We start from the raw sequence: 56,046 nt of genomic DNA, 5'->3' as shown, positions 1-56,046 counted from the left end.
TCTGCACATACTTGGTCTATCCACCAAAAGCCAGCATTGTGGCGGGTGTCTTCATATCGGTCACCAGGGTTACCCAGGCCTACAAAAAGCTTGATACCGGTCATAAATATGCTGTTCTTTAAATGAATACGCGCGTCCCGGTTGCCCGAGACGCGCGTTTAAGCATCAAGCAGCGAGATTACTCTGCTGCTTCGCCACCTTCAGCAGCTTCATCATCAGCTGCTGCACCACCACGAGGCTTGGCGATCGAAGCAACAGCAGCATCATTTTCATGCGCCAGTTGTACGAACTCAACGCCCTTAGGCAGCTTGATTTCAGACAGGTGGACTGAGTGACCAGCTTCCAGGTTTGCCAGGTCAACTTCGATGAATTCTGGCAGATCCTTAGGCAGGCAGCTTACATCAGCTTCTGTCAGGATGTGAGCCACAATGCCGCCACCCAGCTTCACGCCTGGAGCGATGTCATTGTTGATGAAGTGCAAAGGCACCTTCACGTGAATCTTCTCGGATGCGCTAACGCGTTGGAAGTCAATGTGCTGAATTGTGTTGCGAACTGGGTGCAGTTGATAGTCACGCAGCAGTACTTGTTCTTTCTTGCCACCGATATCCAGTGTCAGGATAGAAGCGTGGAAAGCTTCGTGACGGAACTCAAGGAACAGCTCCTTGTGGTTGAACTCGATGCTTACTGCTTCTTTTTCACCACCGTATACTACGCCTGGAACATTACCAGCGCGACGGAGACGGCGGCTCGCACCCGTACCTTTGCCTTCGCGCGTGGTTGCTTTGATTACAATAGCCATTTTACTACTCCTAAAAAGAGCCCTAAAGCTCTGGGTTGCCTGTTATCCGCGACCAGATAACAGAATAAGGTCGATGCATCCGCATCGACCGAAACTTATTCTGCAAACATTGAGCTTACAGAGTCTTCATTACTGATGCGGCGTATGGTTTCCGCAAACAGCTCCGCAGTGCTCAGCAAGCGAATCTTTGAAGACGATAATGCATTTGAGCGCAGAGGAATGGTGTTAGTCACCACCAATTCATCCAGCTCGGAATTGGTAATTCTTGATACTGCCTCGCCGGATAGCACGGGGTGAGTACAGTATGCGATGACTTTGCGTGCCCCTTGCTGTTTAAGGGCAACGGCAGCCTCACACAGCGTGTTGGCGGTATCCACCATGTCATCCATCAATACGCAGGTGCGGTCGTTTACATCACCGATGATATTCATCACCTTGGCCACATTGGGCTTGGGACGGCGCTTGTCGATAATCGCCAGGTCGACGTTGAGTTGCTTGGCGGCCGCACGGGCACGCACCACACCGCCAACGTCAGGTGATACCACCACCAGGTTTTCATGCTGTTGTTTCAATAAATCATCCAGCAGGATAGGGGTGGCGTAGATATTGTCGACAGGAATGTCGAAAAATCCCTGAATCTGGTCTGAGTGCAAGTCCATGGTCAGCAGGCGGTTAACACCGACGCTGGTGAGCATGTTGGCAATGACCTTGGCTGTAATCGCTACGCGGGCAGAACGTGGACGCCTGTCCTGGCGAGCATAGCCAAAATAAGGAATTGCCGCTGTAATCCGGCCAGCAGAGGATCGACGCAAAGCGTCCACCATGACCATGACTTCCATCAGGTTGTCATTGGTAGGCATACAGGTCGATTGCAGGATGAATACATCCTTGCCGCGGACATTGTCCAGCAGCTCAACCATGACCTCTCCATCACTGAAGCGATCAACGGTCGCGCGCCCCAGTTCTATGCCCAGGTGGTTCACTACTTCTTCGGCAAGCGTACGGTTTGCGTTGCCGGTAAATACCATCATGTCGCCGCGGGCCACAGTGGAATCCTTTTGTTTAATAAATCGCGTACAAAAAATAAAAGCGTGTAATTTTTTAAGTTACACGCTTTTATTCTGGCTGGGGAAGAAGGATTCGAACCTTCGCATGCCGGAATCAAAATCCGGTGCCTTAACCAGCTTGGCGACTCCCCAATTGATCGGTTTCCTCAGATGGCAAAGCTGTGTAACGGGTGTTGATCCAAACCTTTTGCATAGAATCCTGAAATTTCGCACCCTGCAATCGCTTGCAATTCACGCTTTTCAATGACTCTTGCTAACACAGCTTCTGCGTTTTCCTGGCTCTCCATTTCCACGAACACTGAGGCGCCAGAACCACTCATGCGAGCCTGCGAGAATTGCGTTAGCCATTCCAGGCAGCTTGCAACAGCGGGATATTGCTGACAAACCACAGTTTCGAGATCGTTGTGAACCAAGTCCCTCAGAAAGGCCGCTATTGTCGTGGGATTCGTATTCCTTGTCAATTCCCCTGATGCAAAAATTTCTGCTGTCGAGATATGCACTTGCGGAGTGAGTACCAGGTAGTGCGCAGGAGGTAATTGAATTGACTGTAATTTTTCGCCTATTCCCTCTACCCAGGCATTTTTACCAAAAATAAAAAAAGGCACATCCGCCCCCAATTGGAGGCCGAGTGAGATGAGCTCCTGGCGGCTAAGATTGAGATGCCATACGCGATTGAGTGCTAATAATACAGTCGCGGCATCCGAACTGCCGCCACCCAGGCCACCACCCATAGGGGTGCGTTTGGTGACAAAAATATCCGCCCCCAGCTTGCTGTTGGTATGTTGCTGTAACAGTGTTGCCGCACGGATACAGAGGTCTTGCGCTTCCGGCACGCCAGGGATGTCCTGTGTGCGTTGGATTAGTCCGTCATTGCGTGGCCTGATATGAACGGTGTCACCAAAGTCGAGCAGGCGAAATACGCTTTGCAGTAAATGGTATCCGTCATTGCGTCTGCCGGTAATATGCAGGAATAGATTGATTTTTGCGGGTGCCGGGAATGGCGTGAAATCTTGCATAAAGGAGTAAATCTTTTTGTGCTATTAATTCTGCTATTGATTCAATGAATGCCACTGCTGGACAATGAGCTTGAGTGTAAGCTGGGTATTGCGCAATGTAATTCTGCTAGGCAACTGGTAACCTTCTGCCAGTACATATTGCCCATATTCTATCTCCCAGCCATCTTGCTTCAGTTTAACCAGGCGCCCTTGTTCGTCCCAGGTGGATGATGCAATCGCTGTATGACTTGGGCGTCCCAATGTCCAGTCAGCAAGTCCGGTCATGGGCAGGCGCCAGCCCAGATTCTGCTCGGTCAGAGTTTCTGCATCTGAGGCCTGATAAGTCTTGTTGCCACTCGTTTTGAGGGTCACACCGTCAGGAGTACGGGTGATGGCAGCAACCTGGCTGCCCAGAGGTGAGAACAGGGTGATAGTGTCGTTATTCACCGCATGTCGCCATTGTGTCGATCCGGAGAATCCTTTTGCCGCCGTTTGTACCCCAATACGTCCCTGAAGATTGAATTCCTGGATACGGGCAACGCTGTCCAGGTGTTGCTGGTGAACCTCGGGCGTACTAGGCGGCAATGACGGAGTGCTGGAGAGGCTGGCGCAGCCAGCCAACGACAAAACAGCAAGGCTGGCCAGCCAGCGGCGTATAAACGACATACTAGCGATTGAATTTTCTATTGGTGCTTAGCAATATTTCGTTCTCAGGAAACTGTGCCAGAGCTGCTTCCCAGGTTTTCACTGCTTCGTCACGCTTGCCCTGGGCCCACAATACTTCACCCAGGTGAGCCGCTATTTCTGGGTCGCTTTGCTGCGAATAGGCCCGGCGTAGATATTCCAATGCTGTATCCAGCTTGCCCAGGCGATAGTAGACCCAGCCCACGCTGTCAAGGATGTAGTGGTCGTCCGGACTTAATGCATGGGCTTTTTCTACCAGTGCCTTGGCTTCTTCCAGCTTGATATTGCGGTCTGCTAGCGAGTAGCCGAGCGCATTGTAGGCTTGAGAGAATTCCGGTTGCAGCTTGATCAGTTTGCGTAATTCCCGCTCCATCACATCGAGCTTCTGCACGCGCTCAGCCGCCATCGCATAGTCATAGATCAACTCTGGGCTGTTCGGCAATGTGTTAATCGCATTTTCCAGCCGGCTAAATGCTTCCTGATAGCGTTTGGCCTGTGTCAGTACATTGGCCTGGGCGTGGACCACGGCGGCGCGTTGAGCATCTGACAGGCCTTTGAGGTTTTCGAGTGAGTTAATGGCGGCATCGATGCCTTGCTTGCGCGCAATCACATTGGCCACACCAAGTTGGGCATCCACATAGCGCACTTCACCGGGGGCTACTTTGCTATACCAACTGACGGCTTCATCGTCATTGCGTTTCTTTTCCGCAATCTGTCCCAGGTATAGATAGACCTGATCTTTATCCTTGAAATCTTTTTCCAGTGCCTGTGTCAGGTATTGCTCAGCTTCAGCCAGCTCTCCTGCCTGTAGTGACAGCAGGCCAACGACGACCAGAATTTCCGGATTGCCGTTGGAGGCCTGGATCAGCTTGATGAATTCGGACTTTGCTTCGTCAAACTTCTTTTGACCTGCCAGGATGCGGGCCATGGCCAGGCGTATTTCATTGGCGTCGCCGTGTTTTTGCAGGAAGTCGCGATAAAAGGTGACAGCCTGGTCTGGGGATTGACCAAGCAATACTTGCCCTTGCATCAGGGCAGCCATTTCCCAGCCTGGACGTAATTTGCTGGCGGTATTGAGTTCGCTCAATGCCAGTTGAACATTGCCTGCGTTCCATGCCGCGTGTGCAATAGAAAAGTGGGCTTCGGGCAGTTCCGGGTAGTTTTTGGCCAAATCCTGAACCAGCGTCAGTACTGCTGCCTTGTCAGGTTGGCGTGAAAGCAGGCTGTTGAGGAACATAAAGCCGCTGGGCCTTGCTTCTTCATTAGCCAACAGCTTCTGCAAGTGCGGCTTGGCTTCAGAAAGTTTGCCCGTGTTAATCAGCATCTGGGTCAGGGCCTGGTGAGCCTCGGTTGATTCAGGATCTAGCTGAGACCACAGATTGGCGGCTTCAATCGCAGTCCTGCCATCATTGCCGATGACGGCAGTCTTGGCCGCGCGTTCTGCCAGGCGAGAGTCTTTGCTGCCTTTTGCCAGATCAAGAAAGACGGCGCTCGCCAGGTCATACTGGCCCCGTTGCCCGGCAATCTCACCGATCAGATATTTATAGACGAACTCTCCGGTCAGCGCTGGCTGGTCGGAGGGGCTGATGGTGCTCTGGGTAGCGGCAAATGCTGCATGGTTCATGCCTAGTGTCATTACCGCAGAAGCGACGGCTATTTTAATAATTTTGCTGATAGGCATTTTATAAGAGGTCTCATTGCTAGATTGATGATGTCAAATATGAGGTTTGGCTGCCCCGGTTTCAACAGCATTCATGAAACCTTTGCAGGATTTTGCATCTCTATGCTTAGTCCGTGACACTAGATGCAAGTTCATCCATAATGAAGTTCGACTATAGCCGTTTTAAATATGATCTTTCAATAGCGTTATCATCAATATATTCCCGGCGACCACCTTGGATTAAAATACATCGCGCTTGACAGTTGTCAGGCGTTTTTTTAACTTAGCACCCCTGTAAACCGGATATCCCATAGAATTTATGACGACTATTACCGTAGAGGCATCAGATTTAACCCGCAAATATGGCGGTCGTGCAGCAGTCAGCGATGTAAGTTTTTCGCTGAATAAGGGTGAGGTGCTGGGCTTTCTGGGGCCAAATGGTGCCGGTAAGTCGACCACAATGAAAATGTTGACCGGTAATTTGGCACCCAGCAATGGCTCTGTGAAAATTTGCGGCATCGACATGATAGAGAAACCCAAGGATGCCAAGGCATTGATTGGGTATCTGCCCGAACAGCCACCGCTTTACCGTGAATTGACTGTTGATGAATTTCTCACGATTGCCGCACGTCTGCATCGCGTCAGCCGTGGTCACATCAAAAAGGCGGTGGATGTTGCCAAGCAGCGGTGTGGTCTCACTGAAATGGGCAAGCGCCTGATTGAGAACCTGTCCAAGGGTTATCAGCAGCGTGTGGGGATTGCCCAAGCCATTATCCACAACCCCATGGTCGTGATCCTGGATGAACCCACAGTCGGGCTGGATCCCATCCAGATTCGTGATATCCGCGCCCTGATCAAAGAGCTGGGCGGGGAACATAGCGTTATTCTTTCTACCCACATCCTGCCAGAAGTTGAAATGGTCTGTGATCGTGTGCAAATCATCCACAAGGGTTCCCTGGTATTTAACGGTTCGATTGATGTGCTCAAGGAGCAACGTCACGGCAACCGCTTGCTACTAGGCCTGCATCACCCACCTGCTACCGAGGCGTTACTTGCCATTCCCGGTGTGGAAAGTGTGGATACGGTGGAAGGTGGTTTCCTGCGTGTGCATCACACACCTGGCCATGTGCCTGCCGAGGCTTTGGTGCAAGCAGCGGTCAGCCAAAACTGGGGCCTGTTCCAGATCAACCCTGATCAAACCAGCCTTGAAGAAGTTTTCGTCCAATTAACATTCCAGGAACCATCTGCTGCCTGATAGGCGTAGTGTTCCCAAGAGGGTGATTCATTCATGATCATTAATATCGCCAGAAAAGAACTGAAGGGGCTGTTTTCCTCGCCCATGGGCTGGGTGATCCTGGCTCTGCTCCAGTTTGTCTTTGCTACATTTTTCCTGATGGGGATAGACCAATATTTCCTGACCATGTCCGGCGCGATGCGTCCTGACCAGCGTATAGGGGTGACCGAGTTTGTCGGCAGCAATGTATTCGGGATTGCCTCCTTTATCATGCTGTTTGCGGTGCCCTTGCTTTCCATGCGCCTGATCAGTGAAGAGCGTCGCCAGCAAACCCTGCCATTCCTGTTCAGTGCACCTTTATCGCTTACCGAGATTGTCCTGGGCAAGTTTTTTGGCCTGGTCATATTCCTGACGATCACCATCCTGCTGATAGGCTCCATGTTGTTCTCGCTGAATTTGTGGGCTGATATCGATGTAGGCTTTGTACTTTCCAATCTTGCAGGTCTCTGGTTGCTGGTAGCGAGTTTCTGTGCGCTCGGTATCTATGTGTCCAGCACCACGCAACAACCGGTGGTGGCCGCTATCATCACCTTTGTGGCATTGTTTGCCTTGCTGCTGCTGGATCATTTCCTGGCGGGTGACCCAAGCAACACAGCGGCTTATCTTTCCCTGATGAAGCACTTTGAGCCTTTCTCCCGCGGTCTTATTGATACACGGGATGTGGCTTACTTCGTGTTGTTTATCGTGACTTTCCTGACCTTGACCATCCGTAGACTGGATGCTGATCGCTTGCGTGGCTGATCGAGAGACTCTATGAAAACCAATCGCAAACTACGCTTTCAATTATTCGTCCAGAACAGCTTTTTTGTTGTGCTGTTTCTGGTCTTTATTTTCCTGATCGGCTTTTTGTCGCATGAGTACCATGCCAGTCGTGATGTCACTCAGGGCAGCCGCAATACGCTCACCGAAGGTAGCGTGAATGTATTGAAGCAAATGAATGGGCCGATCACCATCACGGCTTATGTGACCAAAGATGAGGCTTATCGCAAGTTCATCCATAAGTTTGTTGAGCGCTACCAGCGTGTGAAACCTGATATCAAACTGGAGTTTGTAAATCCAGCAGAAGAGCCCAAGGCAACGCAGGATGCGGGTGTGCGTTCGGAAATCGAGCTGGTGGTTGAGTTCAACAAGCGCACAGAGCATATCGTGCCGCCGCAAGCCTTTATTGAGCAGGAAGTGACCAACCTGCTGGTGAGACTTTCACGTACCAACCAGAACGCCATCATGTTTCTGGATGGGCATGGCGAACGTAGCCTGATTGGTGTGAAAAATCACGATATTGGTGATTTTGGTAAACACCTGGAAAAGAAAGGCTTCAAGCTTGCCAATCCAGACCTGTTGATTGCCCAAGCGGTACCGCATAACGGTGCCATGCTGGTGATTGCCAGCCCGCAGGTCAATGTCACTGATATTGAAGTAAAGAAGATCAAGGATTATCTCGACTCAGGTGGCAATGTGTTGTGGCTGATTGATGACGAGAAGAATCTGCACGGGCTTCAGCCGATTGCTGAATATCTGGGGCTGGAGCTGACCCCTGGCATGGTGGTGGATTTATCTGCCAAACAGTATGGCGCAGATGCCAAGATTGCGTTTGCCAACCAGTACGGTGTGCACGCGATTACCAAAAACTTCATGTTGCGCACCTTGTTCCCCGAGGCGCGTATGCTGACGGCAGCAGGTACTTATGAGAATGGCTGGAAGGTATCCAATATCGTTGAAGTGGCACCGAATGGCTGGCTGGAAACCGGCGAAATCGACGACAAGGTCAGTTTCGACAACAAGAAAGATATTCCTGGCCCCATCAATATTGCAGTGGCCATGGAACGTAAATACGGTGAAAAAGGCCAGCGCGTGGTCGTCGTAGGTAATGGCAACTTCCTGGCCAATACTTTCCTCGGCAATGGCGGCAATCTGGATCTTGGCCTCAATATGGTGAACTGGCTGGCCGGAGATGATCGCTTGATCACCATTCAGCCCAAGCCGCTGAAAGACGTGAACGTTATTATCCCTTCAGATGGCTGGTCCAACCTGATGGCCCAAGCCGTGTTTATCGGCTTCAGCCGGATACTGCCAGTGACCCTGGTAATTATTGGTGTAGTGATCTGGTGGAGGCGTCGCAAGGCATGAGGACGCGTTGGTTAGTTAACTTTGCGCTGTTATTGCTGGTGGCTGGCATTGTGGCTTTTCTTTACCTCAGACCTGCGGAAAAAGAAGAGTTGGCGCAGCAATATCCGGTGTCTTCGCTCAAACTCGCAGATTTCTCCAGGCTTAGCGTAGAGTTTCCTGCCAAAGCGCCGGTGGTGTTTGATAAGGTGGATGGGTTCTGGTATCTCGCACAGCCTTACAAGGCGCGTGCTGACCAGATGACGGTGCAGCGCATTCTGTCGATTGTGGCAGCCAAGAGTCCAGAGCAGTTTCCTGGCAATGACTTGGCGCGCTTCGGGCTGGATAATCCCAGGCTCAAGCTGAAGCTGGATCAGGAGGAGTTTATCTTTGGTATCTACAATCCTGTCAGTGCAGAGCAGTATGTGGCTTACAAGGATGCGGTTTACCTGGTTCCCCCCATCTATTCAGAGACAGCATCTACCCAGATTGTCGAGCTTCTGGACAAGAGTCCGCTGAAGCCCACTGAAAAGGTGTCCGGTTTCGATTTCTCCAGGCTGGAGCAATGGGAAGATGTGCGTTTGCAGGTGGATCTGACTGACGATGCGAAGTGGAAGGTGTCTCTGCAAAATGCCAAGCCGGATCAGCAGGCCATGAACGAATGGTATGACACCTATTGGGGCAAGATTCGCGCCAGTGCTGTTGAGCCGTACACACCTGATCGCAAGGCGAGCTATCCTTCATTCTCGGTCAAGCTCAAGGACGGAAAAAAAGTCCATTTTGACAAGCTACAGGAAGCACCAGAGCTGATCCTGGGACGTCCTGATGAGGGCATGCGCTACCACTTTCCGGCTGATGCAGGGTTTGCCTTGCTTAATCCTCCTATTGGTCTTGCCAAGTAAGGCACGGCTTTCAAGCCTGAATGCATGCCTGAGCTACCAGAAGTTGAAGTGACCCGTCGCGGCCTGATGCCGCTTCTGGGTCAGGCTGTAGCGCAGGTGATTGTGCGCCAACCTTCAATGCGCTGGCCCATTCCCGATCACCTTCATTCCACCCTGGTCGGTAACAAGCTACTAGAGCTCAATCGCCGCGGCAAATACATCATTGCCCGGTTTGAGAGCGGGTCGCTGATACTCCATCTCGGCATGTCGGGCAGGCTCTGCTTGTTGGAGCATGATATCCAGCCGGAAAAGCATGACCATTTCGATATCCATTTCACCGATGGTCGTGTAATGCGCCTGCGGGACCCTCGCCGTTTTGGTGCCGTGCTCTGGGCTGGGCTAGAACCTGCTGCGCATGCATTATTAAGCGTACTTGGGCCTGAGCCGCTGGATGATATATTCACTGGTGCCTGGCTGCATAGCCAGATTCGTAGCCGTACTTCCTGCATCAAGAACGTGATCATGGATAGCCATCTGGTGGTAGGGGTGGGCAATATCTACGCAAGCGAGTCATTGTTCCGGGCCCGTATTCATCCCGAAAAACCTGCAAACAAGCTGACTCTGGTTGAGTGTGATCGCCTGGTGGTGGAAGTCAAAGCGACCTTACGGGATGCGCTACAAGCCGGTGGAAGTAGCCTGCGTGATTTTTTTGGTGCGGATGGTAATCCTGGATATTTCCAGCAGGAATATTTTGTCTATGGTCGCACCGGGCAACCATGCAAAATCTGTGCTGCTCCAATACTGTCTGTCAGATTGGGGCAACGCTCTACTTTCTATTGCCAGCACTGCCAGAAAAAGTAAGCAAACTCACCCCCGTTGATGACCTGTGATGACAGGTCGTCGTCTCACATGCCAAGCGCCTATCTTGCGAGGTGCGATCTTCTTGTGTATGCCTATATTGACTGCATGGTATCCGTCCTCATGCGGCATTGGCTGATAAGCTATTACCCCTTTATTCCTTTCTATATCTCTGCATCTTGTCCTTCCTGATTTCTCTGTATTGAGCTTCTGCTATGGATGGGAGAATTTCCCGATCATGTCATTATGTCGGGAAATTATCTAAATTATATTGCGAAAAAATAATATCGCAGCCATACTTTGAATGTATACAGACCTGTATATTTTTATCCTGCCGTTTATTCAAGATTAGGAAGTGATATGGCATTAGGACGTGATATGGAAAGTGCAGCTATCGATACCCAGTTGGCAGATTGGAGAACCCGTGCCCTGAAACTGGAAAGTGAAGTGCAGGGCGTGATCGTAGGCCAGGATGCTGCCATACGCTTGATCAATATTGCCATCTTCGCCAGAGGCCATGTGATGCTTGAGGGTGGGGTCGGGGTTGGCAAGACGACACTGTTGCAATCTGTGGCCAGAGGTATAGGCGGAGCCTATGAGCGTATCGAGGGTACGGTCGACCTGATGCCCAATGATTTGGTCTATCACACGTTTCTTGGCCCTGAAGGACGCCCTCAAATTGATGAAGGCCCCTTGTTGCGGGCTGGCGAGAAACTTTCCGTATTCTTTTTCAATGAAATCAATCGTGCCCGTCCGCAAGTCCATGCGCTGATGCTGCGGGTGATGGCCGAGCGCCATCTGCATGCCTTTAAAAAGGAATACCGCCTGCCGCATATGGTGGTGTTCGCTGACCGCAACCAGGTGGAAAAGAATGAAACCTTCGAGATTCCCTCTGCGGCGCGCGACCGCTTCATGATGGAAATTGGGATTGATATCCCCGAGGATCGCGAGCTGCGGAAATCCCTGGTGTTCGATACCAAGTTCCAGCATGCAGAGAAGTTGACGCAAAAGGTGGAGTCGGGCCTGTTGGCATTTGACCAGTTGAATGACTTTTCCGATCTGCTACAAAACCATGTGCAGTCATCGCCTGCGCTGGAAGAATACGTGATGGATTTATGGACGGCGACTCAAAAGCCAGAAAGTGTGGGCATCACGCTTGATGGCGTGGATATGCACCGCCTTATTCAAGCGGGTGCCAGTCCGCGAGGCATGGGCATGCTGCTCAAGGCTGCCCGTGTCCATGCATGGCTCATGAATCGTGACTATTTGTATCCTGAGGATATTCATGCCGTGTTCCATGAGGTGATCGCGCATAGATTGGTGTTCAATTCCATGTATGAAAGCCGTCGTACATTGTTATCCCGGCAATTGACGGCAAAAATCCTGGAAACTGTGGCAGTACCGGCAAAGTCCTGAGCTCATGAACCCTGCTTACGTCAAGCCATTTGCCTACCAGATTCCCTGGAAGTCAGCCAGCGTGCACTCAGGTGATCATCTGGGTATACAGCGAGGTCTGGGCTTTGAATACAAGGGCAATACCTCCCTGGTGGATTACCCTGACCTCAGGCGTATGGATTTGCGACAGACCTTGCGTGACCCCTATGAGCAAGTCCAGGTGAGGCTGTTCAATCATGATTCGATTACACCAGTCTATGCCATTTGTGACTTGTCCAGCTCGATGCTGTTCAAGGGCGGGCGACGCAAGATAGAGCTGGTGATGGAAATTGCGGCATCCGTCGCTTGTTCTGTTTCTGATGAAAACGATATTTTCGGTTTGATTGGCTACGATCAGCATGTCCTGGATGACTATGTCTTGCCATTGAGTTACCAGGTACATGAGGCTCTGGAGCGTATTGGGTCGTTCTCTCAACTCAATAGTTGGGGCAAGGGATCTGCTGGCGTGCTTGAGGCAGCGCAGTACCTTAGCCAGAACAAAGGCCTGGTGTTCTGGATATCAGACTTCCATATGCCGCTTGCGATGATAGAACAGGCGATGAACATGTTTTCCCAGCATCAGGTGATACCGGTGGTGTTATGGCAGGAGCAAGAGTTTAACAAGCTGCCACGCTTTGGCTTGGGCACCATGATAGACCCTGAAACGGGCAGGGATCGCACCATTTTCTTTCGTGAGTCTATCCGTACCAAGTTTGTAGAGGCTTTTGCACAAAGGCGTTTGGCGCTGGAGGATTTGTTTCTGGCATTTGAAAGCCCCCCGCATTTTATCAGTGGCGAGTTCCATCCTGACGCCATGACCCAATACTTTGAAAAGTATATGACAGCATGAAAAAAGTAACGATTTTATGGTTAATGGTTGCCAGCCTGATCCTGTCAGCAGCAGGATATGCCGCTGAAGGCCCGGTCAATCTGGTGAGTGTGCTGAATCCTCGTATGACCACGGGCATCCATATCGGCGATGTCTTGCAGCGCGAGATACATCTGCAATCAAAAGCGCCTTATCAACTATCAACGACTGCGCTGCCGATCAAGGGGGAGCGAAATCAGGGTGTGGAGTTGGTGGATGTTGCCGTGCAAACAGACAAAGCAGGGGATGATAGCCGATATGTTGTCACATTGAGTTATCAAGTATTCAGTGCAGCAAAACAACCCAAAGTGCTGCGTTTGCCAGACACTGCCTTTGCATTCACAGGTGGCAAGGAGGCAGCAGCGGTCAATATTCCCGTATGGCAGTTCTGGTTCTCGCCCTTGGTGACTGGCAGCATTCATACTGCCAGAGACAATATCCAGCCACAAATGAAGCCATTTTTGATTGAAACTGACACTCACCAACTGCGATTCGGGCTAGCGCTAGCATTGATGCTGGCAGGATTGGTTGGCCTGGTTTATGTCAATGCAGACAAGCGCTGGTTGCCGTTCATGGGCGGCGAGTTTTCACGGGCGTATAGAAAATTGCGCAAGCTGCCGAGAACGCCCGGTCAGGAGCAACAGGCATTGCAACACGTGCACCAGGCATTCAATCAGGTGTATGGACGCTCACTATTCAGGCAAAACCTGGAGCAATTTTTTGCTGAGCATCCTGAGTATCGCCAGATGCAGGACGAAATTGATGCATTTTTTGCACGATCAGACACTGTACTCTTTACCACCCAGCCTGTTGATGCAGCCAAGTTTATCGAGGATACGCAGCAGTTCTCTCGCGCTTTGCGAGATTGTGAGCGGAGAGTGGCATGACCTTCCTCCATCCCTGGGCGTTATTGCTGTTGCCGCTTGCCATGGTGCCATTCTGGCTCAAGAGCCTGGAAGGGCAACGTTACTCCTGGCTGGAAATGGTGCCGGAGGACAGGTTTTCCGACCACATTAACCTGCTATTGAAAATCGTCACTGCCATCATTATTTTAAGTATCGTGCTGGCGATCGCTTCGCCGCAAGGCAGTGACAAGATCGTACGCAAGGTGGGCAAAGGTGCACAAACCGTGATGGTGATAGACCGTAGTGTGAGTATGGATCATCCTTTTGCCGGCGATGCTACCAGCGGGCGGGCAGGGGAGATCAAGTCTACGGCGGCTCGTCGCCTGATCACGCGCTTTATCGATTCCAGGCCGGATGACATGATGGGGGTGGTCGCATTCACCAATTCTGCCCTGTATGGCATGAAGATTACCTCCAATCGGGATGCGATACATGCCGCCATCAATGCGGCTACGAGTTCAGGTATCAACCAGACCAATATCGGGGCAGGCATTACGCAGGCAAGCACCTTGTTTGACAATATCCAGAGTTCTGGCTCACGTGCCATCATCCTGCTCTCAGACGGTGCCGGTAAGCTGAGTCCGCGAGTGAAGGAAAGGATCAAACAGGAAATCAAAACCAAAGGCATCAACCTGTATTGGATCGTGTTGCGCGAGCCGGATGATGTCAGCATTTTTGGCAAGCGAATCTATCCGCCAGACGATGGGCCAGCGGCCATACAGCTGGATCGGTTCTTTAAGTCGCTCAAGATTACTTACAAGGCTTACGAGGCGGATAACCCGGTGGCATTGCAAACGGCTATTCAGGATATTGATAGCCGAGAGAAAAATATTATCCAATATTCAGTGACGGTACCCGGCCATGATTATGCCCGCGACCTGATACTGCTGGCCATGATATTGAGCCTGGGCATGCTCGTCATCAAAAACTTCAGGGTGCATACATGGGAAACCGCATAAAAGGGATTAACCTCTTTCTCGGCTTGCTGCTATTGGCAGGGATGGCAGGGGCTATCTATGAAGGTAGTCAGTGGTGGCAGATTGAACAGGTGAATCAACAGATCAAGCAAGGTGGACTGATAGGCAGCGATGCCTATCCACTGCAAAAGAAATTGATGGCAGCTTACAAGTTGGGTCAGTCTGGTGACCACAAGCATGCGGTGCAGAGTTACAGCCAACTTCTGGAGACAGCTCCTGAGCAAACCGAGCAGGCATTGATTCAATACAACATTGGCAACAATCTATTATTGTCTGGCCTCAAGCGACGGCTGAATGACGATGGCAGTCTCAAGGACGAGGCCAAATATGATGTATCGCAAGCGCGGATTGCCTATGAGCAGGCATTGAGGCTGGATCCACCCTCACGTATCGCTAAATTCAATCTCAGCCTGCTGTTACTGGTATTGCCTGATGGAATACAAGGTCTGCAAAAGGAACAGGCAGGCATGGAGTTGAGTAATATTCCTGTAGGCCTGCCATGATCAAACTGTCTGTGAGTCATTGCTGGAGCTGGGTAAAAGACCATTACGAGTCAGCGCTGTACCTCGCTGTCGTTATCCTGCTCTTGCTGGCCATTTTCAAGCCGCAGATTCAGCTCAAGCAAGAGGTGCACAATTACTTACTGCTGGCGGATGTTTCACAAAGCATGAATGCGGAAGATGTCAAACTGGATGGCAAGAATGTGAGCCGTATTGCGTATACGCGCCATCTGATGCGTAAGCTGGTGGAGACTTCACCTTGCGGGACTTACTTTAGCTTGGGCGTGTTTGCCGCTGAGGATGTGGCCTTGCTGTTCATGCCGCTGGAAACCTGTGCCAATTATGACGTGATTGTGGATGCCATCGATCACCTCGAATGGCGCATGTCCTGGCGCGGCAATAGCCGCCTGAGCTTTGGCGTGAAAGGCGCTGCCAAGGTGTTTGATTCACTGAATGCGCCAGCTCGCTTGTTGTTTTTCACGGACGGGGATGAAGCCCCCAAGGTCAATGCAATCAATAAACTGGATCTTAGTGATTTGCAGATCGGTGAGAATGTAGTCTTTGTTGGAGTGGGGGGGAATCAGGATGTGCCTATTCCACGCTATAACTCCAATAATCAGTGGATAGGCTATTGGTCTTCTGATGCCAAGGAAAACTCAGCGGGAGCCGTGGGGATTACCTATAACGACACCAGCAAGGATGATCCGGATCCGCCAGTGGCTTCAGCCGACTACGACAGGTATTTATCCAAGCTGGACGCGGAATATTTACAGGTATTGGCAAAAGAGATTGATGGGCAGTATATCCATGGAGACGATGCTCCTGCGTTTTACAGTTTTGTGCAAAAGCAGAAACCGGCAGCCAGCTTTGTCACCGCCTATTCTGTACGCTGGATCTACATGTCGTTGGCATTGTTACTGATATTGGCGAGCTATCTACCCAACCTGATGGCAATCAGGAAATCCAGGGTAGCCTAAACCTCAAGATAGTGAGGTTGGCCTGATCGTGATTTACTTATGGTGCGGCACATGGGGATGTGCCGCATGGCTGTGCAGATAGCCTGCATGTTCCTGGCTTGTCCTGGCAATTTTCTGCGGGAGTAATGAGCCTGCAACCATCCCGACAATACTGACTGCCAGGCCTATGAGCTGTGCAGGTACCAGGCTTTGCTCGCCCACCAGCACTTCGATCAGGACCCAGGTAGTAATCCCGCCAATAATCGCAGCCAGTGCGCCCTGATTGGTGGCCCGTTTCCAGAATGCCCCGAAGAACAAAGGCACGAATGCGCCAGCCAGGGTAATTTTATAGGCGGATTCCACCATGCCAAAAATCGACATTTCCGAATTCAGCGCATACAACAGCACGCAAGCGGCGAAACCTACCAGGCAGATGCGCATGACCTTGAGAAACCCTTTGTCATCCAGGTGTGGCACATAGCCGCGTACGATATTCTCCGCAAAGGAGATGGATGGGGCAAGCAGGGTCGCTGATGAGCAACTCATGATGGCGGAGAGGACGGCACCAAAAAAGATCACCTGCGCAAACAGCGGCATATGTTGCAGAACCAAGGTAGGCAACACACGCTGTGAGTCCAGGTCTATCAGCTTGTTAAAGAATACCGGGTCGATGATGGTCGCTGAATAGGCGATGAACATGGGCACAAAGGTAAAGCAGAAATAGACAGAAGCCCCGAGCACGGATCCCCAAATGGCGACCTTGGCGCTTTTGGCCGAAGTGATGCGCTGAAACACGTCCTGTTGTGGAATCGACCCCAGCATCATCGTCATCCATGCGCCTATAAACGTGACCCAGAGCCATGGGTCTGCGGGAGGCAGGAATTCGAGCTTGCCGGCCAGTCGCGCATGCTCGATGACAGGCGCCACACCGCCGGTCATGCCCGAGACCATGTAGCCGATATAGAGCATGCCACCAATGATGACGGTCATCTGGACAAAATCGAGGATGGCTACAGACAGCATGCCGCCAAACGTTGTATAGGTCAGCACGATGGCGGTTCCCAGGATCATGCCGGCTTCCTGGCTGACAGCACCATCGGTGATGATATGGAAGATCAGGCCCAGCGCCTTGATCTGGGCTGCTACCCAGCCCAGATAAGAGACGACGATTGCGATGGTGGTGAGCACTTCTACGGTGCGGTTGTAGCGCATCCGGTAAAAGTCACCCAGGGTGATAATGTTGAGTTTGTATAGCTGGGTGCCAAAGAAGACACCTGCAATGACCAAACACATGCTGGATCCAAAGGGGTCTGCCACAATGCCATTCAGGCCGTCTTTGACGAAAGTGGCCGAGATGCCGAATACAGCTTCGGCGCCAAACCAGGTGGCAAACACGGTGGCCATGACGACAGGCAGGGGCAGGTGTCGTCCGGCAACGGCATAATCTTTGGTGGTTTTGACACGAGTGGCGGCAAACAGGCCGATGCTGATAGACACCAGGACGTAAAGAATGACAAACCAGATCAGCACTAAACCGGCCCTTTGCTAATAATGATCGATGAAATTGTGACGAGCTTATTTTTGGCTGGCAGATTCTAGCAAAAACTGGGCAAGACTGGCGACTTTCTCACGAAGAATCAACAGCCTTGTCGTCAGGGCTTATCCTGAATGTGTCGGCAGCCAGAATGTAGTGGCGAGCTGTAATATGACCAGCAATATCAATACCACGGCAATCAGGCGTAACCATCGGCTTTGGCGCTGATGTTCCTGCAGGATTAACTGCAATTCTATATTGCCAGGTGCATGCTCAAGGTTGCGCTCCAGTTGCTGGTGTAGCAAGCGTGGCATTTGCGGCAGTATCTTGCCCCAGTAAGGCAATTCAGCCTTGAGGTTATCCAATGCGCTGCGCCAGCCCATTTGCTCCGACATCCATCGCTCCAGATAGGGGCGCGCAGTTTTCCATAAATCCAGGTTGGGATCCAGGTCGCGTCCAAGGCCTTCCACATTCAGCAGGGTTTTCTGCAACATGGCCAGTTGCGGCTGGATTTCAACGCCAAACCGACGCGAAGTCTGAAACAGGCGCAGCAATACCTTGCCGAAAGAAATTTCCTTGAGCGGCTTGTCAAAAATGGGCTCACAGACGGCACGGATGGCAGTTTCAAATTCATCCAGCGGCGTATCCTTGGGGGCCCAGCCGGATTCGATATGGGCGCGGGCAACTTCTCTATAATCCCTGCGGAAAAAAGCCAGGAAGTTGCGAGCGAGGTATTGTTTATCCTGATCGCTCAATGTACCCATGATGCCAAAATCCAGTGCGACATAGCGACCATCTGCGGCAACCTGTACGTTACCGGGGTGCATATCTGCATGGAAGAAACCATCACGGAACACCTGGGTGAAGAAAATCTCTACCCCGTCGCGTGCCAGCTTGGGAATATCAACGCCAATCTCGCGCATGTAGGCGACCTGGCTGACTGGTGTGCCATTCATGCGCTCCATGACCATGACTTGCTCGTGGCACCAGTCCCAATAGACTTCAGGTACCAGCAGCAGGCGCTTGTCGGCAAAATTGCGGCCCAGCAGGCTGCAATTCGCTGCTTCCAGCATCAGGTCGAGTTCGCTGTGAATATGACGGGAAAATTCTGCGACCACTTCACGGGGCTTGAGGCGTTTGCCGTCTGAGGATAGGGTTTGCAATAGCCAGGCTGCTCCATCCAGCAGTCGCAAGTCTTTCTCAATGACGGTACTGATGCCAGGACGCAAAATCTTGACCGCGACCGGAGTACCTCCCGGCAGGATTGCAAAGTGCACCTGGGCCACTGATGCACTGGCAATCGGCTCAATATCAAACTGCTCAAAAACGTCCAGAATGGGTTTGCCAAAGGACGTTTCTATGATGGCCTGGACATCGCTGTAAGGGAAGGCGGGGACTCTATCCTGCAGCTTTGCCAGTTCGTCTGCTAGGTCAAGCGGGATCAGGTCGCGGCGGGTGGAAAGCATCTGGCCGAACTTGACGAAAATAGGGCCTAAAGATTCCAGGGCAAGCCTTAATCTTTCTCCTCTGGGGCTGGAGGTGTTGCGCCAGAATAACAGCAGGTTGACAGGGCGTTGCAAGGGGCGCAGGCGGGTGTGCCCCAGCATAAATTCATCAAGACCAAAGCGCAGGGTGACAAAGATGATGTTGAATAGCCGGATAAAACGCATCGCGAATAAAGTCTTTCTGGATTAGCTGTTAGTCGCAGAGGAGCGGGATTGAAGCTTTTGGATGCGTTTTTCAAGACGCTCAGTATCTTCGTGCAGGATATCCACGTTTTGCAAAAACTGGTTGATATGCCGTTTTTTTGCAATCAATGGCATTTCTTCCTGCCAATATTCGGCAAACATGCCCGCGACGCTGATACTTTTTTTCCTGACCTGTTCTACTGCATTGCGGCCAAATTTGGCGATTTCGTGGGCTGGTACATCTCCCACAATGTGACTCAGGTCTTCTTCATATTCCCAGGACATGCCTTGTAGTATGCGCGAAAGGGCAGTGGCAAATTCTGTATCCCCCTCGATGACGGCTTGTGCACCAGCTGTTTCATCACCAGACAGTATCCGTAAAGCAACGGGTAGCGAAATCGTGATGGTGGCATCAGTGATGGCCGCCTCACCTGCGATCGCCAGCCCGCCATCCTCCAGAACTGCAACGGTTGCACTCAGGGGCTGGATGATGAAGCGTGCGTTCTTGCCACCAAAAGGGTGTAGCAGGCTGCGTGCCCAGCTGTTCTGTGTCAGCAGGTGGTTGAGTAGGCGTGTTAAGACAGGCTTGAGCATGGGCTTGATTTCTATATTCTGTTCGTGATCAGGTTTTCCAGCCTTTGTGCAGGGCGACAACCCCTGCGGCCAGATTGTAATAGTCAACTTTACCCAACCCGGCTTCCAGCATCATGTGCTTCAGGGTTTCCTGATCCGGGTGCATGCGAATAGATTCAGCAAGGTAGCGATAGCTATCTGCATCATTGGCAAACAGCTTACCCATGAAGGGCAGCAGCTTGAATGAATAGGCATCATAAAGCGGTGCCAATGGCTTCCATACCTGAGAAAATTCCAGGACCAGCAAGCGGCCACCAGTCTTGAGCACACGCTGCATCTCGGCCAGCGCCTTGTCTTTATGCGTCATATTGCGCAAGCCAAATGCGACAATCACGCAGTCAAAATATTGGTCCGGGAAAGGCAGTTTTTCTGCATCACATTGCAATGCAGGCACAGCCTTGCCTTCATCTATGAGGCGATCACGGCCCACAGCCAGCATTGAGGCATTGATGTCGGTGAGTATCACTTGGCCATCCGGCCCGACTTTGTTCGAAAACAGACGGGAAAGATCACCGCTACCACCCGCAACATCCAGTACGCGGTCACCAGCTTTGACTCCGCTAATTTCCACCGTGAAACGCTTCCATGCCCGGTGCAGGCCCGCTGACATGACATCATTCATCAGGTCATATTTTCTGGCCACGGAGTGAAATACTTCGCCTACCTTGCGGGCCTTGTCTCTTTCATCCACGGTCTCGAAGCCGAAGTGGGTTTTTGTATTGTCGCTCATCTTTTAATTTCCAAGTTGTCGCCGCTGACTATATTGTAATTACTGGTTTTCAGGGCTACGGTTAGCATTGGAGGCCTCTAGCCTCTCTATATACTTTTGCCATAGGGCATCATGATTTTCCAGCAATTCATACAGGTAGTCCCATGAGTAGAGGCCGCTGTTGTGACCATCAGTGAAGGTCAGTTTTACGGCATAGTGACCTATAGGTTCAATTGCCGTGATATTGACGTCCTGCTTGCCGGTTTGTAGCACTTCCTGACCTGCCCCGTGACCTCGTACTTCTGCGGAAGGCGAGTACACGCGGAGAAATTCACAGGAGAGGGTGCCACTCAATCCATTGTCAAAAGAGATATCCAGTTTGCGCGATGCCTGATGCAGGCGGATATCTGTGGGACGAGGGGAATCTGGACTCAAGCCGCTCATGTCTGTCGTGCCGGAAAATGCTAAAAGGCGATGATAGCAGAATGTGCAATCAGCCTTCAAAATACCGTCTGTCCGTACAATGTTTCCGCTTGTCCGGATACCGCTTCAACTATATGTATTAGCTGTATGATTCATTTGATTATTTACACAACCATGCTAGAGTGCTAGCTAAATAAAAAGCATCGGGGGGTGCTATGGCAGGTAATAAGCTGACACGTCATTTTGAGGTGTATACGGAGTGGCGTAAAGCCTTGGTGGAGACGATTTGCGACTATCGCAACTGGCTCAATGAGCAAGAGTTGAACGATGCGCAATTGGAGTTGCGTCTGCAACAACTGCTTGAGCGCTTGCGTGAGGACAAACTCAATGTGGCATTTGTTGCCGAATTTTCACGCGGAAAGTCTGAGTTAATCAACGCCATTTTTTTCCCCGATTATGGTCAACGCCTGCTTCCCTCCAGCGCCGGGCGTACCACGATGTGTCCCACCGAGTTACTTTACGACGCCACCAAGCCAACCTCCCTGCAATTGCTTCCGATAGAAACCCGTACGTCTGACGCTACCACGACTGAATACAAGCGCTATCCGGAAGAGTGGACTGCTCTCCCGTTTGATGTAGCCAATAGCGACAGCATGGTGGAGGTGTTCAAGGAGGTGAGTCGCACCAAGCGTGTGACGGTTGAAGAAGCAGAGCGCTATGGCCTGTTTGATGCCAATAGTGCAGACGATGCTCTGAGCCTCAATAGTGATGGCAGTGTGGATATTCCATGCTGGCGTTATGCGGTGATTAATTTTCCTCACCCCTTGCTTGAACAGGGGTTGGTGATTCTTGATACCCCTGGCCTGAATGCGATTGGTACTGAGCCTGAATTGACCCTGAACATGCTGCCCAATGCCCATGCCGTCTTGTTTATTCTGGCAGCGGATACCGGGGTGACCAAGTCTGAAATCGATGTCTGGCGCCAGTACATCAGCGGAACGCGCTGGAAGCAAAAAGGGCGTTTGGCGGTGCTGAACAAAATCGATGGTTTGTGGGATGAGCTGCGCGACGATGAAGAGATTAGCCGTGAGATCAACAAGCAAACCAGGTCCAGTGCAGAATTGCTCGGCTTGCAGGAAAGCCAGATTTTCCCAATCTCAGCCCAGAAAGGTCTGTTGGCCAAAATTGCTGGCGATGATGACTTGCTTGCCCGGAGTGGTCTGCCAGCACTTGAGAAGGCTTTATCGGATGAGTTGATTCCTTCCAAAAAGGAAATTGTCCGGGACAATACCCAAAGTGAGATAGATGATCTGGTTGGGAATTCCAACCTGATTCTGGATGCGCGACTTGCCAGCTTGAATGAGCAGCTGGAGGAATTGCGTGGCTTGCGTGGCAAGAACGAAGACGTCATTGAACATATGATGAACAAGGTCAAGGTTGACAAGGAAATCTTCGAAAAAGGGCTGCAGCGCTTTCAGGCCTTGCGTAGCGTATTCTCGCAACAAACCAATAAGCTATTTACCCTGCTCGGTATGGAAGCACTCAAAGTGCATGTGACCAATACCCGCAATACCATGATCAGTGCCAGTTTTACTAAGAGTATCCGTACTGCCATGGATGGCTTTTTTGCTGATCTCAGGGACAGGCTGGTGCAGTCTGATACTCAGATTGACGAGATCAAGCGCATGATGGATGCCATGTATGAAAAATTTGCCAAGGATCATGGCTTGCGTAAAGCAGAGCCGCCGGCATTCTCGACACTACGTTACCAGAAAGAGTTGGCAAAGCTGGAACGAGCGTATCGAGAACAATTCAATACAGCATTGAATATGATTACGAACGAAAAAATGACATTGACGTCTAAATTTTTCGAGACCTTGGCGAGCCGTGTGATCCATGTGTATGAAGTCGCCAATCATGATGTGGAAAACTGGCTCAAGGCAGTGATTGCGCCAATGGAGTCTCAAGTACGTGAGCATCAACTGCAATTGCGTAGACGTCTGGAAAGTATCAAGCGTATCTATAAGGCCACGGATACCTTGGAAGACCGTATTGGCGAGCTTGAAACTATAGAGAAAAGCATACAGGCACAAATGGCTGACCTCAAAGTGCTACGCCAGCATATGCATAATGCGCTTCATTTCGAGGAGGCTTTGGAGGAAAACGCTGCATGAATCTATCGGGACTATTACTCCAGCTAGGATTAACCTTTGTATTCATCGGGTTCGCTGCCGTGGGTATTCTTTGGGCAATCAAGAACGGGCAATATGACGATCTAGAGGGTCCTGCCCAGCGTATCCTGATGGACGATGATGACCCCATGATTCCCTTTAACCACTTGAAGCATGTGGCTAATCAGAATAAAATTCAGAAATAACTTGCTGGGGAACAATCATGAGCACTACTACAGATAACGATAGCTTCAAGTCCTACTTCACTTTTGAGAACCTGCCATTGACCATTACCATCGGTCTCATCACGATGTCATGGCTGAGTGTGCTGTCAGTGATCATCTTTGCTTGATCAATAGATTCAGGTAATAAAAAAGGCTGCATATGCAGCCTTTTTTATTACCTGTTTTATACTACTTCACTTAGCATTTAAGCTGGGGTGAGGAAGCCTTTCATCTGCTTCATGGCCTTTTGCTCGATCTGGCGGATACGTTCCGCAGAAACACCAAACTCTGCTGCCAATTCATGCAGTGTCGAGGAGCTATCCTCTTGTAACCAGCGAGCCTCAACGATCCGACGGCTACGTTCATCCAGATTTGCCAGTGCTGTTGCCAGGCCGGAGGCCTGCAAGCGCTCAGCTTCTTGCTCGGCTAGCAGTTCTGACGGCTCAGCATTTGTGTCCTGCAGATAGGAAATCGGGCTGAATATATCTTCACTATCATCATCGGTGTTACCCTCCAGCGAGATTTCGTGCCCGGACATGCGGGACTCCATCTCCAGCACTTCCTCAGGTTTTACATTCAGCTCGCGTGCAATATGCTCAATTTCGTCAGATTGCAAACTTGCTGCATGACCTTTTTTCATGCTGCGCAGATTGAAGAATAGTTTACGTTGGGCCTTGGTGGTAGCCACCTTGACCAAGCGCCAATTGCGCACGATATATTCATGCATCTCGGCTTTAATCCAATGCATGGCGAAAGACACCAGACGTACACCGCGTTCAGGATCAAAGCGCCGGACCGCTTTCATCAAGCCGATATTACCTTCCTGGATCAGGTCAGCCTGTGGCAAACCATAACCGGAGTAGCCGCGGGCGATGCTGGCAACCAGACGCAAATGCGACACTACCAGCGTTTTTGCCGCTTCAAGATCATTTTCCTTGTGCAGGCGTGTAGCCAAGCTATGCTCCTCCTCTGCTGTCAGCACAGGAAAAGTCTTGATCGTACGCATGTACTGATCAAGGCTGTCAAAGGAAGAAATAGCAGGTAATGTCATGGCGTTGCTCATGTTGGAAACCTCTCTCATGAAAACAATTTTAGCACTCCGGGTTGGAGAGTGCTAGTGGCAAAAAGTTCAGATAGATGCAATTTTGCTATTCATTGGATTGGATGCTGCTCTCATGCGTCAGCTGTTTACTAAGTGATAGGTTGGGGTGAGACTCCCGGATAGGCAGGTTGACCAGCGCTGCAATGCAAGCAAGCACGATATCTGCATACCACATCCACTCATAGCTGCCCGTTTGTACTAGCGTAATGCCGCCCAGCCAGGCCCCAAAAAAACCACCAATTTGGTGACTAAATAAAGTGAAACCAAACAGGGTCGCTAAATAGCGAGGCCCAAATAACTTGCCTACCAACCCCGCTGTTGGCGGGACCGTGGCTAGCCAGGTGAGGCCAAGTACAGCCGCAAATATGTAGAAAGTAAGCTCAGTCTTGGGGGCTAGCAAATAGATGGCAATTGCAACCGCACGCGAACCGTACATCCAAAACAAAATCATCTTCATACGCCTGGTTTGTCCTAGCCAGCCAGCGCCAATGCTGCCAATTACATTGGCCAGCCCAATAATAGCTAATGATGCTGCGCCCACCGATGCTGATAAGCTGCACAGGCTTACTTCGCCTGGAAGATGGGTCACTAAAAAAGCAATGTGGAAACCACAGGTCAAGAATCCTATATTCAAGCAAATGTAGCTGCGGTCTTTAAAGGCAAGACTAAGCTGCTGGCCCAGGGTGATACCTTCAGCCTGAGCGACTGCGCGCTTTTCAGCGACACCTTTGTTTTCACGTAGTGGTAGTGCTAAAAGGATGGCAGTCAGCGAAGTTGCAGCCAATGCAAACAAAGCAATGACCCAATTAAATGTATGAATCAGTGCCTGGGTCAGTGGCGCAAATATGAACTGCCCCATGGAGCCACCGGCATTGATAAATCCAGCGGCAGTAGATCGACGCTCTGCCGGTAATCTCTGTGCTGCTGCGCCGATCAAAATGGAGAAACTGCCTGCACCGGCCCCCACTGCGCTGAGAATCCCTACTGCAAAGACCAAGCCAAATGCAGAGTCCATAAAGGGGGTGATCGCCAAACCTGCTGCCAGTAATACAGTGCCCAGTACGATAACCTTGAATGAGCCAACGCGGTCTGCAAGCATGCCAAACAGGGGTTGAGCCGCTCCCCATGCAAATTGGGCAATGGCCATGGCAAAGCTCACCGTCACAATACCCAGCCTGGTTGAGGTATTTAATGGGGATACGAATAAGCCCATAGACTGCCGTATCCCCATGGTGACGGCCAAAATAGCCGCCGCTGATATTACCAATGTCCAGAATGTTCGTTGTGCCGTCATAGATGTGATTATTTTATGTGTAGGAAGCGACTATCCAATCACTTTTACTATGGACTTTCCTTTAGCGCGACCTGTATCTATATCCGCCAATGCTTCCTGAATCCATGAAAACAGGAGTTCAGGATCTACGATGGGATAATAGCCCTGGCTTCGCAACGTTTCTTATAGGTTTCTTATAGGTTTCTTATAGGTTTCTTATAGGTTTCTTATAGGTTTCTTATAGGTTTCTTATAGGTTCCTCGCTATGTGGTCTGGCGTATCCAGTTTTAATTCTTTACGAATGCCTATATCCACTAATGAAGCCGGTGCGAATTTTCTCAATAAGCTCAGGCGAGCAGCTAATTTTCCGGCTGTGTAGCGTAGCTTAGGCTGCTTGGCGTTGGCTGCTTTGAGTACCACATTGGCTACAATGGCTGGATTATCACCTCCTTGCACAGCAATTTTCACTAATTTGGCCACTGCTTGCCGAGCGGCGTTATATTCAGGAATCTTGCTATCGACTTCTTGAGTATTGCTATCAAACTGTGTATTGGTATAGGCAGGCTCTATGATGGAAACTCGAATCCCTCTAGTACGTAATTCATGGTCTAACGATTCTGAATATCCTTCTACTGCATGCTTGGTTGCGGCATATAGCGCCATGTAAGGGGCAGGCAAGAACCCTAATACCGAGCCGATATTGATGATTCGTCCTGTTCCCTGCTTGCGCATATGGGGTACAACTGCACGTGTCATGCGGACAATACCAAAAAAATTGGTGTCAAAAATCGATTTTCCTTGTTCTATCGAGCTTTCTTCTGCACCTCCTGGAGCAACACCGAAACCGGCATTGTTCACCAATAAATCTATTCGTCCTTCGGTCTTGATGATTTCATTGATGGCAGCCTCGATAGATTCCTCGCTATTTACATCTAAGGAAATCAGCTTAAATGAACCCTTAGTGATTTGCGCGCCTCTGCGACTCGTTCCATAAACCTTGTACCCAGAGTTTGCCAGTAGCTCTGCTGTGGCTTCACCAATGCCTGATGATGCGCCTGTCACAATTGCGATCTTTTTATTCACGATACATCTCCTGTTTTATATTTGAACCTGAAACAATATGTTAATTTTATATGACGAATATCATATTTATATTTAAAAAAAGCCAATGTGGCTAAAATATCTTCAACCTTCCTGAGATGCATACAGCTTTAATGCTGCTTTGCGAAAAGCATCACACAGTTCAGGATCATCTACCGCAAGAGCTAACATCAATGTACCTACCATCGTGGATATCATTAAAGGCGCTGCTTCATGAGCGTTTGACTCTGTTTGTTCAGATAATCGACTTTCAATGAGTGCGGTCATTTCCTTGATCTGGAGATACCTTAGAGAGTATATGCTCTGCCCGTTACGATCGTCTGCGCCCCAGCTATATCTGCTGCATCTGCAAGCATTGCATCCATGGAAGAAAAATGAGCATAAAACCCTCCATGAGTGAGCCCAGCTTCTTTCATGATGTCAGCAACACCATGCCATCGTAGCCACTTCTACGAATTGCCCGTGCTACGGTTTCTACAATGCGGTTATGGGTCAGTGCTTTGCGATTGGAAGTGCTGTGTTTTGTCGTGGCATGTTTCATGAAGTGTATAATATATGATGCCAATCATATATTGCAAACATTATGTTGATAAAGTGGAAAGTATAATGCCGCTCGGTTTTCTTCATGAAATGCTTGCAGCGCCTGCTCGGCGAAGGATATTGTCGGGAGGTCGGCCTGAATCAGTAGATACTTCCTTGATCCCTGCAGTATAGAAATGTTGACTGATATTGTGAGGTCAATCTACAGCACTTCATTTGCTAATAGGAGTAGCTTAGTTGCCTACTAGGTATATCCTCAATCGCTACTTTGCTTTGGATAAATCCAGGATCAAAGCGAGCAATCCTGGAAAACGTTCGTTGATTTCCTCTGCTCGCACTATATTTTGATTCTCAACCCCTTTTTTAGTGGTACGTATCAGGCCAGCTTCACGCAACATGCGAAAGTGATGGGAAAGGGTAGATTTTGCCATGTTGGGGCAGGGCGCAGCTTCTGAGCAAGACATGCAGCCTTCAACGTTCATCAGGCTTCTCATGATTTGAAGCCGCATGGGATCTGCCAGTGCGCCCAGCAGGCCTTCGAGGGTGATGTCTTCTTTTGAGGGGTGAACAAATTGAACCATAGCAACAATTCTAACATTCTCGTTGACATTAGTACATTAGTTCAATAATAATGAATTAATGTACTAATTAATCTAATTCAAATTTAAATTGGAGAAACCACATGAGCAAGAAATTAGAAGGTAAGGTCGCTGTTGTGACAGGAGCATCTAAAGGGATTGGTGCTGCTATTGCCAAAGCACTCGCGGCAGAGGGGGCTTCCGTCATTGTCAACTATGCTTCAAGTAAAGAAGGCGCTGACAAGGTAGTCGCAGATATTGCCAAGCAAGGTGGTCAGGCGGTAGCTGTTCAAGCGGATGTGTCAAAGCAGGCAGACATCACTCAGCTGTTCAGCGAAACAAAATCGATTTATGGACAACTGGATATTCTGGTCAACAATGCAGGTGTGTATGAATTTGCACCACTGGAGCAAGTCAGTGAAGAGCATTTTCATAAACAGTTCAATTTAAACGTGCTGGGATTATTGCTCACCACCAAGGAAGCGCTGGCACTATTTAGTGCTGCGGGCGGTAGCGTGATCAATATCAGTTCTGCCGTGACCACACTTTTTCCCCCTAATTCCTCTGTATACACAGCCACAAAAGGGGCTGTTGACTCCTTGACTGGTGTCCTCGCTAAAGAGTTGGGTTCCCGCAAGATTCGAGTCAATGCTATTAACCCTGGGCTGATCGCGACCGAGGGTACCCACACAGGTGGGTTTGCGGAAGGGGATATGAAGGCATGGGTTGAAACATCAGCGCCACTGGCACGCATCGGGCAGGTAGATGATATTGCACCAACTGCTGTCTATCTTGCGTCTGAAGATTCTAAATACATTACAGGGGCAACCATCAACATTGCAGGTGGTATGAAATAACGGAGCAATCACTGCGAGAATGTCGGGCGGCGGTGTAGATACGTCATTGGAGCTCCGCCTAGTGTTCCTGATTTTTAAGCTACAACCTTACAACTGGAGGCCACATCATGAGTCATCATATTGTCTACACAACGGATGGCAAGTTTGCTGAAGATGTTTTGCAGGCTGAGTTGCCTGTGCTGGTAGATTATTGGGCAGAATGGTGCGGGCCATGCAAAATGATTGCGCCTGTATTGGACGAGGTTGCACAACATTATGCTGGCCGCCTAATCGTTGCAAAGTTAAATATCGATGAAAACCCGGAGACAGCGCCCCAGTATGGGATCCGTGGTATACCTACACTTATGTTGTTTAAGAATGGTAGCGTGCATGCCACCAAGGTCGGAGCACTTTCTCAAAGCCAGTTAGAGGCATTTATTGACAGCAATATTTAAATGGAGGCTTGTATGCAGGCAATCGTTGAACATTTAGAAAAGTATGGGGAGCAAATAGATAAGGATATTGCTCAGCGAACAGGCCTATCCCTTGCTACGGTTCGCACCCTGTTGACTGAGATGGAAAAGAGCGGGGAAGTCGTCAGCTGCAAAATCACAAAATATGTAGATGGCAAGAAAGTAGAAGGAATCAGCTGTAGATTGAAGGGCTATATTCCCAAGCAGAGTGGCGGGCGACCTGCCAAGGTACAGATTAGCTTGTGATCTGTGCTGTTGTCTCAATGTCCTATTTCCACACAATCCTCACCTTTAAGGTCGATAGCGTTTTATTCATGCAATAAAAGACAGCTAACAAGCCAATTCAGGTAAGAGATATGTGGTTGAGTGTAGTATTGATATTGGGAGGTGTGAATCCACTTCATGGCGCATTAAAGAAGAGATACCTCTAACATGCCTGCATACTCCCAGGGTGGCTGACACAAAAGCATCATGATATTGAAATATTAAGTAGTTAGCCTGCTAGCTAATGTTCATAAAACCGCAATATTTCTTACCCATTCATGAAGTATTGAACTGTCAACGAGAGAGAGCCATCGTGAAAGTCAAATCTTGCAAAGCCGATTATCTATCCAAAGCCCAGAATCTCAGTATGAAGAAAGCAGAGCGCCTGATGTCAAGAATGAGCTTCAAGCTACAGAGCCAACTCATCAAGGATGGCACGCCAGTCGATGAAATTCTTGGCATACAGCTCGAAATTGAGGATGAGCAGCTAACGGCGTGGCGAGAAATGATCGCGCTGATCCGCAAAGATGATCTCTTGCTGCAGAAACTTGTTAAAAGCCCGGAGTCCTCCGCTCAGGGATTGGCATCCTGAGTGCTGTGACTCAAGATTTTTATACATGGCATTATCTAAGCAGGTAATCAGCACTCGAGAGCACCGTGCACTAAAGGTATTTTCAGCATCCCGCACTATTCAGTGCTGGCAGTAGAGTATCGTACTGAATACCATCGACTGATCCTTCATATTCCCTTTAAGCAACATGGCAGACATCACGACTCCAATCGATATCACGCATGGAGCATGCCGAGCACGTAGCTCTATGTCGAGGATAGGTGGATTGTGTGTAACTGTCTGATTATTAATGAGTGATTGTGATATCCAACACATTGCAAACTGATTAAATAGGAATGTCTCATTTTTGAGACGCTTGTTTTTCTTTATAAAACAATTAGATGGGGTTTTTTGTTTGATTCTCGTTTTTTACTGTCTCTATATGGAGACGTATTGCCCATGCAAATAAACGGGTATGGTTTTATAAAGTTGTTAAAAAACATTGGCTTATTAAATCTGGCACGATAAGTGCTATATATCCACTAGAAGGACAGACCGCTTGTAGGTCTATCTTCGAGTCTTAGCCATCCCCCCCTGGCGAAAGACTCAAATACGACGCCGGACTTATGTCCGGCGTTTTCTTTTTCAGCGCAGCTTTCTTGGTTGGCCTTCTTTCGCTGATATTCATTTTCCAATATGCAGGATGATTCCATCATACGTTTTTTGCAGACTCTCGATTAAGGTCTGCAAACAATGTGAATATTTTTGTTGATTCAAGCAGGTTCAGTATTGACATTGTGCGTGGTCGAATCAAAGGTATTTTTTTAATTTATACATTTAAATCAATAAGATAGTGTTTTTGTTTTGATGATTTAAAAGATGTGCCTCGCGAAAAATATAGCTGGTATGCAGATTGCCAAATAAGTAGCACCACTATTTGGAATTCAACTGCAATGTCCTCACATCCTGTTTTATCACGCCTATCTCCTACTCTTGCCAAGTCATCAGCGCTTAAACGCTCGTTGCCATTTGATTTGGTGCTTGCCATAGTTGCTCTGGTGTTGTGGCAATTACTCAGACTGGCATTGTGGGTAGACGTGGGTCAGCAAGATCAGCTTGCATGGAAAGGCTCATTCAACGCACTGGGTATGGGGGGCTGGTTTGATATTTGGACACTAGCCTATCTCCTTGCGCCACTTTTCCTATTAAGCAGTGTTCTACCAAATAGGCTACGTCTTGGTCGATGGGCAAACCGGATGCGCTGGTTCATGCTCTTGATCGCAATAGCGGCGCTAATCTTTGGTGTTGTGGCAGAATTTATTTTCTGGCAGGAGTTCACTACACGTTTTAACTTCATTGCGGTGGATTACCTGATTTATACCCATGAAGTGATCGGTAACATCCGTGAGTCCTACCCGATTCCACTGATGTTGGGGGGTATAGGCTTGGTGAGTACCGTGCTGTGGTTGTTAGTACGCAAGTGGGTGAGTTTTAGGGTGGTAGCACATACCTTGCGCGGCCGTACCCTGATGATGACATTGGGCTTGGGTTTGCCGATAGCGGCTACTCTGTTCGCCAATCTTGATCAATCATCATCCACTAACCACTATGCCGAGGAACTGGCTGGCAATGGCTTGTTTTCACTGGCGGCGGCGATGCGACGTAATGAACTGGATTATGACAAGTTCTATGCCACCATGAAGCCCAATGATGCCCAGCAGGTGCTGGCTAAGCTAGGTGTGACTTCCGGGAGACAGGTGCCGGGGTCAATGCCTGTACATCTGGCGAGTTTGAACGGGGCCTCTCCCATTGAGAGTCATGCGACGCAAACCGCATTACCATCGTCGTTTGCGCGTAGGCCTAAAAATATTGTACTGATTACAGTAGAAAGTCTTTCTGCGGAGTACCTAGGTAGCTATGGCGGCAATCAACAGTTGACGCCCCAGTTGGACAAAATTGCCAGTGAAGGCCTGCGATTTAGCCATCTGTATGCAACAGGCACGCGCACGGTACGTGGCCTGGAGGCTTTGTCTCTTGGGACACCTCCCATTCCTGGGCAAGCGATTATCCATAGACCGAATAATGAACACTTGGCCACATTGGGGGAGTTGCTGCAAGACCAGGGCTTTGCCAGTTATTTCATTTATGGCGGGTATGGGTATTTTGACAATATGAATCACTACTTCCGCGGCAATGATTACCGTGTCGTTGATCGTACTGATTTTGATCCCAAGAGTATTGCGACAGAAAACATCTGGGGCGTGGCGGATGAAAGCCTGTTTGACAATACCTTGCACGAGCTGGATCGGGCCAGTGCTGAGGGCAGGCCATTCATGGCCCAGATCATGACCACCAGCAACCACAGGCCTTATACCTTCCCGGAGCATAGAGTGCAGGCAGAACAGGGCACACGGAAAGGGGCGATTGAGTATACCGATTATGCGATAGGACGTTTTATTACACAGGCCAAGGCCAAGCCATGGTTCAAGGACACGCTGTTTGTGATTGTGGCCGATCACTGTGCTTCGGTGGCAGGGAAAACCAGCCTGCCAGTGGGCAAATACCAAATCCCACTGATTTTCTACGCACCTGACATGCTACAGCCAGGCGAGTACAGCCGCATGGCCAGCCAGATTGATATTGCGCCTACGCTGATGCAGATTCTGGGCCAGCCTCAAGATACTTTCTATGGCGAGTCACTGTTTGCTGAGCACTTGGCTGAACCGCGTGCATTTATCAGTAACTACCAGGATCTGGGATATTACAAGCATGATCACTTGATTGTGCTGTCGCCCAAGGGCAAGGTGCAGGCATTCAAGATCGACCCTGCAAGTTATGAAGCTACGCCGGCACCTGTAGACTCACAGTTGCTGAAGGAGGCGATTGCCTATTATCAGACTGCGTCCAATGCCTTCAAGCATGGGGAGTTGAAATTCCATCATCCGCACCGTGTGCTTGCCGCAGGAGAGCCACATGGTCGTGGATAATGCTATGAGTAGCTTGCCTTACCGCACAATTGTGAGCGGTTTATTGATCTCTGCGCTACTGCTGCTTTTTCTGGAACATTTCACAGAGATGGATTTGCAACTGGAGGACTGGTTTTTTGACAAACACCTGAACGATTTCCCGTGGCGTAATGCCTGGTTTGCTACAGATTTTGCGCATGAGTGGCTGAAGAGCATCATTATCAATAGTGGATTGCTGATGCTGGCGCTGGTGATTATTGACCGAGTCTATCGTATACGTCAGATCTCGGATTTTGTTCGCTATCGCCTGCAGCTGATTGCCTTATCCTCAGTATTGGTTCCTGCCGTGATTCGTGGCCTTAAGCGCCACTCTGCGTTGAGCTGCCCTTGGGAAATCGAACGCTATGGAGGTCATCTGCCTTACCTCAAAATGTTTGACCATATTCCTGTAGGTTGGCATGCCGGACATTGCTTTCCTGCCGGGCATGCAAGCACAGGTTTGTGGCTGGCTTCAATTGCAGTGTTTTGGCTGCCGCACAATCCTAGAAAGGCCGCCTGGGTATTTATCGGGGGATTGAGCATAGGTCTCTCCATGGGTTGGATACAGCAAATGCGTGGCGCTCATTTCCTGAGCCATACATTGTGGTCAGGCTGGGTGGCCATAATGGTGATTTTCTTATTGACCTTGGCTTACCGGAATAAAATATTCAAGCTTAGTCATAAGCAATAGTGAATATCTGTCATTGCCTAGTGATGGACGTCAATGGCCAGATTGTTTCTGTCTTAATGGTGCCAGCAGCGATGACAGGCCGTTATGGTCCAGCTCCTGCATCAATGCCAGCAGCCGGCCAATTTCCCCTGGGGGAAATCCCTCACGTGCAAACCAGTTGAGGTAGTTGCCCGGCAAGTCTGCAATCAAGCGGCCTTTATGCTTGCCATAGGGCATAGTCCGCGTCACCAGTAGCTCAAGGTCTTCGGGCTGCATGATTATGACCGCTCCATGCTGGGGATGAGGGAGATGGCATCCTGGATATTGGCGGCCCCTATCTTGGTGGTGCAGCACAGGCCTTCCAGCATGGCATGCGCTCTTACTAAGGTCAGTATTTCATTCAACGATAGTCTGGTGTTCTTTAACTTCAATTGCCTGGGGCCAGTGATGACATAGACACGGCCAGCTGAGTCTATGAATCGGGCATCTCCTTGAGATGGAGGCCAGGCGTTCCAGCTCTGTTGGTCTGCAATATAGTCCAGTTCATCATCGCCTGCATGCTGGATAATGGCTGGCCAGTGGATGGTGTCGTCGTGCATGAGTTTGTGAATATCCTGCCTTAATTTTCCGCTGTTATGTCTTGGCTGATCATGATGATCCATGCCGCCCGCTTATCATCATGATCAGCCAGCGTAATTGTAATGTATATGCCTAATGGCAAAACTGAAAGAGCGCTCATCAGCAGATTTTGATTGCAAAGAACCCTGGCGCTTTACGCCTGGCTGATCGTATCTTCTGACGTATCAAATTGTTTTCGCAAGATAATCACCATGCATTGTCCTGAGCACAATGGCTAGCTTGTACTCAGGACATACTCCTTGCATATTGTTTGGGGTTAAAACCGGTTGCCATGATCAGTAATCCGGCAAATACTCCAGCCAGTAAATACCACGTGAGGTTGAAGCTGTTCAGCTCATCCCTCAATATTCCTGCCAGCATGGGAGCGGTCCCGGCTAGCAAGTAACCAACTCCCTGAACGCGTGCTGTCAGTATGCCTGCTTCCCGTGGATCTGGCAGGTGGTCCATGCTGACGATCAAGGTGAGTGGAAATAAAGCACCGACACCGCAGCCTGCCAGAATGACGCCTATCCATGCCATCGTGCCGTGCATAGTCAGGCATAACAAGCCGATAATTGCCAATGACAGCGCCACTATCAGCCACGGCCTGCGGTCTGGATATCTAGAGGCTAGTTGTGAGAGAAACAGGCCTGATAAGACCTCAACACCACTGAGCAGGGATAGTGCTAAACCGGCCTGAGTAGGGCTATAGCCTATATCCATAAAGTGCGGAGGCAACCAGGCCAGCATGCAGGTAAAACCTGACGTTCCTAATCCAAAAAATACAGCAAGCCGCCAGAATCGGGCATTAATGGGTACCGAAGACACGGTATCTGCCCGCTGTTGGGATGCATGGCGCTTGGGCACCTGTAGCCAGAACAGCCAGAGTGCGGGCAGCGCTAATATGCCCCAGAGCCCGAGTGCAGCTGCCATGCTGGCATGATGCATAAGCTGGGGTGCCAGCGCGGCTGAGATGGCTGCTCCCCCCATGATGGCTGCCACGTAAAATCCCATGTAAGACGCAGTTTTTTCTGGCCACAAACTTTTGATGATGGTGGGAAATACTGCTTGGATCAATGCAATGCCCAACCCAGCCAAGATGGCAGAAATAACCATGACCATTGGTGACCAACTGCATAACCGCCATAAGGTGGTGATGCCGATCAGCCACAAGGCAAATGTGACAATCTGTCTAGAGGAGTAGTGTTGTAACAAGCGATTGCTGAATAGGGCACCCAATCCCATCATCAGGATAGGCAGGCCATTCAACAAGGAAATCCAGCTGTAGTTAAGATGCCAAGTCGCTAGTAGGCTATCGGTGAGTGGGCCTATCGTGGCCATGACGGGGCGTAAGTTGATGCCGATCGCGAACAGCAGACAGATAGTGAGTAGGCTCTTCATGCTTCACTCCTGGCATCCAGTGCCAGCAGCAACGGGCGCAATCCCTGGTTAATGACATGTTGCTGACTGGGCTCCAGGCTATTGAGGCTGCGTTGCAGCTGCTGCAGGTAACTATCCAGCAGCGGCTCAAACAGGAGGCGGCCTTCGGTGGACAAAATCACGTCTATGCTACGCTTGTCTTCAGGGTTCTCTGCACGTTGAACCAGGCCTTTTTCTGTGAGGGTAGCTAACCGGTTAGTCATGGCACCTGACGTGATGAGCAGGCGTTGATAAAGCGTAGTGGGGGAAAGGCGGCCACCATTGCGGTATAAGGTTGCCAGCACGTCAAATTCACCTTGGTTAAGGCCTGCATTGACAATAACCGGCATGATTTCCTTGGTCAGCAGGGTGACTGTGCGTAACAGGCGCGTGGCAAGCTCCATGTGTGAGAAATCTTTCCCGGGAAGTAATTGATTCCAGCTGTTGATTAACAGGTCAATATGATCGTTGTCGGGAGATTGAGACATTAGTTATCTTAACATTAAGTTAATTTGTCTTTATATTAAGATAACTAATAAGGTAATACAAGTGCTTGGATTTAAGTAGGCTGCCAGCAATCAATCAGGGCGTAGTAATAGGATGAATAATGAAATGGTGGATGACCTTCTCTACCTCATCAGCCAATTCCTACAACATCTTCAGGACCATCCTACTGCCATTTTGAAGTCAGGCGGGCATGATGCCCCCAATCTTAATTAATCGCGATCACGGGTATAAGCGCTATGGAATTATTCAAGGTATGTGTTGCATTTGATGACACTGGGGATATTCATTTCAGTGATGCATTTGAGCAGGAAAATCTGATCTGGCTTGCCCTGAGTTGGGAGTGCGATGCAACAGGAGTACGCAAGAGGCCTGAGCGTATTGTGGGGTTGCCCAAGGATCACTTGAAAGCGACTACCGACTCTTTGCACTATGAGTACCTGCTGCCCCGTTCTTTGCCCGCGACGCTGAAAACCGCGAAAAGCGCTGCCGAGGTGCCGGATGGATATTGTGTTCAGTTCAAACCGGATCTAACTTTCTCCAGCCTGCATTAGCCATATTGATGGCGGGCAGGATGTCAGGCTCAGATCCCGCTTAATCTGCCTGAATAACGACAATATTGGATGGAAAAGTGGTGTGGACGCACAAACCTCCATCTTCGCAATTACTTAAGACGATGGTGCCTTGGTGGCGCTCAATCGCACGTTGGGCGATCGCCAGTCCCAACCCATATCCCACATTGGCGGGCTTGTCAGCACCAGGTACACGGTAAAATGGCTGGAATACCTTGCTAATTTCATTCTCTGGCAGCCCGGGGCCATGGTCACGTACTTCTACCAGAATTTCCTGTTTATCATTCTTGCTCACCGACACTTCCACGGTTTCGCCAGCATGGTTATATTTCAGCGCGTTACGGATAATGTTTTCGAACGCACGTCGCAGCAATTCATAATGTCCTTGCATCAATACTTCGTCAGAGGCATTGAAGTTTATGCTGCTGCCCACGGCTTGCGCTTCAAAGTTGGCATCTTGCACAATGTCTGCCAGCAGATCGGTCAGGCTGATGTTATCGCTGCTCTCGCTGCCTATTCCTGCTTCCAGGCGAGATAAGGTCAGCATCTGCCCCAGCAGTTCATCCAGCCGCTCGGTTTCACGCTCAATGCGGCTTAATGCGGATGCCAGCTTGTCTGGTTGCTGTTGAGCCAAGCCTATTGCCAGACGCATGCGTGCGACCGGCGAGCGCAGCTCATGCGATACATCGTGCAACAGCAGGCGCTGTGCATCCAACAGGGTTTGCAGGCGAGTGGCCATGTAGTCAAAATCCTGGCCCAGCTCTGTCAGCTCATCGTTACGGTCTTCCAGCTCGGGGCTCACTCGTGTGCTGAGGTCACCTTCCGCCAGCTTGCGGCTGGCCTTGCGCAACAGCTTGATTGGGCGGCTGAGGTATACCGCAAAGCCTGCACTGAATAGCAGGCTGGCCAGCAAGGCAATGAAAATTTGCAGCTCCAGGCTGTATTTCAAAGGGCCGGCTGAGTCAGCGCTGGTAGCAGGGATGAATAAAATATATTCGTTACCTGTTTCGGTAGTGACCTTGCGTACACTGGTCGGCGGAGGGTCTAGCGTGAGGGCATTGATGGCCTGGCGTAAGGTGTCTGGATGTACTTCACGCCCCAGGATATCTGCATCATGGTCGTTGATAATGAGCACTGTAGGTCGTTTTTGCCCAGGCCAAGTGTCGAAAAGTGCCTTGGCACCATCTTCATTGCCATATTGCAAGGCATTGGCTGTGATGCCGACTACAAAGTCAGCGCGCCGATCGCGCAAGAATCCCTCTTCCGTCGATGGCGATTTCTCATTCAGATAAATCGCACCACCAACCCCACCAACTGTCACCAGCAAGGTGAGGGAGAAACCGATAAAGATTTTCCAGAATAGACGTCCCATGATGATGTCCCCGGGTTTTAGCCAGCAATAAACTGGTAGCCAACGCCACGCACCGTTTGTATCGGCGAGCGACCATCTTCCAGCAGCCCCAGCTTTTGCCTCAGGTTACTGACGTGGACATCAATGCTGCGGTCATAGCGGCTTTCAGCACGTCCCAATGCCTGGCTGAACAAATCTGCCTTGCTGACGACATGACCAGCATGGCGCGCGAGCACTTCCAGCAATGCGTATTCGCTGGTGGTGATATCCAGTGGTTCACCTTTCCATTCAATGATGCGCTCGGAAGGGTAGATGGCAATCTTGCCGACACGGGTGATGTTGACGTTCTGCTGGGATTGCAGGACTTCATCACGTACCACAACCCGGCGCTGGATGGCGCGTAACCTGGCGACCAGTTCTCGTGGGTTGAAGGGTTTTGACAGGTAGTCATCAGCACCCAGTTCCAGCCCCACGATCCGGTCTATTTCATCGCCTTTGGCGGTCAGCATGATGACCGGGATCTGGCTGCTGCCACGGATAAGCCTGAGGGTATCAAAACCATTGAAACGCGGCATCATCACATCCAGCACCACGAGGTCAAAGTCACCAGACAATGCCAGCCGTGCACCCTGTTCGCCGTCATGCGCGATTTCCAGCGTGAAATCCTCAGCACCCAGATACTCTTCCATCATCTGACAAAGCTCGACATCATCGTCGATGAGCAGTACACGTAGCACGGTATGTTGCCCCTTCTAAAAAAATAACAGGTGTTGATTTTGCCGCATGAGAGTACTGCAGAAATGCCATATTACAAAGTTTTACCAAGTATTACACCGACCAGACGCAAGCATACAAACATTTGACCAGAATAGGACTCGTAACAGTCAGGCAACGCAATCAAGCGGTTTGTCATTTTAAGGTTACTCTAGAAGGAGCATCAAAATGATCAGGACACGTAAGTTATTGGTATCTTCCGCCATTCTGGCATCTTCCCTGCTGGCGATGAATATTGCAGCGAGTCATGCGGAGTCGGGTGACCAGAAGTGCGACAAGTATAAAAAGCACGTCTCTTTTGATGGACGCCATGGTTTTTCAGAGGGCCGTTTTCTTGAACACAAGCTGCGTCCGCTCAATTTGAGTACGGAGCAGCAAGCCCAGGTGAAGCAGATTTTTGAAAAACAAAAGCCAGTGTTTGCCGAGAAGCGACAAGCGATTCATGACGCCTACAAAGCGCTGGCAGCAGCTTCCAGCAGTGAGCGTTATGACGAAAAAAATGTGCAGCAGCTTGCAAGTCAACAAGCCAACATACAGGCGGATCTGATTGTATTGCGTACCAGCACCCTGCATGAAGTCTACAAAGTGCTGACACCGGAGCAGCAAAAGAAGTGGGCAGAATATGAGTCCAAGGTAAAAGCCAGACATGCCGAGAAAGCTTAAACGGATTGTGTGAATAATTAAAAACCCGGATTTAATACCGGGTTTTTAATTACGGAATGGCAGTCATTCTCTGAGTCCATCCAATCGACCCAGTGCGGTCATGTCTGGAAGTAATGACTTACGTCGGCTAATCAGGTTGGTTGAGCAGCATTCTTGATATGGACATGTTCACGGATGGCGTTTAATACCAGCGGTTGCAGTCCGGTGTCCGTAGTCTGGGCAATATGGTCAAGGATTTGCTGTCGCATCTGGGGGGCCCAGAAGCGGGTGAGGTGGCTGGCGATATCCTGTTTTGCCTGTTCCTGGTCAGGATAGGAGCGAAAGAAATCACCGATCTGGTTGGCCATTTTGACCAGGTGTTCTATGTTCATGCCAGTTCCTTATGCAAAAGCCGCTCTGGGCAGCTATACACTACATGTTGCTGTTTGCGTGCAAACCCTACTAGCGTTACACCGCATGCTTGTGCCATGCGGATGGCAAGTCCGGTAGGCGCTGAAATAGCCACCAGCATGGGGATGTTGGCACTGGCAGCTTTCTGCACCATTTCATAGCTGGCACGGCTGGAAGTCAGCACAAAGCCTGGTGTTTGCTGCCCTTGTCGGGCGCGAGCACCTATCAGTTTATCCAACGCGTTATGGCGACCTACATCTTCACGCACCATGAGCACCTCGCCTGTCGGACTGACCCAGGCACTGGCGTGAGTGGCACCAGTTCGGCCTTGCAATGCCTGCAATGCCTGCATGTTACGTTGCGCCAGATAAATGACTTCAGCGTCAAAGTGGATATCCTGTGCCTGTATCGGATTGGGGATGCGAATGGCCTGGTCCAGGCTTTCCGATCCGCAAAGGCCGCAGCCAGTGCGGCCAGTCATGCTGCGACGGCGTTCCTTAAGGTGCTGGAAGTTCTCCGAGGCAATCTCCATCTGCAGTTCTATGCCATTGACCCGTTGCACAACTTCCATGTCATACAGATCCTTGGCGCTGGAGAGTATGCCTTCACACAGGGAGAATCCCAACGCAAAGTCGGTAAGGTCATCGGGTGTTGCCAGCATCACGGCATGTGAAATGCCGTTATAGATCATGGCAACAGGGACTTCCTCTGCTACGCGGTCCTCAAGCTGGCGTAACTGACCATCCTCGTACTTCAGGACCGTGACCGTACTGTCAGTAGACTCACCCTCTATCAAGAATTCAGACTGTTTCATCACTATTCCACGCGGGCTTCATCCCGCTGTTGGGCCAGGGCAATCTGTTCGTCGCTGAATTCCTGGTAGTTGCGCTGCCATTCAGACAGCTGCGTGACGCGTGTGACCTCAACCGCAGTCACCTTGAATTCAGGACAATTGGTTGCCCAGTCCGAGTTGTCGGTGGTAATGACGTTGGCACCTGACTCGGGATGATGGAAGGTGGTGTAGATCACCCCGGGTTGCACCCGCTCGGAGATTTGAGCGCGCTGCACCGTATTGCCAGCGCGGCTGGTAATACCTACCCAGTCGCCATCTGCAATACCTCGATCCTCAGCGTCGTGTGGATGGATTTCTACCCGGTCTTCAGGGTGCCATGCCACATTCTCGGTGCGCCTGGTCTGTGCACCAACGTTGTAATGCGACAGTATACGCCCCGTCGTCAGGATGAGCGGGTACTTGCTGTTGACCTTTTCGGAGGTAGGTACGTATTCGGTGACCATGAATCTGCCCTTGCCACGTACAAATTCATCTACGTGCATGATAGGCGTGCCAGTCGGATGCTCCTCGTTGCATGGCCACTGTATGCTGCCCAGTTCTTCAAGACGCTGGGCACTCACGCCATGGAAAGTCGGGGTCAGCCTGGCAATCTCATCCAATATCTCGGATGCATGTTGATAAGGCATGGGGTAGCCCAGTGCCTCGGATAACATGGCCGTGACTTGCCAGTCCTCATATCCGTTCTTGGGCGTCATGACACGTCTGACGGGCGAAATACGGCGTTCTGCATTGGTAAAGGTGCCGCTCTTCTCCAGGAATGAGCAACCGGGCAGGAACACATGCGCGTACATTGCGGTTTCATTGAGGAACAGGTCTTGCACGATCACGCACTCCATGGAGGACAGCGCATGGGTGACATGCTGGGTGTTGGGATCTGATTGAGCGATATCCTCACCTTCGCAGTAGAGTGCCTTGAAACTGCCATCAATCGCAAAGTCCAGCATATTGGGAATGCGCAAACCTGGCTCGTTATCCAGTGGTCTGCCCCAGGCATTTTCAAACAAGGCGCGGGTTGCGTCATCAGAGACATGGCGATAGCCTGGGAACTCGTGCGGGAACGAACCCATATCGCAGGATCCCTGCACATTATTTTGCCCACGCAAGGGATTGACCCCTACGCCTTCGCGGCCGATGTTGCCGGTAGCCATTGCGAGGTTGGCAATCCCCATGACCATGGTAGACCCCTGGCTATGCTCGGTGACGCCCAGGCCGTAATAAATGGCCGCATTGCCACCAGTTGCGAATAGTCGTGCCGCGGCCCGCACGTCTGCAGCGGACACGCCTGTTGCTTCCTGCATGGCCTCGGGGGAGTGCTCTGGCTGCGCAACAAATTCGCTCCAGTATTCAAAGGAGTCCCATTCGCAACGGCTGCGTACAAATGCTTCATCTACCAAGCCTTCGGTGACTACAACGTGCGCCATTGCGGTAATCAGCGCTACATTGGTGCCTGGGCGCAACTTCAGGTGATAGTCTGCCTTGACGTGTGGACCGGATACCAGATCGATGGCCCTGGGGTCTGCAATGATGAGTTTGGCACCTTGGCGCAGACGGCGTTTCATCTGTGAGCCGAAAACCGGATGGCCGTCAGTGGGGTTGGCACCGATGACCATGATGACGTCTGACTGCATGACCGAGTCAAACGTCTGAGTGCCTGCGGATTCGCCCAGTGTTTGTTTAAGGCCATAGCCTGTAGGGGAGTGGCAAACGCGGGCGCAGGTATCCACATTGTTGTTGCCGAAGGCTGCACGCACCAGTTTCTGCACCAGATAGGTTTCCTCATTAGTACAGCGTGAAGAGGTGATAGCGCCTATGGAGTTGCGGCCATGCTTGGCTTGTATGCGTTTAAGTTCACTAGCCGCGTAACTGATGGCCTCCTCCCAGGAGACCTCCTGCCATGGATCCTGGATACTTTTGCGGATCATGGGGGTGGTAATGCGGTCTTTATGGGTGGCATAACCCCAGGCAAATCTGCCTTTGACGCAAGAGTGGCCATGATTGGCGCCGCCGTTTTTGTCCGGCACCATGCGTATCACTTGCTCGCCCTTCATTTCGGCGCGGAATGAGCAACCAACGCCGCAGTAGGCGCAGGTGGTAATCACGCTGTGCTCGGGTTGACCGTGGTCAATCACGGATTTTTCCATCAGGGTGGCAGTCGGGCAAGCGGTGACGCAAGCGCCGCAGGATACGCATTCAGACTCGAGGAAGTTGTCGAAATTGCCCGCCGCCACTTTTGAATCAAAGCCTCGGCCTGAAATAGTGAGGGCAAACGTACCCTGGGTTTCTTCGCAGGCGCGTACGCAACGCGAACAGACAATGCACTTGGAAGCATCAAACTGGAAATAGGGATTGGAAACGTCTTTTTCTGCATCCAGGTGGTTGCTGCCATCATAGCCGTAGCGCACTTCACGCAAGCCGACTGCCCCCGCCATATCCTGCAGTTCGCAATCACCATTGGCGGAGCATGTGAGGCAATCCAGCGGGTGGTCTGAGATATATAGCTCCATCACACCGCGGCGTATATCGGCCAGTTTTGGACTTTGTGTATGCACCTTGAGGCCATTGTCCACCGGGGTGGTGCAGGAAGCAGGGTAGCCGCGCCTGCCTTCTACCTCTACCAGGCATAGTCGACATGAGCCAAAGGCTTCAAGGCTGTCGGTAGCACATAACTTGGGTATGCTGATGCCCGCCTCTACGGCGGCATGCATAATCGAGGTGCCTGCGGCAACGGTAATCTGTCTACCGTCAATTTCCAGCGTGACTTGCTGATCAGTTACGCGGCTCGCTGGGGTGCCGTAGTCTGCTTGCTTGTCCATCACTTTCTCCTCTTACTTCCTTGAAGCAAGACCCTGCATTTTTATGTGAAGCGTTTGAAGGTGTCCTGCGGTTTTCAATCACTACTCATTCATGCTGCATGTTCCTTCTTTACCAAGCCAAAATCCTCCGGGAAATGATTGAGTGCACTCAATACCGGATACGGGGTCATGCCGCCTAGCGCACAGAGTGAGCCGTTCAGCATGGTATCGCTGAGGTCTTTTACCAATGCGATACTTTGTGCCTGTTCTGTTCCGGCAATGATCTTGTCCATGACCTCTACGCCACGTGTTGAACCAATGCGGCAGGGGGTGCATTTGCCACACGACTCAATTGCACAGAATTCAAAGGCATAACGTGCCATGTGCGCCATATCGACAGTGTCATCAAAGGCGACAATACCCCCATGACCAAGTACGGCCCATAGTTTGCCAAATTCTTCATAATCCAGTGGTGTGTCAAATTGTGATTCCGGCAGGTAAGCACCAAGAGGGCCACCTACCTGGACGGCCTTGATAGGGCGGCCAGAGGCTGATCCACCACCGTAGTCATACAACAATTCCCGCAGTGTCACGCCAAAGGCTTTTTCAACCAGGCCGCCATGCTTGATATTGCCCGCCAGTTGGATCGGCAAGGTACCGCGAGAACGACCCATGCCGTAATCACGGTAATACACACTGCCCTTGTCCATGATGATAGGCACTGTGGCAAGTGAGATCACATTGTTAATGACAGTGGGTTTGCCAAACAGGCCGGAAATGGCAGGCAATGGTGGCTTGAAGCGCACCAGGCCACGCTTGCCTTCCAGGCTTTCCAATAATGCGGTTTCTTCACCGCAGACATAGGCACCTGCAGCGCGGCGCACTTCCAGGTAAAAGTCGTGCTTACTGCCTAATATACCTCGTCCCAGATAGCCAGAGGCGTAGGCAGTCTTGATCGCCAGGTTGAGGGTTTCTATGGAGTGCGGATATTCCGAGCGGACATAGATATAGCCTTGCGTGGCTCCCACTGCGATGCCGGCAATCGTCATCCCTTCAATCAGTACAAAGGGGTCGCCCTCCATGATCATGCGATCAGAGTAAGTTCCCGAATCACCTTCATCAGCGTTGCAAACAATATATTTCTGCTCGGCTTTGGCTTCCAATACGGTTTTCCACTTGATACCGGTGGGGAATGCGGCACCACCACGGCCTCGCAGGCCTGAGTCTGTGACCTGCTGCACGATATCGCTGCCTGCCAGTGTCAACGCCTGATGCAGACCTTTGTAGCCATCATGGTCCAGATAATCCTGTAAGGAGACTGGATCTGTGATCCCGACGCGAGCAAAGGTCAGGCGTTCCTGATTCCTCAACCAGGAAAGCTCTTCGGTGAGGCCCAAGCGTAATGCATGATCCTCGCCTTCCAGAAAACCAGCAGTGAACAGAGAATCGATATCATCTTCCGTGACTTGCCCGTAGGCAACGCGCCCAGCATCCGTTACCACTTCCACTAAGGGTTCGAGCCAAAACATGCCGCGTGAACCATTGCGTACTATGTTGACCGGGATGTTGCGGGCGGCAGCCTCATGCATGATGGCAGTGGCCACCTGATTGGCTCCTAGGGACAGTGCACTGGAATCACGTGGGACATAGATGGTGGTGGTCATACCGCCTCCTTGGCATCTGCCAGCAGGCGGTCTACTTGTTTGCTGCTGACGCGACCATAGACTTGGTCGTCCAGCATAATGGCCGGGGAGCAGGCGCAGTTGCCAAGACAGTAGACCGGTTCCAGGGTAATCGCACCGTCACTGGTGGTTTGGTGAAAATCTATGCCTAGAGAGGATTTGACGTGCGTTTCAAGCGCTTCACTGCCCATGGCCTGGCATGACTCCGCACGACAGACTTGTAGCACATGCTTGCCCGGCGGATGGGTGCGGAAATGATGGTAAAACGTGACGACGCCATGTACTTCTGCAACGGAAAGGTTAAGAGCTTTGGCAATATTGCTGTAGCTCTCTTCCGGGATGTAGCCTAAATCGTCCTGAATCGCATGCAACAAAGGCAATAACGGGCTAGCCATATGTTGATGAGATTCGATGTGCGATTTAATGCGTGCCTGTTGGTCATGCATTACTCTCTCCTCGAATCCATACAAATACAGATTACGTTTTATTATTGTCTTATCTTACGGCCTATATACAGATTTGTACACACTCTAATCAAGGTTATTCAGCTGGAAAACCAGTGTGCTATTAATCACTTCAGTTTATATGTGCAAAGCTGGAAAGTTCAAAATAGCTATACTTGTTAGTGAGTATGACAAGTTTGGGGCAGGAAGGTTTTGGCGGGAATAGATGTCTTGCCAGAGTACCTAGCAAGACACATTGATGAATTATAAATCGAAGACTTTACCCGGATTCATGATGCCTTGGGGATCAAAGACTTTTTTCAACTCGCGCATATAGCCGATTTCTACTTCGTCGCGAGTGTAGCCCAGATAGTCCTTCTTGGTCATGCCTACACCGTGTTCAGCCGAGATGGAGCCATTGTATTTCTGCACGGATTCAAAGACGTGTTGGTTGACTACTTTGCACTTCTCAAAGAACTCATCCTTGCTGAGGATGGCTGGCTTGAGGATGTTGAGGTGCAAGTTGCCGTCACCGATATGGCCGAACCAGCACACTTCAAAGTCGGGATAGTTAGCCGAGACTACCGCATCGATATCGGCGATAAATGCAGGGACATGGGTGATCAGGACGGAAATGTCGTTCTTGTAAGGTGTGAAGGGGGCGATCGTTTCGGAAATGCCTTCACGTAGATGCCAGAGTGCCTGCGCCTGTGCTTGTGATTGGCTCATGACGCCGTCCAGGATCCAGCCTTGTTCCATGCAGTGTTCAAAGATGCTCATGGCATCATCCACCACCGCCTCGAAACGGCCTTCGAATTCCAGCAATACATACAGCGGGGACTCGGTGTCAAACGGACGTGCTGCGTGACCAGCTGCCATGATCTTCTGGAGGGCGATATCGTTAAAAAATTCGAACGCGGTCAGGTCGATACGCTGCTGGAAAGCATGCAGTATGGGCATCACCGCGGCAAAATCCGGCACACTCAGGACCAGCACCTTGAGATCCTGCGGCTGACGTGTCAACTTGATCTCGGCCTCTGTGACGATGCCCAGTGTGCCTTCAGAACCAATAAACAGCTGGTGCAGGGCATAGCCGGTCGCGTTCTTGATCATGCCTTTGTTCAGGTGCAGGATGTCACCCTTGCCAGTCACGACTGTCAATCCCAATATCCATTCGCGTGTCATGCCGTAGTGGATGACCTTGATGCCACCTGCGTTGGTGCCGATGTTGCCGCCAATCTGGCTGGAACCGGCAGCAGCAAAATCCACTGGATAATACAAATCCTGTTGTTCTGCATACTGTTGCAGCTGCTCAGTGACCACACCAGCTTGTACCCTGACCAGCCGATCTGCAGGCAGGAAGTCCAGCACCTTATTCATGCGGTCCAGGCTGATGACAATTTCACCATTGGAGGCGACTGCACCAGCCGAGAGCCCAGTACGTCCACCACTTGGCGTGACGGGGATCTGGTGTGCATTGGCGAGTTTGATGATGGCTTGGACTTCCTCGGTACTGGCCGGAAAGACAATCACTGAGGGTTTTGGCTCGTAATGCTTGGTCCAATCAGCACCCCACGTGATCAGGCTGTCGTGGTCGGTCTTGACTCGTTGTTCTCCAACGATGGTTTGCAGTTGTTCCAATACAGCAGCGGGTAGGATGGTCGGGGCATTCATCAAGTAAGGCCTGTTAAAAAGCGAGTTGGCGGAAGAATAAGCTATTTCATCATTTTAACAGTTTTTATTGATATTGATTCCTGATTCACTATTTGTCATGCCCGGGGCCAAATGAAGAGCAATCTGCCCCGTATCCCTGATTTCATAGGGGTTTAATAAGTTTGGCGCTGTGCTACGATAGCTGATTTTTGGCCTTTTCCTCGGAGCAGTAATGACCCAACAACTTTCTTTGCAAAAAGATAAGATTCGTTTCCTGTTGCTGGAGGGCGTGCACCAAAATGCCGTCGATGTACTCCATGCCGCCGGATATCACAATATTGATTATCGCAAGACCGCACTGGATGAAGATGTGCTGATTGAAGCAATCAAGGATGTACATTTTATCGGTATCCGTTCCCGTACGCAGATTACGGCCAAGGTGCTGGATGCAGCCAACAAGCTCACCGCGATTGGCTGCTTCTGCATTGGCACCAACCAGGTTGATTTAGATGGTGCTCTGGAGCGAGGAATTCCTGTATTCAATGCTCCTTATTCCAACACACGCTCAGTGGCTGAGTTGGTACTGGCACAAACCATACTGCTGCTGCGTGGCATTCCAGAGAAAAATGCATTGGTACACCGCGGTGGCTGGACCAAGTCAGCCGAGGGATCTTATGAGGCACGCGGCAAGACGCTGGGCATTGTGGGTTACGGGTCTATTGGTTCCCAGCTCTCGGTTCTGGCAGAAAGCCTGGGCATGAAGGTGATTTATTTTGACGTGATCGCCAAGTTGCCATTGGGTAACGCACGCCAGGTAGCCAACATGGATGAACTCTTGGCTGAGGCGGATGTAGTGTCCTTGCATGTACCTGAGTTGCCTTCCACCAAAAACATGATGCGCGCCGAAGACTTTGCCAAAATGAAGAAGGGCGGCATCTTCATCAATGCAGCGCGTGGCACCTGCGTGGATATTGATGCCTTGGCTGCTGCAATTGCTTCCAAGCATCTTGGGGGCGCCGCGATTGATGTGTTCCCGGTTGAGCCCAAGGGTAACGACGAAGAGTTTGTGTCGGCATTGCGTCCTTACGAGAATGTGATCCTCACCCCGCATATTGGCGGGTCGACCCAGGAAGCACAGGCCAATATCGGGATTGAAGTAGGCGAGAAGTTTGTGCGCTACTCCGATGCTGGTTCTACCATCACGGCAGTTAACTTTCCTGAGGTCGCCATCCCGCAACAAACCGGCACACATCGCCTGTTGCATATCCACCGCAACGTGCCTGGCGTGTTGTCTGCGGTCAACAGCCTGTTTGCACGAAACAACATTAATATCTCGGCGCAGAGCATGATGACCAAGGGTGATATCGGCTATATGATCATGGATGTGGAGGCTTCTGCTTCTGATGCCGCGATTGAAGCATTGCAGACGGTAGAGGGTACTTTACGTACACGCGTGCTTTACTAAAATATGGTTGCATATCGCTGTTGAGTTAATTCTGCAATGACGATAAAAAGGGCACATTCAATGTGCCCTTTTTATTTTGAGGAGAGGGAGGCCGCTATCCTGCCGGTAGTGAATGATGAGGGGAGATCAAGATGATCCAGGCACTGGCTTTTATGCCCTGGGTTGGTGTGTTGGCCCCGTCAGGCTGTGCCGGAGCGATGGGGAGAGTAGGACCAAAACCAAACCTGCTTCATCATGCCTTTATTGGGAGTCCTTTAAATTACATGCCCACGTAATTCGGGCCACCACCGCCTTCAGGCGTGCGCCAGTTGATGTTCTGCAGCGGATCCTTGATATCGCAGGTTTTGCAGTGTATGCAATTGGACGCATTGATTTGCAGGTGAGGATTGCCTTCCTGCTGCACAATTTCGTATACCCCGGCAGGGCAGTAGCGCTGCTCAGGGGCATCGTATTGCGGCAGGTTTATATCAATCGGGATGCTGGTGTTCTTTAATACCAGGTGGCAGGGTTGATCTTCTTCGTGAAAGACGTTGGTCAGGTAGACTGAGGAGAGCTTGTCAAAGCTCACCACGCCATCTGGTTTTGGATAATCAATCTTGGGAGCTTCGCTGACTTTCTTCAAGGTTTCGTGATCGGCCTTGCCGTGCTTGAGTGTCCAAGGCAGGCTGATGCCAAAGGATTCCAGCCACATTTCGACGCCGCCATAGAGGCTGCCAATGATATTGCCAAACCTGGAAATAGCCGGTTTGATATTGCGTACGGCGTGCAGGTCTTTCCATATCCAGGAATCACGTACTTTTTGCGGGTAGGCATCCAGCGTTGCACCCAGTTTGTCTGCCGCGAGTGCTTCCACTACTGCTTCAGCCGCAAGCATGCCTGACTTCATGGCATTGTGAGTGCCTTTGATACGAGGCACATTCACAAACCCGGCAGAGCAGCCGATGACCAATCCGCCCGGGAACACCAGGGTAGGCAAGGATTGCAGACCACCTTCGGTAATCGCGCGTGCGCCATAGCTCAGGCGCTTGCCGTTTTCCAGTAATGGGCGGATGGCCGGGTGTGTTTTGTAGCGCTGAAACTCGTCAAATGGGCTCAGGTGCGGATTGCTATAGTTGAGATGAACTACAAAGCCAATCGCCACTGTGTTTTCTTTTACATGGTAGATAAATGCGCCGCCGCCAGTGCTGTTATCCAGTGGCCAGCCCTGGGAGTGCATCACCAGGCCGGGTTTGGATTGGTCAGGCGCGATTTGCCAGATTTCCTTGAATCCTATGCCGTATTTTTGAGGTTCGGCATTGCTGCGCAGATTGAATTTCTCTGTCAGGTCTTTGGTCAGTGAGCCACGTGCGCCTTCGGCAAACAGGGTATAGTGCGCGCGCAACTCCATACCCAGTGCAAATCCCGATTTTTCATTGCCCGCTTTGTCGCGGCCCATGTCGCCGGTGATGACACCTTGCACCACACCCGCTTCGTCGTAGATGACCTCGGCCGCACTGAAGCCAGGGTAAATTTCCACGCCCAGCGCTTCCGCTTGCTCTCCCAGCCAGCGGCATACATCACCCAGGCTGACGATGTAATTGCCATGGTTGCTCATGAGTGGTGGCAGCAGCTTGTGAGGGATCTTCCAACTAGCTTGCTTGCCCAGCATCAGGAATTGGTCGTCAGTGACCTCGGTATGCAGGGGAGCGCCTTTTTCCTTCCAGTCGGGGATCAGTTCATTGAGTGCAATCGGATCTATGACGGCGCCAGACAGGATGTGGGCACCTACTTCAGCACCTTTTTCCAGGATGCACACACCGATTTCGCGACCGGCCTCCTGTGCCAGTTGCTTGATGCGGATCGCTGCTGCCAGGCCAGAGGGGCCAGCGCCTACGATCAGTACGTCATAATTCATTACATCGCGTTGCATGCTAAAACTTTCATGGAATATACGGTATGTTGATTTCGTCGCTGCGCCGCGCATCGCGTGTCAGCAGTCGACAATGATTAAGGAATTCACGTACTGCCGTCGTCTGGTACTTCTTTTTATGCCAGACAAACATGAACTGGCGTTTTAAGTCCAGTTCAGGGGTATTAATGGCGACCAAATTGCCACGCGCAATGTCATCTTTCAACGCCAGCCGGGAAACACAGCCGAGTCCCAGCCCTGACTCCACTGCGCGTTTGATGGCCTCAGTGTGTTCCAGTACCAGTTTGACATTAAGCCGAGTGTGGTGATGGCGCAGGGCATGGTCAAAGGTTTCTCGGGTGCCGGAGCCATGCTCACGCAAGACCCAGCTCTCTTGCAGCAACTCATCCAGGGAAACCTCTTTGCGCAAAGCCAGTGGGTGCTGTGGCGGGCAAAAGACAGTCAGCTCATCTTCTATCCACGGCTCTACTTCCAAATTAGGGTGATGGCAATCGCCCTCTATCAATCCGAGGTCGAGATCATACATGGCAACCTGGTTCATGACCGAGTTAGTATTCTGTACATACAGCTGCACCTGGCAGTCAGTATGCTGTTTCATGAACGACCCTATCAGCAACGTAGCCAGGTAATTACCGATAGTCAGGGTGGCGCCTACTTTTAACAAGCCAAAGGCGGATTTTCCCTGTAAAATAGTCTCGATTTCAACGGCCCGGTCAAGCAGGGCGGCTGCCATAGGTAGCAGGCTCCTTCCGAGCTCGTTGAGTTTCAGCACTTTACCCATGCGGTCAAACAGTTTGCAATCAAACTGTCGTTCCAGTTCGGCAAGTGCAGTGCTCGCCGCAGATTGCGATAATGCCAACGATTCGGCCGCGCGCGACACATTCTCCATACGAGCAATGGCAACAAACACTTCGAGTTGTCGTAAGGTATGTCTCATCTGAGAATGATTCTCATATCGATGTGGTAGATATGTGATATAGTAATTATTGATTTAACAGATATTTTACCGCCGATTAAAATACGCGGCAAATTATGGAGTGGGATCGTAAATATGAAAGTTTTAGTGGCTGTAAAACATGTGGTTGATTACAACATCAAGCCGCGTGTCAAACCTGATGGTTCCGATGTCGATATTGCTGGCGTCAAAATGGGGATTAACCCGTTTGACGAAATCGCCGTGGAAGAAGCTATCCGCCTCAAGGAGCGTGGTGTAGCGACTGAAGTGATTGCTGTGACCATAGGCAAGGCCAACAGCCAGGACACCTTGCGTCATGCACTGGCCATGGGTGTGGATAAAGCGGTGCTGATTCAGACTGATGTGGAAGTGCAGCCGTTGGCAGTGGCCAAGTTATTAAAGTCAGTTATAGAGCGCGAGCAGCCGCAACTGATTATTCTGGGCAAGCAGGCGATTGACGATGATCTTGGACAGACAGGCCAGATGCTGGCTGCATTGATCAATGCAGGGCAGGGTACATTTGCCTCCATTATTGAAGTGAAGGCAGGTGAGATTGAAGTCACCCGTGAAATTGACGGTGGTACCGATGTGGTGGCGCTCAAGTTGCCAGCCGTGGTCACCACTGACTTGCGCCTTAATGAGCCACGCTTCATCAAGCTGCCTAATCTGATGATGGCAAAGAAAAAGCCGATTGAAACGATTAATGCTGCCGATCTTGGCCTGGATATCAATCCACGTCTTAAGCAATTGAAAGCGGCTGATCCCGAGCCACGTAAGCCTGGTATCAAGGTGGCCAATGTGGCGGAACTTGTCGAAAAACTACGTCTAGCGGAAGTCCTGTAATGAGTATTCTGATTCTGGCCGAACACGACGGCAAACATATCAAGCAATCCACCCGTCAAGCCGTGACTGCGGCGAGTGCGTGGCAACTTCCTGTGCATCTGCTGGTGGTGGGTGCGCAAAGTGGTGTCATTGCCCAGCAAGCTGCGGAAGTCACCGGTGTTACCAAGGTGCTGCACGCGGATGCTGCGCAGTTTGAGCATCCACTGGCGGAAGATGTTTCTGCATTGCTCACCCAGTTGGGGCGGGATTACACCGTCATCCTCTCTGCCCATACGGCCTTCAGCAAGAGTGTGCTGCCGCGTGTGGCTGCCGTGCTGGATGTTGCCATGGTGTCTGATGTCATCAGTATTACTGCCCCAGCCACTTATGTGCGCCCTATTTATGCAGGCAATGTATTGTCCACCGTGGAAAGCAGCGATGCGATCCAGGTAGTGACCATTCGTGCTACTTCGTTTGCCGTGCCTGCTAATGGCAATAGCGCGGAGGTGGTTACAGTAGCTGCACCTGCTGCTAGTGGCCTAAGCCGCTGGATCAAGGAAGACAAGAACGTTTCTGACCGTCCCGAGCTTTCATCTGCCCGTGTTGTCGTGTCTGGTGGCCGTAGCCTGGGTGAACGTTTCGATGAACTGCTTGAACCCCTGGCGCACAAATTTGGTGGAGCACTGGGTGCTACCCGTGCCTGCGTTGATGCAGGCTTTGCCCCGAACGATATCCAGGTAGGTCAGACTGGTACCATCGTGGCACCTGAGCTATATTTCGCGATTGGTATTTCCGGTGCCATGCAGCACTTGGCCGGGATGAAGGACAGCAAGATCATTGTGGCGATCAATCACGATGCTGATGCGCCTATTTTCCAACATGCAGATTACGGCCTGGTAGCCAACTTGTTTGATGTGGTGCCCGAGCTCACAGCCGCACTGAATAACTAATCAACTGATAGAGAAAAGTATCCATGAGTGCATTTAACACCGAAAAAGTGCTGACCGTCAGACACTGGAATGACAGCCTGTTCAGCTTCACCACGACCCGCAACGAAGCACTGCGCTTTGAAAACGGCCAGTTTGTCATGATAGGCCTGCCGGTGGATGGCAAGCCATTGATGCGCGCTTACAGTATCGCCAGTGCCAATTATGCTGAGAACCTCGAGTTCTTCAGTATCAAGGTGCCCAATGGTCCTTTGACCTCCCGTCTGCAGCACTTGAAGGTGGGTGATGACTTGCTGGTGAGCCGCAAGCCCACCGGCACACTGCTGCTGTCTGACCTCAAGCCAGGCAAGAATCTTTATCTTTTGTCTACAGGGACAGGTTTGGCGCCATTCATCAGCCTGATTCAGGATCCTGAAACCTATGAGCGTTTCGAAAAGGTGATTCTGGTGCACGGTGTACGTCGCGTGAACGATCTGGCGTATGAAGAGTTCATTACCAAGGAGTTGCCAGAGAATGAATTCTTTGGTGAGCAGGTGAAGAACCAGCTGATTTATTACCCCACCGTGACACGTGAAGAGTTCCGTTATCAAGGCCGTCTGACGGACCTGATGGAAAACGGCAAGATCTATGAGGATATTGGCTTGCCTCCACTCAATCCGGAAACTGATCGTGCCATGTTGTGCGGCAGCCCGCAAATGCTGATTGATACATGCAAGATTCTTGATGCAGCTGGCCTCAAGGTGTCAGAGCGTATTGGTGATGTCGGTGATTACGTGATTGAGCGTGCATTTGCCGAGAAGTAATCTCGCGTATCGTTGAGAGTAAGCTTGAAAAGCTGGCATAGTGATATGCCAGCTTTTTTATTGGGGGTTGTGCAGAGTGAATGCTGGGTCTTTGCACATGCAGGGCTAGTTGAGGGTTTGTATAATCGCTTGCCGTGCCCGTGCTTTGCTTGCAATATTTGCAGATTGATCCAGGATAAGCACCTTAATAATCTGTTACATCAGGGCACCGGATACCGTGGAGGCCCTGGTGGTGGGCGACGGCGTTGTAGTTCTTGGTAGCGCATGTCACCATCACCGAAGAATTCCTTGATCAGGAAGTCTTCCAATCCAGCACTGTCTTCCATACGGGCTGAAAGCACGACCACCCGGCCTAACTGGTGGGACTCCCAATTGAAGTCACCTGAGTAGTGGCGGCGTATGAGTTCTATCATCTTGCGCACGGTGGCGCGTTGTATGTCTTCACCTGCCTTGGCTTCTATCTGGAACACTTCGCGTTTGGCGGTGCTGAAATCGTTGACCCAGCCGCGGAACTCAAAGGTGGCAGTATAGGAGCTCATGCTCATGATACGGAATACGCCACTGGCACCGGATGACAAGTTCTTCTTGATGACTTCGTTACGGCGCTCATCATCAGATAGTGTTTTGCTGCCAGACTCACGCTGAGCCCGCTCGTTTTCCATCATGGCTGCATAGTTATTGTCTGTGGATTTGCGGAATTCACGCATGGCATTCATATAGGATGACATGTCGGCAAACTGGGAAGGATCAGGCTCCTGCGGGCGTGGCGGGGCAGGTGGCTGCAGCGTTGGTTTTGGGGCCGATTTTTCTACCGGTTGCGGCAAGGGTTTATCCTTGCCTGTGATCACCGGTGGTGTTGGCTTGGTTTGCTTGCGTGGCTGCTTGGTAGCCTTACTTGGTTTGCTGGCTGAAGGCGGTGGGGGTGGCGGCGAAGAGGATGGCGGGGGTGCCATCTCCTGTTGTGGTTTTTCCTTGGAGGGCTGCGCCAAATTCACCATCAACTGCTTTTCGCCTTCCTCTTTGCCGGAGTCGTCTCCTTGATCCAGCGTGGGCATGATAAAGCCAAAGAACAGGATCAAATGCAGGATCAGCGAAACGATCAATGCATAGAAGGTATTGCGGCGGATGCGGAACTCGATGTACTGGTCGCCCTTTTGCGACTCCTGCCAGGCTAATGGCTGCGTTGACTGGTTGGATGAATCCTCAGGGCGCGCCTTGCCCTTGGTGCCACGAATGGCGGCGATGATCTGGTGTAACAGGCGCGGTGCAGCCACGGTTATAAGTCCGGAGTCAATTTCTTTTGTAAGCGGGTTGGGTTAATGTGGATTGAGGCGTGCCAGCGAGCGATTGACGGCAATATATGAACCCAGCCAACCCAGTGCAACGGCACAAGCGGTAATCCCCAGGCTGATTTGCCAGTCCGGTAAAGCTAAGATGAAGCTGCTGCCATAAAGTTCGGCCAAATCGGCCACAGACAGGTTAAAGATTGTAATGATGCCGTTGACAAAGAGTAGTGCAGCCAGGCTGCCGCCTAGCCCGTACAGTGTTCCTGCATAGAGGAAAGGGCGGCGAATGAAGCCATCTGTCGCACCAATTAGTTTGCTGACCTCGATTTCTTCCCGTTGAGTCAGGATTTGCAGGCGTATGGTGTTGCCTATGATGGTGACCAAGGCGAA

Annotated in this window: 60 protein-coding genes and 1 tRNA gene (2 of these 61 only partly in view); 26 read left to right on the top strand and 35 right to left on the bottom strand. The window is 50.8% G+C overall.

Features of this window, described 5'->3' with window-relative positions:
- The 7 genes from pth to LG201_RS07190 all read right to left on the bottom strand — a co-directional run.
- Positions 1-104, bottom strand: the beginning of a protein-coding gene (pth, locus tag LG201_RS07220) for an aminoacyl-tRNA hydrolase (protein ID WP_226771482.1). Its footprint begins 481 nt before the window's first position; 104 of the gene's 585 nt are visible here — the first part of the coding sequence; the start codon lies at positions 102-104; its stop codon lies off the left edge, out of view.
- Positions 105-178: 74 nt separating this feature from the next.
- Positions 179-799 (bottom strand): 50S ribosomal protein L25/general stress protein Ctc, encoded by a 621-nt coding sequence (locus LG201_RS07215; protein WP_226771481.1) that lies wholly within the window; start codon positions 797-799, stop codon positions 179-181.
- 95 nt (positions 800-894) lie between these two features.
- The gene (locus LG201_RS07210; RefSeq protein ID WP_226771942.1) at positions 895-1,830 is read right to left on the bottom strand and encodes a ribose-phosphate pyrophosphokinase; all 936 of its coding nucleotides are present in this window, start codon (positions 1,828-1,830) and stop codon (positions 895-897) included.
- A 91-nt stretch (positions 1,831-1,921) separates the two neighbouring features.
- Positions 1,922-1,998: transfer RNA gene (locus tag LG201_RS07205), tRNA-Gln, on the bottom strand.
- 14 nt (positions 1,999-2,012) lie between these two features.
- Positions 2,013-2,882: a 4-(cytidine 5'-diphospho)-2-C-methyl-D-erythritol kinase gene (gene ispE / locus LG201_RS07200; RefSeq protein ID WP_226771480.1), complete on the bottom strand. Its 870-nt coding sequence runs from the start codon at positions 2,880-2,882 to the stop codon at positions 2,013-2,015.
- Between the two features lie 33 nt (positions 2,883-2,915).
- Entirely contained in the window at positions 2,916-3,527 is a 612-nt protein-coding gene (gene lolB / locus LG201_RS07195; protein ID WP_226771479.1) for a lipoprotein insertase outer membrane protein LolB, read from the bottom strand.
- A gap of 1 nt (position 3,528) precedes the next feature.
- On the bottom strand, positions 3,529-5,226 hold the full coding sequence (locus LG201_RS07190) for a tetratricopeptide repeat protein (protein WP_226771478.1): 1,698 nt from the start codon (positions 5,224-5,226) through the stop codon (positions 3,529-3,531).
- A gap of 298 nt (positions 5,227-5,524) precedes the next feature.
- On the opposite strand from LG201_RS07190, the gene LG201_RS07185 reads away from it, so the two are divergent.
- From LG201_RS07185 to LG201_RS07135, 11 genes are all read left to right on the top strand, one after another.
- Entirely contained in the window at positions 5,525-6,460 is a 936-nt protein-coding gene (locus tag LG201_RS07185) for an ABC transporter ATP-binding protein (protein ID WP_226771477.1), read from the top strand.
- Between the two features lie 33 nt (positions 6,461-6,493).
- Entirely contained in the window at positions 6,494-7,240 is a 747-nt protein-coding gene (locus LG201_RS07180; protein WP_226771476.1) for an ABC transporter permease, read from the top strand.
- 12 nt (positions 7,241-7,252) lie between these two features.
- On the top strand, positions 7,253-8,626 hold the full coding sequence (locus tag LG201_RS07175; RefSeq protein ID WP_226771475.1) for a GldG family protein: 1,374 nt from the start codon (positions 7,253-7,255) through the stop codon (positions 8,624-8,626).
- Complete coding sequence (locus LG201_RS07170; protein ID WP_226771474.1) at positions 8,623-9,504, top strand: DUF4340 domain-containing protein; 882 nt, start codon at positions 8,623-8,625, stop codon at positions 9,502-9,504. Before LG201_RS07175 ends, LG201_RS07170 begins: the two co-directional genes overlap by 4 nt.
- A 24-nt stretch (positions 9,505-9,528) precedes the next feature.
- Positions 9,529-10,344 (top strand): bifunctional DNA-formamidopyrimidine glycosylase/DNA-(apurinic or apyrimidinic site) lyase, encoded by an 816-nt coding sequence (mutM, locus tag LG201_RS07165; RefSeq protein WP_226771473.1) that lies wholly within the window; start codon positions 9,529-9,531, stop codon positions 10,342-10,344.
- 375 nt (positions 10,345-10,719) lie between these two features.
- A complete protein-coding gene (locus LG201_RS07160; protein WP_226771941.1) occupies positions 10,720-11,757 on the top strand; it encodes an AAA family ATPase in 1,038 nt (345 codons plus the stop codon).
- A 4-nt stretch (positions 11,758-11,761) separates the two neighbouring features.
- The gene (locus LG201_RS07155) at positions 11,762-12,625 is read left to right on the top strand and encodes a DUF58 domain-containing protein (protein WP_226771472.1); all 864 of its coding nucleotides are present in this window, start codon (positions 11,762-11,764) and stop codon (positions 12,623-12,625) included.
- Entirely contained in the window at positions 12,622-13,530 is a 909-nt protein-coding gene (locus tag LG201_RS07150; protein ID WP_226771471.1) for a nonribosomal peptide synthetase MxaA, read from the top strand. The genes LG201_RS07155 and LG201_RS07150 overlap by 4 nt, the downstream gene beginning before the upstream one ends.
- A complete protein-coding gene (locus tag LG201_RS07145; protein WP_226771470.1) occupies positions 13,527-14,507 on the top strand; it encodes a vWA domain-containing protein in 981 nt (326 codons plus the stop codon). Before LG201_RS07150 ends, LG201_RS07145 begins: the two co-directional genes overlap by 4 nt.
- Entirely contained in the window at positions 14,492-15,028 is a 537-nt protein-coding gene (locus LG201_RS07140) for a hypothetical protein (protein WP_226771469.1), read from the top strand. The genes LG201_RS07145 and LG201_RS07140 overlap by 16 nt, the downstream gene beginning before the upstream one ends.
- On the top strand, positions 15,025-16,002 hold the full coding sequence (locus tag LG201_RS07135) for a vWA domain-containing protein (protein WP_226771468.1): 978 nt from the start codon (positions 15,025-15,027) through the stop codon (positions 16,000-16,002). Before LG201_RS07140 ends, LG201_RS07135 begins: the two co-directional genes overlap by 4 nt.
- 33 nt (positions 16,003-16,035) lie before the next feature.
- Here the strand turns inward: LG201_RS07135 and LG201_RS07130 are convergent, their stop codons facing one another.
- The 5 genes from LG201_RS07130 to LG201_RS07110 form a co-directional block, all read right to left on the bottom strand.
- Positions 16,036-17,511, bottom strand: a complete 1,476-nt coding sequence (locus LG201_RS07130) for a sodium:solute symporter family protein (protein WP_226771467.1) — start codon at positions 17,509-17,511, stop codon at positions 16,036-16,038.
- A 129-nt stretch (positions 17,512-17,640) separates the two neighbouring features.
- Positions 17,641-19,185: a ubiquinone biosynthesis regulatory protein kinase UbiB gene (gene ubiB / locus LG201_RS07125; protein WP_226771466.1), complete on the bottom strand. Its 1,545-nt coding sequence runs from the start codon at positions 19,183-19,185 to the stop codon at positions 17,641-17,643.
- A 21-nt stretch (positions 19,186-19,206) separates the two neighbouring features.
- Complete coding sequence (locus LG201_RS07120; protein WP_226771465.1) at positions 19,207-19,797, bottom strand: ubiquinone biosynthesis accessory factor UbiJ; 591 nt, start codon at positions 19,795-19,797, stop codon at positions 19,207-19,209.
- Between the two features lie 28 nt (positions 19,798-19,825).
- Positions 19,826-20,566, bottom strand: a complete 741-nt coding sequence (gene ubiE, locus LG201_RS07115) for a bifunctional demethylmenaquinone methyltransferase/2-methoxy-6-polyprenyl-1,4-benzoquinol methylase UbiE (protein ID WP_226771464.1) — start codon at positions 20,564-20,566, stop codon at positions 19,826-19,828.
- 39 nt (positions 20,567-20,605) lie between these two features.
- Positions 20,606-20,989 carry a gamma-butyrobetaine hydroxylase-like domain-containing protein gene (locus LG201_RS07110; protein ID WP_226771463.1) on the bottom strand — a complete coding sequence of 128 codons (384 nt, stop codon included), beginning with the start codon at positions 20,987-20,989 and terminating at the stop codon, positions 20,606-20,608.
- A 194-nt stretch (positions 20,990-21,183) separates the two neighbouring features.
- On the opposite strand from LG201_RS07110, the gene LG201_RS07105 reads away from it, so the two are divergent.
- Genes LG201_RS07105 through LG201_RS14375 form a run of 3 tightly spaced genes read left to right on the top strand, consistent with a single transcriptional unit; the run spans position 21,184 to position 23,491 of the window.
- Positions 21,184-23,142 (top strand): dynamin family protein, encoded by a 1,959-nt coding sequence (locus LG201_RS07105; protein ID WP_226771462.1) that lies wholly within the window; start codon positions 21,184-21,186, stop codon positions 23,140-23,142.
- Positions 23,139-23,345, top strand: coding sequence for a cbb3-type cytochrome oxidase assembly protein CcoS (gene ccoS / locus LG201_RS07100; RefSeq protein ID WP_226771461.1), 207 nt, complete (start codon positions 23,139-23,141; stop codon positions 23,343-23,345). The genes LG201_RS07105 and ccoS overlap by 4 nt, the downstream gene beginning before the upstream one ends.
- 17 nt (positions 23,346-23,362) lie before the next feature.
- Positions 23,363-23,491, top strand: a complete 129-nt coding sequence (locus tag LG201_RS14375) for a hypothetical protein (RefSeq protein ID WP_264193271.1) — start codon at positions 23,363-23,365, stop codon at positions 23,489-23,491.
- 77 nt (positions 23,492-23,568) lie between these two features.
- Here LG201_RS14375 and rpoH read toward each other — a convergent pair whose 3' ends face one another.
- The 7 genes from rpoH to LG201_RS07070 all read right to left on the bottom strand — a co-directional run bounded on the left by rpoH (position 23,569) and on the right by LG201_RS07070 (position 27,960).
- Positions 23,569-24,426 carry an RNA polymerase sigma factor RpoH gene (gene rpoH / locus LG201_RS07095; RefSeq protein ID WP_226771460.1) on the bottom strand — a complete coding sequence of 286 codons (858 nt, stop codon included), beginning with the start codon at positions 24,424-24,426 and terminating at the stop codon, positions 23,569-23,571.
- Positions 24,427-24,511: 85 nt separating this feature from the next.
- Positions 24,512-25,759, bottom strand: coding sequence for an MFS transporter (locus LG201_RS07090; protein WP_226771459.1), 1,248 nt, complete (start codon positions 25,757-25,759; stop codon positions 24,512-24,514).
- Positions 25,760-25,987: 228 nt separating this feature from the next.
- On the bottom strand, positions 25,988-26,821 hold the full coding sequence (locus LG201_RS07085; RefSeq protein ID WP_226771458.1) for an oxidoreductase: 834 nt from the start codon (positions 26,819-26,821) through the stop codon (positions 25,988-25,990).
- Between the two features lie 102 nt (positions 26,822-26,923).
- Positions 26,924-27,106, bottom strand: a complete 183-nt coding sequence (locus LG201_RS07080) for a hypothetical protein (RefSeq protein ID WP_226771457.1) — start codon at positions 27,104-27,106, stop codon at positions 26,924-26,926.
- 20 nt (positions 27,107-27,126) lie between these two features.
- A complete protein-coding gene (locus LG201_RS07075; protein ID WP_226771456.1) occupies positions 27,127-27,255 on the bottom strand; it encodes a TetR family transcriptional regulator in 129 nt (42 codons plus the stop codon).
- A complete protein-coding gene (locus LG201_RS14370; RefSeq protein ID WP_264193270.1) occupies positions 27,252-27,380 on the bottom strand; it encodes a hypothetical protein in 129 nt (42 codons plus the stop codon). The genes LG201_RS07075 and LG201_RS14370 overlap by 4 nt, the downstream gene beginning before the upstream one ends.
- Before the next feature lie 262 nt (positions 27,381-27,642).
- Positions 27,643-27,960 (bottom strand): ArsR/SmtB family transcription factor, encoded by a 318-nt coding sequence (locus LG201_RS07070; RefSeq protein ID WP_226771455.1) that lies wholly within the window; start codon positions 27,958-27,960, stop codon positions 27,643-27,645.
- Between the two features lie 101 nt (positions 27,961-28,061).
- On the opposite strand from LG201_RS07070, the gene LG201_RS07065 reads away from it, so the two are divergent.
- The 6 genes from LG201_RS07065 (at position 28,062) to LG201_RS07040 (ending at position 33,776) form a co-directional block, all read left to right on the top strand.
- On the top strand, positions 28,062-28,814 hold the full coding sequence (locus tag LG201_RS07065) for an SDR family NAD(P)-dependent oxidoreductase (RefSeq protein WP_226771454.1): 753 nt from the start codon (positions 28,062-28,064) through the stop codon (positions 28,812-28,814).
- A 107-nt stretch (positions 28,815-28,921) separates the two neighbouring features.
- Complete coding sequence (trxA, locus tag LG201_RS07060) at positions 28,922-29,248, top strand: thioredoxin TrxA (protein ID WP_226771453.1); 327 nt, start codon at positions 28,922-28,924, stop codon at positions 29,246-29,248.
- A gap of 12 nt (positions 29,249-29,260) precedes the next feature.
- Complete coding sequence (locus tag LG201_RS07055; protein ID WP_226771452.1) at positions 29,261-29,512, top strand: ArsR family transcriptional regulator; 252 nt, start codon at positions 29,261-29,263, stop codon at positions 29,510-29,512.
- A gap of 331 nt (positions 29,513-29,843) precedes the next feature.
- Entirely contained in the window at positions 29,844-30,122 is a 279-nt protein-coding gene (locus tag LG201_RS07050; protein WP_226771451.1) for a hypothetical protein, read from the top strand.
- Between the two features lie 911 nt (positions 30,123-31,033).
- Entirely contained in the window at positions 31,034-33,067 is a 2,034-nt protein-coding gene (locus LG201_RS07045; protein ID WP_226771450.1) for an LTA synthase family protein, read from the top strand.
- On the top strand, positions 33,054-33,776 hold the full coding sequence (locus tag LG201_RS07040; RefSeq protein WP_226771449.1) for a phosphatase PAP2 family protein: 723 nt from the start codon (positions 33,054-33,056) through the stop codon (positions 33,774-33,776). The genes LG201_RS07045 and LG201_RS07040 overlap by 14 nt, the downstream gene beginning before the upstream one ends.
- Before the next feature lie 30 nt (positions 33,777-33,806).
- Here the strand turns inward: LG201_RS07040 and LG201_RS07035 are convergent, their stop codons facing one another.
- The 4 genes from LG201_RS07035 to LG201_RS07020 all read right to left on the bottom strand — a co-directional run bounded on the left by LG201_RS07035 (position 33,807) and on the right by LG201_RS07020 (position 36,280).
- Entirely contained in the window at positions 33,807-34,031 is a 225-nt protein-coding gene (locus LG201_RS07035) for a DUF3820 family protein (protein WP_226771448.1), read from the bottom strand.
- A gap of 2 nt (positions 34,032-34,033) precedes the next feature.
- Positions 34,034-34,417: a DUF4144 domain-containing protein gene (locus LG201_RS07030; protein ID WP_226771447.1), complete on the bottom strand. Its 384-nt coding sequence runs from the start codon at positions 34,415-34,417 to the stop codon at positions 34,034-34,036.
- Between the two features lie 202 nt (positions 34,418-34,619).
- The gene (locus tag LG201_RS07025; protein WP_226771446.1) at positions 34,620-35,774 is read right to left on the bottom strand and encodes an MFS transporter; all 1,155 of its coding nucleotides are present in this window, start codon (positions 35,772-35,774) and stop codon (positions 34,620-34,622) included.
- A complete protein-coding gene (locus LG201_RS07020; RefSeq protein ID WP_226771445.1) occupies positions 35,771-36,280 on the bottom strand; it encodes a MarR family winged helix-turn-helix transcriptional regulator in 510 nt (169 codons plus the stop codon). The genes LG201_RS07025 and LG201_RS07020 overlap by 4 nt, the downstream gene beginning before the upstream one ends.
- Positions 36,281-36,535: 255 nt before the next feature.
- On the opposite strand from LG201_RS07020, the gene LG201_RS07015 reads away from it, so the two are divergent.
- Positions 36,536-36,850 carry a hypothetical protein gene (locus tag LG201_RS07015; RefSeq protein ID WP_226771444.1) on the top strand — a complete coding sequence of 105 codons (315 nt, stop codon included), beginning with the start codon at positions 36,536-36,538 and terminating at the stop codon, positions 36,848-36,850.
- A gap of 40 nt (positions 36,851-36,890) precedes the next feature.
- Here the strand turns inward: LG201_RS07015 and LG201_RS07010 are convergent, their stop codons facing one another.
- On the bottom strand, positions 36,891-38,240 hold the full coding sequence (locus LG201_RS07010) for a sensor histidine kinase (RefSeq protein ID WP_226771443.1): 1,350 nt from the start codon (positions 38,238-38,240) through the stop codon (positions 36,891-36,893).
- A 17-nt stretch (positions 38,241-38,257) separates the two neighbouring features.
- The gene (locus LG201_RS07005) at positions 38,258-38,956 is read right to left on the bottom strand and encodes a response regulator (protein WP_226771442.1); all 699 of its coding nucleotides are present in this window, start codon (positions 38,954-38,956) and stop codon (positions 38,258-38,260) included.
- A 205-nt stretch (positions 38,957-39,161) separates the two neighbouring features.
- Between LG201_RS07005 and LG201_RS07000 the strand changes: the two genes are divergently transcribed.
- Positions 39,162-39,656 (top strand): Spy/CpxP family protein refolding chaperone, encoded by a 495-nt coding sequence (locus LG201_RS07000; protein WP_226771441.1) that lies wholly within the window; start codon positions 39,162-39,164, stop codon positions 39,654-39,656.
- A gap of 131 nt (positions 39,657-39,787) precedes the next feature.
- Here LG201_RS07000 and LG201_RS06995 read toward each other — a convergent pair whose 3' ends face one another.
- From LG201_RS06995 to LG201_RS06970, 6 genes are all read right to left on the bottom strand, one after another.
- The gene (locus tag LG201_RS06995; RefSeq protein ID WP_226771440.1) at positions 39,788-40,027 is read right to left on the bottom strand and encodes a formate dehydrogenase subunit delta; all 240 of its coding nucleotides are present in this window, start codon (positions 40,025-40,027) and stop codon (positions 39,788-39,790) included.
- Positions 40,024-40,860: a formate dehydrogenase accessory sulfurtransferase FdhD gene (gene fdhD, locus LG201_RS06990; protein ID WP_226771439.1), complete on the bottom strand. Its 837-nt coding sequence runs from the start codon at positions 40,858-40,860 to the stop codon at positions 40,024-40,026. Before fdhD ends, LG201_RS06995 begins: the two co-directional genes overlap by 4 nt.
- A gap of 2 nt (positions 40,861-40,862) precedes the next feature.
- On the bottom strand, positions 40,863-43,712 hold the full coding sequence (fdhF, locus tag LG201_RS06985) for a formate dehydrogenase subunit alpha (RefSeq protein WP_226771438.1): 2,850 nt from the start codon (positions 43,710-43,712) through the stop codon (positions 40,863-40,865).
- Between the two features lie 89 nt (positions 43,713-43,801).
- Positions 43,802-45,355 carry a formate dehydrogenase beta subunit gene (locus tag LG201_RS06980; protein ID WP_226771437.1) on the bottom strand — a complete coding sequence of 518 codons (1,554 nt, stop codon included), beginning with the start codon at positions 45,353-45,355 and terminating at the stop codon, positions 43,802-43,804.
- On the bottom strand, positions 45,352-45,819 hold the full coding sequence (locus LG201_RS06975; RefSeq protein WP_226771436.1) for a formate dehydrogenase subunit gamma: 468 nt from the start codon (positions 45,817-45,819) through the stop codon (positions 45,352-45,354). Before LG201_RS06975 ends, LG201_RS06980 begins: the two co-directional genes overlap by 4 nt.
- Before the next feature lie 261 nt (positions 45,820-46,080).
- Positions 46,081-47,490, bottom strand: a complete 1,410-nt coding sequence (locus tag LG201_RS06970; RefSeq protein WP_226771435.1) for an FAD-binding oxidoreductase — start codon at positions 47,488-47,490, stop codon at positions 46,081-46,083.
- A gap of 211 nt (positions 47,491-47,701) precedes the next feature.
- On the opposite strand from LG201_RS06970, the gene serA reads away from it, so the two are divergent.
- Entirely contained in the window at positions 47,702-48,934 is a 1,233-nt protein-coding gene (gene serA, locus LG201_RS06965; RefSeq protein WP_226771434.1) for a phosphoglycerate dehydrogenase, read from the top strand.
- A gap of 259 nt (positions 48,935-49,193) precedes the next feature.
- Here the strand turns inward: serA and LG201_RS06960 are convergent, their stop codons facing one another.
- A complete protein-coding gene (locus tag LG201_RS06960; protein ID WP_226771433.1) occupies positions 49,194-50,843 on the bottom strand; it encodes an electron transfer flavoprotein-ubiquinone oxidoreductase in 1,650 nt (549 codons plus the stop codon).
- A 10-nt stretch (positions 50,844-50,853) separates the two neighbouring features.
- Positions 50,854-51,780: a LysR family transcriptional regulator gene (locus LG201_RS06955; RefSeq protein ID WP_226771432.1), complete on the bottom strand. Its 927-nt coding sequence runs from the start codon at positions 51,778-51,780 to the stop codon at positions 50,854-50,856.
- A gap of 114 nt (positions 51,781-51,894) precedes the next feature.
- Between LG201_RS06955 and LG201_RS06950 the strand changes: the two genes are divergently transcribed.
- From LG201_RS06950 to LG201_RS06940, 3 genes are read left to right on the top strand one after another with little or no spacing between them, the layout of a single operon-like run.
- A complete protein-coding gene (locus LG201_RS06950) occupies positions 51,895-52,641 on the top strand; it encodes an electron transfer flavoprotein subunit beta/FixA family protein (protein WP_226771431.1) in 747 nt (248 codons plus the stop codon).
- Positions 52,641-53,570 (top strand): electron transfer flavoprotein subunit alpha/FixB family protein, encoded by a 930-nt coding sequence (locus LG201_RS06945; protein ID WP_226771430.1) that lies wholly within the window; start codon positions 52,641-52,643, stop codon positions 53,568-53,570. The genes LG201_RS06950 and LG201_RS06945 overlap by 1 nt, the downstream gene beginning before the upstream one ends.
- Before the next feature lie 23 nt (positions 53,571-53,593).
- Positions 53,594-54,370, top strand: coding sequence for a ferredoxin--NADP reductase (locus LG201_RS06940; protein ID WP_226771429.1), 777 nt, complete (start codon positions 53,594-53,596; stop codon positions 54,368-54,370).
- 200 nt (positions 54,371-54,570) lie between these two features.
- Here LG201_RS06940 and LG201_RS06935 read toward each other — a convergent pair whose 3' ends face one another.
- Both LG201_RS06935 and ftsX read right to left on the bottom strand, forming a co-directional pair.
- Positions 54,571-55,644, bottom strand: a complete 1,074-nt coding sequence (locus LG201_RS06935; protein WP_226771428.1) for a hypothetical protein — start codon at positions 55,642-55,644, stop codon at positions 54,571-54,573.
- Positions 55,645-55,686: 42 nt separating this feature from the next.
- Positions 55,687-56,046, bottom strand: partial view of a permease-like cell division protein FtsX gene (ftsX, locus tag LG201_RS06930; RefSeq protein WP_226771427.1) — the 3' end only. 549 nt of this gene lie beyond the right edge of the window; 360 of the gene's 909 nt are visible here — the last part of the coding sequence; its start codon lies off the right edge, out of view; its stop codon occupies positions 55,687-55,689.

This window comes from Methylobacillus gramineus (assembly GCF_020532675.1).
Taxonomy (GTDB): Bacteria; Pseudomonadota; Gammaproteobacteria; order Burkholderiales; family Methylophilaceae; genus Methylobacillus; species Methylobacillus gramineus.
Note: the sequence above shows the minus strand (reverse complement) of the source record. Positions and strands in the feature narration are given on the sequence as shown.

What these genes read in the sequence shown, in the direction of transcription:
- LG201_RS07215 (WP_226771481.1), bottom strand. Translation starts at nt 799, where the DNA reads ATGGCTATTGTAATCAAAGCAACCACGCGCGAAGGCAAAGGTACGGGT.
- LG201_RS07210 (WP_226771942.1), bottom strand. Translation starts at nt 1,830, where the DNA reads ATGATGGTATTTACCGGCAACGCAAACCGTACGCTTGCCGAAGAAGTA.
- ispE (WP_226771480.1), bottom strand. Translation starts at nt 2,882, where the DNA reads ATGCAAGATTTCACGCCATTCCCGGCACCCGCAAAAATCAATCTATTC.
- lolB (WP_226771479.1), bottom strand. Translation starts at nt 3,527, where the DNA reads ATGTCGTTTATACGCCGCTGGCTGGCCAGCCTTGCTGTTTTGTCGTTG.
- LG201_RS07190 (WP_226771478.1), bottom strand. Translation starts at nt 5,226, where the DNA reads ATGCCTATCAGCAAAATTATTAAAATAGCCGTCGCTTCTGCGGTAATG.
- LG201_RS07185 (WP_226771477.1), top strand. Translation starts at nt 5,525, where the DNA reads ATGACGACTATTACCGTAGAGGCATCAGATTTAACCCGCAAATATGGC.
- LG201_RS07180 (WP_226771476.1), top strand. Translation starts at nt 6,494, where the DNA reads ATGATCATTAATATCGCCAGAAAAGAACTGAAGGGGCTGTTTTCCTCG.
- LG201_RS07175 (WP_226771475.1), top strand. Translation starts at nt 7,253, where the DNA reads ATGAAAACCAATCGCAAACTACGCTTTCAATTATTCGTCCAGAACAGC.
- LG201_RS07170 (WP_226771474.1), top strand. Translation starts at nt 8,623, where the DNA reads ATGAGGACGCGTTGGTTAGTTAACTTTGCGCTGTTATTGCTGGTGGCT.
- mutM (WP_226771473.1), top strand. Translation starts at nt 9,529, where the DNA reads ATGCCTGAGCTACCAGAAGTTGAAGTGACCCGTCGCGGCCTGATGCCG.
- LG201_RS07160 (WP_226771941.1), top strand. Translation starts at nt 10,720, where the DNA reads ATGGAAAGTGCAGCTATCGATACCCAGTTGGCAGATTGGAGAACCCGT.
- LG201_RS07155 (WP_226771472.1), top strand. Translation starts at nt 11,762, where the DNA reads ATGAACCCTGCTTACGTCAAGCCATTTGCCTACCAGATTCCCTGGAAG.
- LG201_RS07150 (WP_226771471.1), top strand. Translation starts at nt 12,622, where the DNA reads ATGAAAAAAGTAACGATTTTATGGTTAATGGTTGCCAGCCTGATCCTG.
- LG201_RS07145 (WP_226771470.1), top strand. Translation starts at nt 13,527, where the DNA reads ATGACCTTCCTCCATCCCTGGGCGTTATTGCTGTTGCCGCTTGCCATG.
- LG201_RS07140 (WP_226771469.1), top strand. Translation starts at nt 14,492, where the DNA reads ATGGGAAACCGCATAAAAGGGATTAACCTCTTTCTCGGCTTGCTGCTA.
- LG201_RS07135 (WP_226771468.1), top strand. Translation starts at nt 15,025, where the DNA reads ATGATCAAACTGTCTGTGAGTCATTGCTGGAGCTGGGTAAAAGACCAT.
- ubiB (WP_226771466.1), bottom strand. Translation starts at nt 19,185, where the DNA reads ATGCGTTTTATCCGGCTATTCAACATCATCTTTGTCACCCTGCGCTTT.
- LG201_RS07120 (WP_226771465.1), bottom strand. Translation starts at nt 19,797, where the DNA reads ATGCTCAAGCCTGTCTTAACACGCCTACTCAACCACCTGCTGACACAG.
- ubiE (WP_226771464.1), bottom strand. Translation starts at nt 20,566, where the DNA reads ATGAGCGACAATACAAAAACCCACTTCGGCTTCGAGACCGTGGATGAA.
- LG201_RS07110 (WP_226771463.1), bottom strand. Translation starts at nt 20,989, where the DNA reads ATGAGCGGCTTGAGTCCAGATTCCCCTCGTCCCACAGATATCCGCCTG.
- LG201_RS07105 (WP_226771462.1), top strand. Translation starts at nt 21,184, where the DNA reads ATGGCAGGTAATAAGCTGACACGTCATTTTGAGGTGTATACGGAGTGG.
- ccoS (WP_226771461.1), top strand. Translation starts at nt 23,139, where the DNA reads ATGAATCTATCGGGACTATTACTCCAGCTAGGATTAACCTTTGTATTC.
- LG201_RS14375 (WP_264193271.1), top strand. Translation starts at nt 23,363, where the DNA reads ATGAGCACTACTACAGATAACGATAGCTTCAAGTCCTACTTCACTTTT.
- rpoH (WP_226771460.1), bottom strand. Translation starts at nt 24,426, where the DNA reads ATGAGCAACGCCATGACATTACCTGCTATTTCTTCCTTTGACAGCCTT.
- LG201_RS07090 (WP_226771459.1), bottom strand. Translation starts at nt 25,759, where the DNA reads ATGACGGCACAACGAACATTCTGGACATTGGTAATATCAGCGGCGGCT.
- LG201_RS07080 (WP_226771457.1), bottom strand. Translation starts at nt 27,106, where the DNA reads ATGACCGCACTCATTGAAAGTCGATTATCTGAACAAACAGAGTCAAAC.
- LG201_RS07075 (WP_226771456.1), bottom strand. Translation starts at nt 27,255, where the DNA reads ATGAAAGAAGCTGGGCTCACTCATGGAGGGTTTTATGCTCATTTTTCT.
- LG201_RS14370 (WP_264193270.1), bottom strand. Translation starts at nt 27,380, where the DNA reads ATGAAACATGCCACGACAAAACACAGCACTTCCAATCGCAAAGCACTG.
- LG201_RS07070 (WP_226771455.1), bottom strand. Translation starts at nt 27,960, where the DNA reads ATGGTTCAATTTGTTCACCCCTCAAAAGAAGACATCACCCTCGAAGGC.
- LG201_RS07065 (WP_226771454.1), top strand. Translation starts at nt 28,062, where the DNA reads ATGAGCAAGAAATTAGAAGGTAAGGTCGCTGTTGTGACAGGAGCATCT.
- trxA (WP_226771453.1), top strand. Translation starts at nt 28,922, where the DNA reads ATGAGTCATCATATTGTCTACACAACGGATGGCAAGTTTGCTGAAGAT.
- LG201_RS07055 (WP_226771452.1), top strand. Translation starts at nt 29,261, where the DNA reads ATGCAGGCAATCGTTGAACATTTAGAAAAGTATGGGGAGCAAATAGAT.
- LG201_RS07045 (WP_226771450.1), top strand. Translation starts at nt 31,034, where the DNA reads ATGTCCTCACATCCTGTTTTATCACGCCTATCTCCTACTCTTGCCAAG.
- LG201_RS07040 (WP_226771449.1), top strand. Translation starts at nt 33,054, where the DNA reads ATGGTCGTGGATAATGCTATGAGTAGCTTGCCTTACCGCACAATTGTG.
- LG201_RS07035 (WP_226771448.1), bottom strand. Translation starts at nt 34,031, where the DNA reads ATGCAGCCCGAAGACCTTGAGCTACTGGTGACGCGGACTATGCCCTAT.
- LG201_RS07030 (WP_226771447.1), bottom strand. Translation starts at nt 34,417, where the DNA reads ATGGATCATCATGATCAGCCAAGACATAACAGCGGAAAATTAAGGCAG.
- LG201_RS07025 (WP_226771446.1), bottom strand. Translation starts at nt 35,774, where the DNA reads ATGAAGAGCCTACTCACTATCTGTCTGCTGTTCGCGATCGGCATCAAC.
- LG201_RS07020 (WP_226771445.1), bottom strand. Translation starts at nt 36,280, where the DNA reads ATGTCTCAATCTCCCGACAACGATCATATTGACCTGTTAATCAACAGC.
- LG201_RS07015 (WP_226771444.1), top strand. Translation starts at nt 36,536, where the DNA reads ATGGAATTATTCAAGGTATGTGTTGCATTTGATGACACTGGGGATATT.
- LG201_RS07010 (WP_226771443.1), bottom strand. Translation starts at nt 38,240, where the DNA reads ATGGGACGTCTATTCTGGAAAATCTTTATCGGTTTCTCCCTCACCTTG.
- LG201_RS07000 (WP_226771441.1), top strand. Translation starts at nt 39,162, where the DNA reads ATGATCAGGACACGTAAGTTATTGGTATCTTCCGCCATTCTGGCATCT.
- LG201_RS06995 (WP_226771440.1), bottom strand. Translation starts at nt 40,027, where the DNA reads ATGAACATAGAACACCTGGTCAAAATGGCCAACCAGATCGGTGATTTC.
- fdhD (WP_226771439.1), bottom strand. Translation starts at nt 40,860, where the DNA reads ATGAAACAGTCTGAATTCTTGATAGAGGGTGAGTCTACTGACAGTACG.
- fdhF (WP_226771438.1), bottom strand. Translation starts at nt 43,712, where the DNA reads ATGGACAAGCAAGCAGACTACGGCACCCCAGCGAGCCGCGTAACTGAT.
- LG201_RS06980 (WP_226771437.1), bottom strand. Translation starts at nt 45,355, where the DNA reads ATGACCACCACCATCTATGTCCCACGTGATTCCAGTGCACTGTCCCTA.
- LG201_RS06975 (WP_226771436.1), bottom strand. Translation starts at nt 45,819, where the DNA reads ATGCATGACCAACAGGCACGCATTAAATCGCACATCGAATCTCATCAA.
- LG201_RS06970 (WP_226771435.1), bottom strand. Translation starts at nt 47,490, where the DNA reads ATGAATGCCCCGACCATCCTACCCGCTGCTGTATTGGAACAACTGCAA.
- serA (WP_226771434.1), top strand. Translation starts at nt 47,702, where the DNA reads ATGACCCAACAACTTTCTTTGCAAAAAGATAAGATTCGTTTCCTGTTG.
- LG201_RS06960 (WP_226771433.1), bottom strand. Translation starts at nt 50,843, where the DNA reads ATGCAACGCGATGTAATGAATTATGACGTACTGATCGTAGGCGCTGGC.
- LG201_RS06955 (WP_226771432.1), bottom strand. Translation starts at nt 51,780, where the DNA reads ATGAGACATACCTTACGACAACTCGAAGTGTTTGTTGCCATTGCTCGT.
- LG201_RS06950 (WP_226771431.1), top strand. Translation starts at nt 51,895, where the DNA reads ATGAAAGTTTTAGTGGCTGTAAAACATGTGGTTGATTACAACATCAAG.
- LG201_RS06945 (WP_226771430.1), top strand. Translation starts at nt 52,641, where the DNA reads ATGAGTATTCTGATTCTGGCCGAACACGACGGCAAACATATCAAGCAA.
- LG201_RS06940 (WP_226771429.1), top strand. Translation starts at nt 53,594, where the DNA reads ATGAGTGCATTTAACACCGAAAAAGTGCTGACCGTCAGACACTGGAAT.